This is a genomic window from Bradyrhizobium sp. USDA 4474 (assembly GCF_054057515.1).
On record NZ_JBSRZJ010000002.1, the window covers coordinates 1299491 to 1357161 of the forward strand.

Annotated in this window: 49 protein-coding genes and 6 pseudogenes (2 of these 55 running past the window's edge); 33 read left to right on the top strand and 22 right to left on the bottom strand. The window is 64.1% G+C overall.

Going from position 1 to position 57671, the window contains the following annotated elements; genetic code table 11:
- Positions 1-285 carry the 5' portion of a quinone oxidoreductase family protein gene (locus ACVW16_RS07910; protein WP_456735837.1) on the bottom strand. 690 nt of this gene lie to the left of the window's left edge, so 285 of the gene's 975 nt are visible here — the first part of the coding sequence; it begins with the start codon at positions 283-285; the stop codon falls past the left edge of the window.
- A gap of 227 nt (positions 286-512) precedes the next feature.
- Here ACVW16_RS07910 and ACVW16_RS07915 point away from each other — a divergent pair, with 227 nt between their 5' ends.
- The 4 genes and pseudogenes from ACVW16_RS07915 (at position 513) to ACVW16_RS07930 (ending at position 3784) form a co-directional block, all read left to right on the top strand.
- Positions 513-713 (top strand): hypothetical protein, encoded by a 201-nt coding sequence (locus ACVW16_RS07915; RefSeq protein WP_456704767.1) that lies wholly within the window; start codon positions 513-515, stop codon positions 711-713.
- Between the two features lie 146 nt (positions 714-859).
- Positions 860-1807, top strand: a complete 948-nt coding sequence (locus tag ACVW16_RS07920) for an AAA family ATPase (RefSeq protein ID WP_456738769.1) — start codon at positions 860-862, stop codon at positions 1805-1807.
- 5 nt (positions 1808-1812) lie between these two features.
- Positions 1813-3193, top strand: a pseudogene (locus ACVW16_RS07925) (vWA domain-containing protein).
- Positions 3194-3562: 369 nt separating this feature from the next.
- Positions 3563-3784 carry a hypothetical protein gene (locus ACVW16_RS07930; RefSeq protein WP_456704770.1) on the top strand — a complete coding sequence of 74 codons (222 nt, stop codon included), beginning with the start codon at positions 3563-3565 and terminating at the stop codon, positions 3782-3784.
- 8 nt (positions 3785-3792) lie between these two features.
- Here the strand turns inward: ACVW16_RS07930 and ACVW16_RS07935 are convergent, their stop codons facing one another.
- The 3 genes and pseudogenes from ACVW16_RS07935 to ACVW16_RS07945 all read right to left on the bottom strand — a co-directional run bounded on the left by ACVW16_RS07935 (position 3793) and on the right by ACVW16_RS07945 (position 7737).
- A complete protein-coding gene (locus ACVW16_RS07935) occupies positions 3793-5184 on the bottom strand; it encodes an NCS2 family permease (RefSeq protein ID WP_456735840.1) in 1392 nt (463 codons plus the stop codon).
- Positions 5185-5196: 12 nt separating this feature from the next.
- Positions 5197-7060 (bottom strand): annotated as a pseudogene (locus ACVW16_RS07940) (adenine deaminase).
- Positions 7057-7737 carry a TetR/AcrR family transcriptional regulator gene (locus ACVW16_RS07945; RefSeq protein ID WP_456704773.1) on the bottom strand — a complete coding sequence of 227 codons (681 nt, stop codon included), beginning with the start codon at positions 7735-7737 and terminating at the stop codon, positions 7057-7059. Before ACVW16_RS07945 ends, ACVW16_RS07940 begins: the two are co-directional and overlap by 4 nt.
- Positions 7738-8002: 265 nt before the next feature.
- Between ACVW16_RS07945 and ACVW16_RS07950 the strand changes: the two genes are divergently transcribed.
- Positions 8003-9322 carry a dicarboxylate/amino acid:cation symporter gene (locus tag ACVW16_RS07950; protein WP_456704774.1) on the top strand — a complete coding sequence of 440 codons (1320 nt, stop codon included), beginning with the start codon at positions 8003-8005 and terminating at the stop codon, positions 9320-9322.
- Here the strand turns inward: ACVW16_RS07950 and ACVW16_RS07955 are convergent.
- Positions 9207-10637, bottom strand: a complete 1431-nt coding sequence (locus tag ACVW16_RS07955) for a hypothetical protein (protein ID WP_456738201.1) — start codon at positions 10635-10637, stop codon at positions 9207-9209. The genes ACVW16_RS07950 and ACVW16_RS07955 overlap by 116 nt on opposite strands.
- Before the next feature lie 396 nt (positions 10638-11033).
- On the opposite strand from ACVW16_RS07955, the gene ACVW16_RS07960 reads away from it, so the two are divergent.
- The 10 genes and pseudogenes from ACVW16_RS07960 to ACVW16_RS08005 all read left to right on the top strand — a co-directional run bounded on the left by ACVW16_RS07960 (position 11034) and on the right by ACVW16_RS08005 (position 19862).
- Entirely contained in the window at positions 11034-12146 is a 1113-nt protein-coding gene (locus tag ACVW16_RS07960) for a BMP family ABC transporter substrate-binding protein (protein WP_456735842.1), read from the top strand.
- Positions 12143-13255 (top strand): ABC transporter permease, encoded by a 1113-nt coding sequence (locus ACVW16_RS07965; protein WP_456735843.1) that lies wholly within the window; start codon positions 12143-12145, stop codon positions 13253-13255. The genes ACVW16_RS07960 and ACVW16_RS07965 overlap by 4 nt, the downstream gene beginning before the upstream one ends.
- A gap of 1 nt (position 13256) precedes the next feature.
- Positions 13257-14183 (top strand): ABC transporter permease, encoded by a 927-nt coding sequence (locus ACVW16_RS07970; RefSeq protein WP_456735844.1) that lies wholly within the window; start codon positions 13257-13259, stop codon positions 14181-14183.
- Between the two features lie 10 nt (positions 14184-14193).
- Positions 14194-14877, top strand: a complete 684-nt coding sequence (biuH, locus tag ACVW16_RS07975; RefSeq protein WP_456704778.1) for a biuret amidohydrolase — start codon at positions 14194-14196, stop codon at positions 14875-14877.
- Positions 14874-16406, top strand: a complete 1533-nt coding sequence (locus ACVW16_RS07980; RefSeq protein WP_456735845.1) for an ABC transporter ATP-binding protein — start codon at positions 14874-14876, stop codon at positions 16404-16406. Before biuH ends, ACVW16_RS07980 begins: the two co-directional genes overlap by 4 nt.
- Positions 16407-16419: 13 nt before the next feature.
- The gene (locus ACVW16_RS07985) at positions 16420-16899 is read left to right on the top strand and encodes a nucleoside deaminase (RefSeq protein ID WP_456704780.1); all 480 of its coding nucleotides are present in this window, start codon (positions 16420-16422) and stop codon (positions 16897-16899) included.
- Between the two features lie 284 nt (positions 16900-17183).
- Positions 17184-17512 (top strand): annotated as a pseudogene (locus ACVW16_RS07990) (REP-associated tyrosine transposase); the annotation flags it as partial.
- Between the two features lie 213 nt (positions 17513-17725).
- On the top strand, positions 17726-18235 hold the full coding sequence (locus ACVW16_RS07995; protein ID WP_456735846.1) for an REP-associated tyrosine transposase: 510 nt from the start codon (positions 17726-17728) through the stop codon (positions 18233-18235).
- 564 nt (positions 18236-18799) lie between these two features.
- A pseudogene (locus ACVW16_RS08000) lies at positions 18800-19129 on the top strand (REP-associated tyrosine transposase); the annotation flags it as partial.
- 196 nt (positions 19130-19325) lie between these two features.
- Positions 19326-19862 carry an REP-associated tyrosine transposase gene (locus ACVW16_RS08005; protein WP_456704782.1) on the top strand — a complete coding sequence of 179 codons (537 nt, stop codon included), beginning with the start codon at positions 19326-19328 and terminating at the stop codon, positions 19860-19862.
- Between the two features lie 348 nt (positions 19863-20210).
- On the opposite strand, the gene ACVW16_RS08010 is transcribed toward ACVW16_RS08005, so the two are convergent.
- Positions 20211-21317, bottom strand: a complete 1107-nt coding sequence (locus ACVW16_RS08010) for a hypothetical protein (RefSeq protein ID WP_456704783.1) — start codon at positions 21315-21317, stop codon at positions 20211-20213.
- 569 nt (positions 21318-21886) lie between these two features.
- Here ACVW16_RS08010 and ACVW16_RS08015 point away from each other — a divergent pair.
- From ACVW16_RS08015 to ACVW16_RS08030, 4 genes are all read left to right on the top strand, one after another.
- Positions 21887-23458, top strand: a complete 1572-nt coding sequence (locus tag ACVW16_RS08015) for an ABC transporter ATP-binding protein (protein ID WP_456704784.1) — start codon at positions 21887-21889, stop codon at positions 23456-23458.
- Complete coding sequence (locus tag ACVW16_RS08020; protein ID WP_456735847.1) at positions 23442-24533, top strand: ABC transporter permease; 1092 nt, start codon at positions 23442-23444, stop codon at positions 24531-24533. Before ACVW16_RS08015 ends, ACVW16_RS08020 begins: the two co-directional genes overlap by 17 nt.
- Entirely contained in the window at positions 24520-25437 is a 918-nt protein-coding gene (locus tag ACVW16_RS08025; protein WP_456704786.1) for an ABC transporter permease, read from the top strand. Before ACVW16_RS08020 ends, ACVW16_RS08025 begins: the two co-directional genes overlap by 14 nt.
- Before the next feature lie 76 nt (positions 25438-25513).
- Entirely contained in the window at positions 25514-26590 is a 1077-nt protein-coding gene (locus tag ACVW16_RS08030) for a BMP family ABC transporter substrate-binding protein (RefSeq protein WP_456704787.1), read from the top strand.
- Between the two features lie 108 nt (positions 26591-26698).
- Here ACVW16_RS08030 and ACVW16_RS08035 read toward each other — a convergent pair whose 3' ends face one another.
- The gene (locus ACVW16_RS08035) at positions 26699-28048 is read right to left on the bottom strand and encodes an 8-oxoguanine deaminase (protein ID WP_456738770.1); all 1350 of its coding nucleotides are present in this window, start codon (positions 28046-28048) and stop codon (positions 26699-26701) included.
- 161 nt (positions 28049-28209) lie between these two features.
- Here ACVW16_RS08035 and ACVW16_RS08040 point away from each other — a divergent pair, with 161 nt between their 5' ends.
- The gene (locus ACVW16_RS08040) at positions 28210-29037 is read left to right on the top strand and encodes an FAD binding domain-containing protein (protein ID WP_456735848.1); all 828 of its coding nucleotides are present in this window, start codon (positions 28210-28212) and stop codon (positions 29035-29037) included.
- Positions 29034-31772 (top strand): molybdopterin-dependent oxidoreductase, encoded by a 2739-nt coding sequence (locus tag ACVW16_RS08045; RefSeq protein ID WP_456735849.1) that lies wholly within the window; start codon positions 29034-29036, stop codon positions 31770-31772. The genes ACVW16_RS08040 and ACVW16_RS08045 overlap by 4 nt, the downstream gene beginning before the upstream one ends.
- Here the strand turns inward: ACVW16_RS08045 and uraD are convergent.
- The 7 genes and pseudogenes from uraD to ACVW16_RS08080 form a co-directional block, all read right to left on the bottom strand.
- The gene (gene uraD, locus ACVW16_RS08050; RefSeq protein WP_456704790.1) at positions 31757-32644 is read right to left on the bottom strand and encodes a 2-oxo-4-hydroxy-4-carboxy-5-ureidoimidazoline decarboxylase; all 888 of its coding nucleotides are present in this window, start codon (positions 32642-32644) and stop codon (positions 31757-31759) included. The genes ACVW16_RS08045 and uraD overlap by 16 nt on opposite strands.
- 7 nt (positions 32645-32651) lie before the next feature.
- Positions 32652-33587 carry an allantoinase PuuE gene (gene puuE / locus ACVW16_RS08055; protein ID WP_456704791.1) on the bottom strand — a complete coding sequence of 312 codons (936 nt, stop codon included), beginning with the start codon at positions 33585-33587 and terminating at the stop codon, positions 32652-32654.
- Positions 33588-34001 carry a DUF3830 family protein gene (locus ACVW16_RS08060; RefSeq protein ID WP_092228847.1) on the bottom strand — a complete coding sequence of 138 codons (414 nt, stop codon included), beginning with the start codon at positions 33999-34001 and terminating at the stop codon, positions 33588-33590.
- Between the two features lie 90 nt (positions 34002-34091).
- Entirely contained in the window at positions 34092-34370 is a 279-nt protein-coding gene (locus ACVW16_RS08065) for a hypothetical protein (protein ID WP_456704793.1), read from the bottom strand.
- Between the two features lie 659 nt (positions 34371-35029).
- Positions 35030-36817 (bottom strand): chloride channel protein, encoded by a 1788-nt coding sequence (locus ACVW16_RS08070; RefSeq protein ID WP_456802334.1) that lies wholly within the window; start codon positions 36815-36817, stop codon positions 35030-35032.
- Between the two features lie 12 nt (positions 36818-36829).
- Complete coding sequence (locus ACVW16_RS08075) at positions 36830-37483, bottom strand: class II aldolase/adducin family protein (protein ID WP_456735852.1); 654 nt, start codon at positions 37481-37483, stop codon at positions 36830-36832.
- 171 nt (positions 37484-37654) lie between these two features.
- A pseudogene (locus ACVW16_RS08080) lies at positions 37655-37879 on the bottom strand (MarC family protein); the annotation flags it as partial.
- A 167-nt stretch (positions 37880-38046) separates the two neighbouring features.
- On the opposite strand from ACVW16_RS08080, the gene ACVW16_RS08085 reads away from it, so the two are divergent.
- The 4 genes from ACVW16_RS08085 to ACVW16_RS08100 all read left to right on the top strand — a co-directional run bounded on the left by ACVW16_RS08085 (position 38047) and on the right by ACVW16_RS08100 (position 41751).
- Positions 38047-38616 carry a YciE/YciF ferroxidase family protein gene (locus tag ACVW16_RS08085; RefSeq protein ID WP_456704796.1) on the top strand — a complete coding sequence of 190 codons (570 nt, stop codon included), beginning with the start codon at positions 38047-38049 and terminating at the stop codon, positions 38614-38616.
- Positions 38617-38805: 189 nt separating this feature from the next.
- Positions 38806-39189, top strand: coding sequence for an Hsp20/alpha crystallin family protein (locus ACVW16_RS08090; protein ID WP_092228842.1), 384 nt, complete (start codon positions 38806-38808; stop codon positions 39187-39189).
- An 8-nt stretch (positions 39190-39197) separates the two neighbouring features.
- On the top strand, positions 39198-41591 hold the full coding sequence (gene lon / locus ACVW16_RS08095; protein ID WP_456735853.1) for an endopeptidase La: 2394 nt from the start codon (positions 39198-39200) through the stop codon (positions 41589-41591).
- A gap of 4 nt (positions 41592-41595) precedes the next feature.
- The gene (locus ACVW16_RS08100; protein ID WP_456735854.1) at positions 41596-41751 is read left to right on the top strand and encodes a hypothetical protein; all 156 of its coding nucleotides are present in this window, start codon (positions 41596-41598) and stop codon (positions 41749-41751) included.
- Between the two features lie 75 nt (positions 41752-41826).
- On the opposite strand, the gene ACVW16_RS08105 is transcribed toward ACVW16_RS08100, so the two are convergent.
- The 6 genes from ACVW16_RS08105 to ACVW16_RS08130 form a co-directional block, all read right to left on the bottom strand.
- Positions 41827-42129 (bottom strand): HU family DNA-binding protein, encoded by a 303-nt coding sequence (locus tag ACVW16_RS08105; protein WP_018320691.1) that lies wholly within the window; start codon positions 42127-42129, stop codon positions 41827-41829.
- 333 nt (positions 42130-42462) lie between these two features.
- Positions 42463-43695, bottom strand: a complete 1233-nt coding sequence (locus ACVW16_RS08110; protein ID WP_456704799.1) for an acetyl-CoA C-acetyltransferase — start codon at positions 43693-43695, stop codon at positions 42463-42465.
- Between the two features lie 126 nt (positions 43696-43821).
- A complete protein-coding gene (locus ACVW16_RS08115; RefSeq protein ID WP_456735855.1) occupies positions 43822-45285 on the bottom strand; it encodes a GH1 family beta-glucosidase in 1464 nt (487 codons plus the stop codon).
- A gap of 80 nt (positions 45286-45365) precedes the next feature.
- Positions 45366-45773, bottom strand: coding sequence for a hypothetical protein (locus ACVW16_RS08120; protein ID WP_456735856.1), 408 nt, complete (start codon positions 45771-45773; stop codon positions 45366-45368).
- 138 nt (positions 45774-45911) lie between these two features.
- Entirely contained in the window at positions 45912-48350 is a 2439-nt protein-coding gene (locus ACVW16_RS08125) for a TonB-dependent receptor (RefSeq protein ID WP_456738771.1), read from the bottom strand.
- Positions 48351-48520: 170 nt separating this feature from the next.
- Entirely contained in the window at positions 48521-49879 is a 1359-nt protein-coding gene (locus ACVW16_RS08130; protein WP_456735857.1) for a histidine kinase, read from the bottom strand.
- A 197-nt stretch (positions 49880-50076) separates the two neighbouring features.
- Here ACVW16_RS08130 and ACVW16_RS08135 point away from each other — a divergent pair, with 197 nt between their 5' ends.
- The 8 genes from ACVW16_RS08135 (at position 50077) to ACVW16_RS08170 (ending at position 56687) form a co-directional block, all read left to right on the top strand.
- Positions 50077-50697, top strand: a complete 621-nt coding sequence (locus tag ACVW16_RS08135) for a response regulator (RefSeq protein ID WP_456704804.1) — start codon at positions 50077-50079, stop codon at positions 50695-50697.
- A 72-nt stretch (positions 50698-50769) separates the two neighbouring features.
- Positions 50770-51615 carry an S-formylglutathione hydrolase gene (gene fghA, locus ACVW16_RS08140; RefSeq protein WP_456735858.1) on the top strand — a complete coding sequence of 282 codons (846 nt, stop codon included), beginning with the start codon at positions 50770-50772 and terminating at the stop codon, positions 51613-51615.
- Positions 51616-51850: 235 nt separating this feature from the next.
- Entirely contained in the window at positions 51851-53029 is a 1179-nt protein-coding gene (locus ACVW16_RS08145) for an ABC transporter substrate-binding protein (protein ID WP_456802335.1), read from the top strand.
- Positions 53014-53997, top strand: a complete 984-nt coding sequence (locus ACVW16_RS08150) for a YVTN family beta-propeller repeat protein (protein ID WP_456735860.1) — start codon at positions 53014-53016, stop codon at positions 53995-53997. Before ACVW16_RS08145 ends, ACVW16_RS08150 begins: the two co-directional genes overlap by 16 nt.
- Positions 53994-54800, top strand: coding sequence for an ABC transporter ATP-binding protein (locus ACVW16_RS08155; protein ID WP_456704808.1), 807 nt, complete (start codon positions 53994-53996; stop codon positions 54798-54800). The genes ACVW16_RS08150 and ACVW16_RS08155 overlap by 4 nt, the downstream gene beginning before the upstream one ends.
- Entirely contained in the window at positions 54797-55645 is an 849-nt protein-coding gene (locus tag ACVW16_RS08160) for an ABC transporter permease (protein ID WP_456738772.1), read from the top strand. The genes ACVW16_RS08155 and ACVW16_RS08160 overlap by 4 nt, the downstream gene beginning before the upstream one ends.
- Positions 55642-56253 (top strand): hypothetical protein, encoded by a 612-nt coding sequence (locus tag ACVW16_RS08165; protein WP_456704810.1) that lies wholly within the window; start codon positions 55642-55644, stop codon positions 56251-56253. The genes ACVW16_RS08160 and ACVW16_RS08165 overlap by 4 nt, the downstream gene beginning before the upstream one ends.
- 134 nt (positions 56254-56387) lie before the next feature.
- Positions 56388-56687 (top strand): copper-binding protein, encoded by a 300-nt coding sequence (locus tag ACVW16_RS08170; RefSeq protein WP_456704811.1) that lies wholly within the window; start codon positions 56388-56390, stop codon positions 56685-56687.
- Positions 56688-56848: 161 nt separating this feature from the next.
- On the opposite strand, the pseudogene ACVW16_RS08175 reads toward ACVW16_RS08170, so the two are convergent.
- Both ACVW16_RS08175 and ACVW16_RS08180 read right to left on the bottom strand, forming a co-directional pair.
- Positions 56849-57156, bottom strand: a pseudogene (locus ACVW16_RS08175) (PQQ-dependent catabolism-associated CXXCW motif protein); the annotation flags it as partial.
- Positions 57153-57671: the 3' portion of a substrate-binding domain-containing protein gene (locus tag ACVW16_RS08180; protein WP_456738202.1), read on the bottom strand. 318 nt of this gene lie beyond the right edge of the window; only the last 519 of its 837 coding nucleotides appear in the window; its start codon lies off the right edge, out of view; the stop codon is at positions 57153-57155. The pseudogene ACVW16_RS08175 and the gene ACVW16_RS08180, both read right to left, overlap by 4 nt.

Sequence of the window (57671 nt, forward strand, 5' to 3'; positions counted from 1 at the left end):
GGAATAGGCGCCAAGCGGCGAAGCGCCGTATGCGACACGGTCACCCGGCTTCAGATCAGTGACGCCTGGCCCGACTTCTTCGACAACGCCCGCGGCCTCGCTGCCGAGCCCACTCGGCAATTGGGCCGGATACACGCCCGAGCGGTTGTAGATGTCGACGAAGTTGAGGCCAACAGCGGTATGGCGAATGCGCGCCTCGCCTGGTCCCGGCTTGCCGACATTGACCTCCTCCCAAACCAGAACGTCCGGACCGCCGGTTTTGTGAAAGCGAATGGCATGGGTCATGGGCGTGCTCCCTTATCGTTGTGATGTGATGGTCCGAAAACCGGATCGGCCGGTGAAATAGGCATTTCGTCCGCCCCGTTACAGTATAGAAGACGTAACAAGAATGTCACAGCTACCGACAAACCCGCGCCGTTCCGCCTCTGTTCGGAAGAGTTGATGACGGTCCTGCGGCGACCGGCAGTACCCTTTGCGCGGGGATTGGTGGTCGCCTGCGAAGGAGAGCCGAGATGCCAGCTTATGTACAGCATCGTCAGGATATCGAAATCGCGCCTGTGATTTGTCCGACGTGCATCGGGTTCCTGCCGATGCATGTGCGTGGGGTCGAACCGCACTGGAGCCTGGCCAAGATCGACTTCGTCTATGAATGCGCCGATTGCGGCGCCGAGGTCAGGCAGACCATTCGCAAGCCGGGGCAGCTGCGACACTGATCGCGGCGTCAGCCGCTCATCAAGTATTTGCGCTGAACGGAATAAGTGGCCATCAGCGCGGATCAGGCCCGTCCCAGACGAGGCTTGTTCTTTGCCGGGAACGCAGGCAGAACAAGCTTCAAGCAAGACCTTTGGGAGCGCCCTTCGTGGCTGAACAGAAGGCCTCGACCGCGATCGAGGCAGTGGAGAGCGGCCTCGCCGCGCAGGGCTATATCGCGAGCCGGCAGATCGCGACCGCCGTCTATTTGTCGCAACAGATCGAGAAGCCGATCCTTGTCGAGGGCCCTGCGGGCGTCGGCAAGACCGAGCTTGCCAAGGCGATCGCGGCCTGGCGCGGCAAGAAGATGATCCGCCTGCAATGCTACGAAGGCCTCGACGAGGCCAAGGCGCTCTACGAGTGGAAATACGCCAAACAGCTGCTCTACACCCAGATCCTCAAGGACAAGCTCGGCGAAGTCCTCGGCGGCGCGCAAACGCTGCACGCTGCCCTCGACCAGCTCCATGATTTCGGCGACGTGTTCTTCTCCAAGGAATTCGTCGAGCCGCGGCCGCTGCTGCAGGCGCTGGAGCAGCCGGGCGGCTGCGTGCTGCTGATCGACGAGATCGACAAGTCGGATGCCGAATTCGAGTCGCTGCTGCTGGAAATCCTCTCGGACTTCCAGGTCACGATCCCGGAGCTCGGCACGGTCTCGGCGATGACGCCACCGACCGTGATCCTCACCTCCAACAGCGAGCGCGATCTCGGCGACGCCCTGAAGCGACGCTGCCTGCACCTGCATATCGGCTTCCCCGAGCAGCGGCTCGAAGAGCGCATCGTTGAAAGCCGCGTCCCCGGCATCTCCCGGACGCTGCGCCGGCAGATGGTGGGCTTCATCCACGAGATCCGCTCGCTCGACCTGAAGAAGCTGCCCTCGGTCAGCGAGACGATCGACTGGGCGCGCGTGCTGGTGCTGCTTCAGGCGTCCGAGCTTGATACCGAGATCGTCAAGGACACGCTCAACGTGCTCCTGAAGTACGAGGCCGACATCGAGGCTGCGTCGCCGCAGATTACGACCTTCATTGCCAAGGCGGCACGGTCCAACGTCTTCGGTTGACGCCGATGCGCGAAAATCTTCATCGTTTCTTTCGAGCGGCGCGGGGCGCCGGCGTCCATGTCTCGCCCGCGGAAAGCATCGATGCGATGCGCGCAGTGGCGCAGGTCGGCCTCACCGACCGCACCATTTTGCGCGACGCGCTGCTTCTGACGCTCGCCAAGTCGCAGGACGAGAAGCTCGCGCTCGGCGACTGTTTCGATCTGTTTCTTCAGTCAACCCGAGCCGCCTCAGGATCAAGCCGGAGCCAACGACGATGACGAAGCCTCACAGGACTCCGATCAATCGTCCTCATCGAGTTCGACCGGCGAAGCGGCCGAAGGTCAGCCTCCCGAAGAATTAGGTCCTCTCGCACGGATGCTGCTGTCGCAGGATCGCAATGCGATCTCTGCCGCGATCGCCAGCGCGTCCGGTGCAGCCTCACTCTCCGACATCCGTTACTCCACCCAACGCGGCATCTTCTCCAGCCGCATCCTCGACGCGATGGGCCTTCAGCGCCTGCGCGACGATCTCGACGAGTTGACCGCAAGCAACCCGGCACTCGCCGAGCGCTTGCGCGCGGCACTGGACGCCCTGCGCGAGGCCGTCCGCGACACCGTCTCGCAAGGGCTTGCGCTCTATGCTCGCGAAGAGGCCGAAAACCTCCGCAACGAGATCCTGCGCAATGCGCCTCTGGCCCGCATCGAGCGGCGCCAGGTCGCGGAAATGCGGGCTCTCATCCGCCAGATCGCGCGTCGCCTGCGCGAGCGCTATTCGAAACCGCGCAAGCGCCAACGCCGTGGACATCTCGACGTCCGCCGCACACTTCGCCGCAACGCTGCCTGGGGCGGTGTCCCCTTTCTCACCGCATGGAAGCGCAAGCACCGCGAGCGGCCGAAGATCGTGGCGCTGTGCGACGTCTCCGGCTCGGTTGCGCAGGTCTCGGACTTCTTCCTGCTCCTGATCCACTCGCTGCACGAGGTGGTGGACGACGTCCGTTCCTTCGCATTCTCCTCGCACCTGATCGAGGTCAGCGACATCCTGCAGAAGAAGTCGCCGGAAGAAGCGATGGCCGAGATCATGTCCAAAGTCGGCTTCGGCTCGTCCGATTACGGTTCGTCACTGGTCGATTTCGAGAAGGACTTCATGAGCACGCTGACGCCGCAGACCACGGTGATCGTGCTCGGCGATGCCCGCAGCAACAATCTCGATCCGCGCGCCGACATCTTGCGCCGCGTCTCCGAACGCTCGAAGCGGCTGGTCTGGCTCAATCCCGAAGGACGGCTTGCCTGGGGCTTTGGCGATTCCGAGATGCCGCGTTACGCGACATTTTGCAGCGTGGTGCGGCAATGCGCCACTGCTCAGCAGCTCGAGCGAGCCGTCTCCGACATCGTTGCGATTTACCGGTAGGCCTGTCCGCGGACGTCAGAAGTTCCGCGGGTCCGGCGTTGCAGTCGCGAAGTGATGGGAAATTCATCGAGCGCGCTGTTTCGATTCCTCGGCTTCTGAGCATATCGCGTCGCAGAATGAGGCAGTAACGCTTCCCCTGCACCTGCAGCTGTCGCAACGCAACATCAAATAGAAATCATCAATTCGTGATCAGTGAGCGGGATGATCTTTGCGCCCAAACGATCTTAACCATTGTGACGCAACGACGAGCGGCAATTCGTGAAGAGAGTTTCCAAGCAGCGCATCGAATTCCCGACTCATTGTCGTCGCATGGTCTTCATGCAGCGCCGCTAACAGGGGCGCGCGAACGGTACTGTCGATCGAGGCAACATGAACACCGATTTCGATTTCGACCTTTCACCGGACCAGTGGGAAGCCCTGAAGACGCTTCGCAGCCCGGTGCCGAACGGTCGCCTCTCGAAGGGTCATCTGCTCGAAGGTCTCGTCAGGCTCGGCCTTGTTATGTTCAGCGACGGCGGACCTGCGATAACCGACACCGGCCGGAAGGTTCTGGTGCGCGGATCGTGCAGATTGCTGGATCTGGCAGCGTAGCGCGCGCGTCAGAAAATCTGGGCTGTCACGATCGCGTAAGCGATGAACACGACGCCCAGTCCCCACACCATCGCTGGGATCTTTGACCGCCGGCCGACCGTGACTTCCAGGGCAATGTAGCTGAGAGTGCCCAACGCCATTCCGTTGATGAGGTTGTTGGTCAGCACGGTGACCAGCAGCGTCAGCACGATCGGAATCGCGTTGCCGAGATCGCTCATGTCGATGCGAGCGAGACCCTGCATCATCAGCACGCCAACGAGCACCAGCGCAGGCGCGGTCGCTTGCGCCGGGATAATGACGAAGATCGGCCAGAAGAACAGCGCGAGGAAGAAGAACCCCGCAACGGTCAGCGCCGTCAAGCCGGTGCGGCCGCCGGCCTGCACGCCGGTGATCGACTCGATATAGGCCGTCACCACCGACGTGCCGAACAACGGACCGACGATAGATGCCGTCGCATCGGTCGCAAACGCAGCGCTGGCATTCGGGATCGAGCCGTCGGGCTTGCGCAAATTGGCAGCGCCGGTGACGCCGATCAGCGTGCCCAGCGTCGAAAAGAATTCGGCACACAGGAAATAGAACAGCAGCGGCAGCGCCACGACGAAATGGCTGAAAAGATAGCCGACGTCGAGCGCCATGAAAGTGCTGGCCGGCCAGCGTGGCCAGGACAGCAAGGCCGATGGCATCGACGTCACCATCTTGCCGTTGGCGCCCGGAACGAAGAAGCCGATCACGGTCAGCAACACGATCGACAGGATCAGCGCCGCCGGCACCCGGCGAACCACCAGCACCGGCGTGAGCAGGAGGCCGAACAGCGTCAGCAGCACCGGCGGACTGCGCAGCGATCCCATCGCAATATAGGTCGACGGGTTCTGAACGACGAATCCGGCCCCGCGCAGCGCAATGAAGACGATGAGAGTCCCGACCGCCGCCTGGATGCCGATCTTCAGCGCTTCCGGCACATCCTTCGCGACCTTCTCGCGCAGCTTCGACAGGCTGAGGATCAGGAACAGCACGCCGGTGAAGGCAACCATGGCGAGCGCGCCCTGCCAGGGCATGCCCATCTGCTTGACGATGACATAGGTAAAGATGACGTTCGAACCCATCGCGGGCGCAACCGCGAGCGGCAGATTGGCCCACAGCCCCATCATCACCGAGCCGAAGATCGCAGCCAGCGCCGTGGCGCTGACGAGATCGGCACGATCCATCCCGGCATTGGACATGATCGCGGGATTCACGGCGATGATATAGGCCATCGCCGCGAAAGTCGTTGCTCCGGCCATCACCTCGCGGCCGATGCTCGTGCCGCGCTCGGTGAGACGAAAGGCCCGATCGAGCAGCCCTGCAACGGGGACCGGCGCCGGCTCTGCGGAAGCGGGCTCCGCCTTCGTCATCTCGTTCATCCCAGTCCTCCCCTACCAGACCACCGGGTGCGTTTCGCCGGTCTGCACGTTGACGAAGCCGAGCGGCGCCTGCTCGCATGGCGCCACCAGGACCCAGCTCCAGGGCGCGCAGGTCAGCGTTGCAAACATCAGCCGCTCCGGGAATCCCGGATACCAGCGCGGCCGGTATGTCGGCTCGTACATCCAGTCGACCTTGCGGCCTTCGGCGTAAAGCCCCTGCATCTCGGCATCGAGCGCTTGCGCCGAACGACAGGTCATCAGCCCGCCGACCTCGAAGCGCACGGTGACGAGCTCGCCCTCACGCACCAGCGCCCATCCACCCTGAAGCTCGATCAGGGCGTTCACCGCCTTTGCCATCGCCGCGTCGGACGAACCGACCACCCAGATGTTGTGCTTGTCATGCGCCACCGAGCAGGCGAGCGCCGTTTCCGGCGTGCGCGGTCCGCATCCCCGCCAAAACATCTTTGCGACGCGCCCGTCGCCGGAAAAGCGGTCGACGATGGCAAATTTCGTGATGGCCTCGCTCTCGTCGCGCTGCACGGCTCCGTCGCGCACCGGCAGTTCGAGCGTGTAGAACTCAGGATGCCAATGGAAGGGGCGGATCACCGCGGCCTTCATCGTGGTCCGCCCGGGCTCGGCCCGCAGCTCGAAATCTTCGGGCTGGATCGTGCGCTTGATGTTGACCGTGTTGGTCGCCCAGTCTGGCCATTCGATCTTAGGCACTTCGGCGAGATAACGCCCGCCGTCGGCGACTTGCGCACCGTCGGCCCACACCTCAGCAATCTCGAGTTTGGCAACATCCGACAACAGCACGACGTCCCCGAAGCGCCCCCGGCGCCAGACTGCCGACGAAGGGCGTGAGCCGCATGTGCCGCGCCGGATTGATGGTGAGGCACTGGATCGCGATTTCCGGCGCGAGGCCGGCCTCGATCGCTACCCGCGCATTGTGATCGCTGGCGCCGAGCTCCAGCGTATGGCTGGCACTGCGATCATCCGTGGTGAACGCGATCTGCGACCAGTCTTGCAAACCCTTCGCGAGCAGCCATTTGACGATCTCGTCCATGGCGTAGACGCGCAGCTCGACGAACAAGCCGCGCGTGAGCTTGTCCCAAGTCTCCTCCGGCGTCTGCACTTCATGGTCGGAGGCGAGCCCGGCCGCGGCGAAGGCGTTGATGGAGGGCAGATCCCGCAAGCCTGACGCGTGTCCCTCGACGACGCCGCGCGCCGCGAACGTCGCCTCGATCATGCCCCAGAGCCGCTTGTAGGAGGGATTATCTGGATTCCAAACGGCCGGCCAGTCCATGACTTCGTCGAGTCCGGTGACCATCAGGCTCTCGCGCATGAAGCGCGCCTGCTCGTCGCGGCCATACCAGCCGCCACCCCATTCGTAAGCCGTCGGCGGCACCGCGGAGCCGGGCTGAGGAAATATCTTGAGCGGCGAGCCGCGTCGGCGTGCCTCGAACCAGAATTCGAGATTGCGTGCACCGTTGACGTTGGAGAATTCGTGGCTCGCCTCGCAGGTCCAGGTATTGCCATGCGGCAGCACCAGCGCCGCCTCCCATTCCGGCGTCAGATGCGAACTCTCGATATGCTTGTGCACCTCGCCGAAGCCGGGTACGGCCGCAACATCCGGCCGATGCACTCGCTCGCGGACCTCGCCGGGATAGCTTCCCGCCGGCCCGACCCACGCGATACGCCGGCCCTTGAAGACGATTTCCTGGTTCTTGCTCCAGGTGCGGCTGTGCACGTCGAGTAACTTACCCACCCGCAAGGCGCGATCGGCCGGACGGCGACCGAGCGCCGTCAGCACCAGGTCCTGGCGAATCCGAACCTCGTCGGGCGCGTTGATCAGGAGATCGTCGGGTATCGCATTCATTGTCTGCCTCGTTCTATGCCGGCATTTTCGCGACCCACAGTCCGCTTCCGCGACGGCTTTCCGGTCTTGCCGCCACGCGCGGCAGCGCCATCGCGTTGGCGGACATCCTTCAGGAGAGTCACGAGGGCCCACTCGATGGCATCGGCGATCTCGCTGCTCGTCATGCCGAAATCCTCGCGCATCGCGTTCCAGGCAAGCACGTTGTTGAGATAGGACGCGAGCGCCTCGGCTTGGCGGGCGTCCTTTGCGGGAAGATGTTGCACCAGCGGCGCCATCGCCTTGCGATGCTGGTCAATCAGGTGCCGCCTGAAGCCGGCGCGCACCCGGCGACCCGCCCGCGTCATCGCAATGGCGCGCGCGAGATGCGGATGGCGATCGAACCGCTTGCACAGCTTGCGGAATATATCGGGCAGTTCGTCGGGCGAGGTGAAGGGAATGTAGCTGAAGACGTTGTCCTCGATCCATTCGCCGGCCGCCGCGAACAGCTCCGCGCGGGTCTTGAAGTGCCGGTAAATGGTTCGCTCGGCCACCTTCGCACGCTTGGCCACCGCCGCCATGGAGATGTCGTCGGCCGCTTCGTCCTCCAGAGTTTCGACAAACGCCGCAACGATGCGCTGCCGCGTCATCTCGGCATATTCGTCGCGAAGGCTGGCGATCTGTCGCTTTGCTGTACTCATGTCATAAAGCTGACATCGCGCAGATTAAGGGTCAAGCCGAGACATGAGGCAGGCCGCGCCGTAACAAGGGGCTGCGGCGGTTGGCGATCCTCGCACGGGCCGACTGTGGCCCGCTCCTGAAAATGACGTTGGCCCAATCCCTCAATCGTTCGAACTGGACCTCAGGCGGTGGAAAAAAGCCTCCGGCCCCCTCCAAAACCGCGATAATCTGGCACGGTAGTTGCTAGCTTTGGTCATCAGCACGTCGTCACAACGGGGAGTTATCATGTCGACCATTGCCGCGGCCCCGGCCGCCGAGCCCAAGCCGCTTTACGCCTCGCTGTTCGTCCAGGTGCTGGTGGCGCTGATCCTGGGGATCATCCTTGGTGTGGTCGCCCCGGACTTCGCCATCAGCCTCAAGATCCTCAGCGATGCCTTCCTGAAGCTGATCTCGATGATCGTGGCCCCGATCGTGTTCTGCGTCGTCGTTCACGGCATCGCCGGCGCCGGCGACCTCAAGAAGGTCGGCCGGGTCGGCGTCAAGGCGCTGGTCTATTTCGAGGCGATGACCACAGTCGCGCTCCTGCTCGGACTCATCCTGGCCTACGCTTTCGGTCCCGGCCATGGCATGAACATCGATCCTTCGACGCTCGATGCCAAGGCGCTCAATACCTACGCTGACAATGCCCACAAGCTGCAGGGCGCAGGCATCGGCGCGTTCCTGCTCAACGTCATCCCGTCCACCTCGTTTGATGCGCTGTCGCGCAACGACGTGCTCCAGGTGCTGTTCTTCGCCGTGCTGTTCGGCGTCGGCCTCGCGCTGGTCGGCGGCGAGAAGGGCGCGCTCGTCACCTCGATCATCGATGCGGCGTCCACCGTGCTGTTCCGTGTCATGGGCCTCGTCGTTCGGGTGGCCCCACTCGGCGTGCTCGGCGCGGTGGCCTATACCGTCGGCAAATACGGCGTCGGCTCGCTGAAGCAGCTCGTCTCGCTGGTGATGCTGTTTTACGTCTCGGTCGGTATCTTCGTGCTGGGCGTGCTCGGCGGCGTGATGGCGCTTGCAGGAATCAACATTCTCAAGTTTCTCGCCTATCTGCGCGAAGAGCTGACGATCGTGCTCGCGACCGCCTCTTCCGACGCGGTGCTGCCGCAGATCATGAAGAAGCTGGAGCGGATGGGGGTCAAGGATTCCGTGGTCGGCCTCGTCATTCCGACCGGCTATTCCTTCAACCTCGATGCCTTCTCGATTTATCTCACGCTCGCGGTGGTCTTCATCGCGCAGGCCACTAACACGCCGCTGTCGTTCGGCGATCTCCTGCTGGTGCTGGGGGTCTCCCTGATCACGTCAAAGGGCGCGCACGGCGTGCCGGGCTCGGCGATCGTGATCCTGGCCGCGACGCTGAACGCGGTGCCGAGCATTCCCGCGATCGGACTCGTGCTGGTGCTGTCGGTCGACTGGTTCATCGGCATGGCTCGCGCAGTCGGCAACCTCATCGGCAATTGCGTGGCGACGGTCGTCGTGGCGGCCTGGGAAGGTGACCTCGACCGCGCCAAGGCCGCCAAGGTTCTCGAGGGCGGAGAACTGGTGGACGTGACCGCGGGATAGTGCCCGTGGATCGGTCATTCCACTGGAGGAGCGGCGTTCCGTACGCCCTCTTCCAAACCGACAGGAAGCGCGGAAACCAGGAATGTGCCACGGCGCCCTTATAGGCCCACGTGCGATATTTCAGTCCCTGCTCGGAGATCAGCTCCTGATATCCACCATGGACCTCGGTCGAGGTGCGAATGTCCTTCAAGATTGCTTGCGCGCAGGCGCGGTATGTATTGCTTTCCGAGAACTCCTCGAAGTCCATCATGCGATCCGCGAACTCGACGTTGAATGTCGGCCAGGACGAGCGACCCTGGTAGGCTGGCGCCGCAATCCTGTGGATCATCTTGTTCCGCGGATTGTCGGCCGACATCAGGAAGTGGAACGTGCTGGGGATGCGGAAGCGCGGTTCGGCGATGATCAGATCGGTCGTGGCCGCAAACAGCGCGCGCTCGCGTGCATCGTTCATATCCCAGAAGCCGCGGTGCACGCCGACGAAATCCAGCGCGACCAGGGACGCCGGCGTGCCTATCGGACCATCCAGCGAATGCCTGACATAACCGTCCTTGCCGAATAGACTGAGCAGCCCTTTCTTGTACTCCGCGAGGTCGCGACCGAGCAGCCGCTTCAACTCGTTCTCATCGACGAGGCCAAGCTGCACGCCCCACACGAAGGTCGTGTAAACGCAGGCATTGGTGACGAAACGCCGGCGCTCGGCGCGGGTGTCCGTTGCCGCGGAGCGAGGCCCCCTGGCATCGCAGAGCAAGCATCTGATGCCGTCGGCGTCGAAAGGCTCGAGCTCGCTTGCCAGCTTCAGGACCGCGCGCTTCAAATCGCCGCCGTATTCGGCCAGCAGCAGACGCCCCGCACTCGCGCATTGCGACATTGCCGGATAGGGCGACGCCCGCTCCTCGGCCGAGAGCATCTGCTGGAGACCGGCAAGAATGCCGAGCAGCGTATCCGAAGGAGGCGAGAAATAGTTCACGCCGAGATACCGGTCCTGCCCCGCCGGAACGATGGTGGTCGTGACGACGCCGGCGCGGACCGCCTCCAGCAGCAAGCGCACGCTCTTTTCGAGCAGACGAGCCCGGCGCACCGCGTCCTGTGCATTCATGATGGTCTCGGCGTCGAGGACATCAGGATAGAACCAGGCGAAGTCGCGCGGGTAATAGGCGGAGGCATGCGGTGCGCCCGTAACGAGGAACGCCTCGGTCACCGAAAAGGCGCTGTCCATCGAATGCCGGTAGAGGTCCTCGATCACTGACGATGAGTGATGCGACTGTCTCAGGAACCGATCACCGAGAAAATTAACCGCCTGAAGGGCATTGGCCATGAAGGTCGCGGCTGCGCCCTGGTAAAACCGATTTCCGCGATGTGACCGCAAGGCAATATCGCTGCTCCATGGGCCGGGTAGCTCGTGATCCCGCCGCCGGCCGGCCGCTGATACGCGAACATGATTGATTCATGTCTCACCCCGATGACACGGCGCCGCACCGGACAGGCCTGCCCAACTCGATTGCATACAACGCAGATATTTCGCCTAATTTTCGATCAATGCCATTTGTGACCAAGATTCAAACACTTCATATATGTATTGTATTTCAATAGCTTATACGAAAGTGGCGCCTCTTTCCTCTCTGGCATGAAGCTTGCGACATCCTATCCCGGGCTCCGCCAGACCGGCGCAGCCGCGAGATTGAGGCGGTTCAGCCGCCAAGGGGAGCAAACAATGGATTTTGGCAGGATTTCACGACGTCATGTGTTGCAGGGGGGCGCGGCCCTCACCCTCGGCGCAGCGGCGGGCGCCCGCCCGGCCTTCGCGGCCGAGACCACCATCGGCTTCATCTATGTCGGCTCGCGTGACGACTACGGTTACAACCAGGCACATGCGCAGGGGGCGGCGGCGCTGAAGAAGATTCCCGGCCTCAAGGTCGTCGAGGAAGAGAAGGTGCCGGAGACTGACGCGGTCGAGAAGACGATCGAGTCCATGATCAATCTCGACGGCGCCAGCCTGCTCTTCCCGACCTCGTTCGGTTACTACAATCCACACATCGTCAAGATGGCGGCCAAGTACCCGAAGCTTCACTTCGAGCACTGCGGCGGCCTCTGGACCGACAAGGACCCGAAGAACGCCGGCAGCTATTTCGGTTATATCGACGAAGCCCAGTACATCTCGGGCATCGTTGCCGGCTATACCTCGAAGACCGGCAAGCTCGGATTCGTCGCGGCCAAGCCGATCCCGCAGGTGTTGCGCAACATCAACGCCTTCGCGCTCGGCGCGAAGCTCGCCAATCCCAAAGCTACCACGCAGGTGATTTTCACCGGTGACTGGTCCATGCCAGTCAAGGAAGCCGAAGCCACCAACAGCCTGATCGATCAGGGGGTGGATGTCCTCACCTGCCATGTCGACGGTCCGAAGACCATGGTCGAGAACGCGGCGCGCCGCGGCGCCATGGTGTGCGGCTATCATGTCGATCAGTCGCCACTCGCGCCGAAGGCCTATCTCACGGGTGCCGAGTGGAACTGGGAAGCGCTCTACCCGAAGTTCGTGAAGATGATCGCCGCCGGCGAGAGCATCCCGAACTTCTACCGCGGCGGCCTCAAGGAGGAGATCGTCAAGACCTCGCCCTATGGCGAAGCCGTCTCCGCCGAGGCGCGCAAGCACGCCGACGAGATCAAGGCAAAATTCCTCTCGGCCGAAGGCTACGCGATCTTCAAGGGCGGGCTGGTCGACAACAAGGGCAAAACGGTCATTGCGGCCGGCACCGATCGCGGCCAGAAGGATCCCGAGCTCGAAAAGATGGACTATCTCGTCGAAGGCGTGATCGGAGCGACTTCGTGACGACAGAGGCGGCGGATTCGGCCGATGCGGTCGGGGAAATTGCCCCGACCGCAGACCCCGGCTTTCTCCAGCGTCACGGCGGCACAATCGAGTATGTCCTGATCCCGGGCGCAGCGGTCGCCGCCGCACTTGCGATCTTCGGCATCTTCGTCATGCTGTTCGGCAAGAATCCGCTCGACCTCTATTTCTACATGTACTACGGCGCGTTCGGCACCTGGTTCTCGTGGCAGAACACGCTGACGCGTGCGGCACCCCTCATCCTGACCGCGCTTTGCACCGCGCTGCCGGCGCAGCTCGGCATGGTCATCATCGGTGGCGAAGGCGCGCTGCTGATCGGCGCGTTGTCGGCAACGAGCGCCGCACTGTTGCTTCAGGGCATGCCGCCGCTTGTCGTGCAGATCGCCATGGTCATTGCCGGCGTCATCGGTGGCGGGTTGTGGATCACGCTCGCTGGCGCGCTGCGGCAATATCGCGGCGTCAACGAGACGATCTCGAGCCTGCTGCTCGTCTACATCGCGCTCGCAATCCTGAATCATCTCGTCGAGGGCATGATGCGGGATCCCGCCAGCCTCAACAAACCGTCGACCCGCGAGATCGGCGCCGCCAACATGATCGGCTCCATTCCCGGCACCGACGTGCATTGGGGCCTGGTGTTCGGCCTCGGCGCCGCGGTCGCCGCCTACATCCTGATCTATCACACCGTGTTCGGCTTCGCCGCGCGGGTTGCCGGCGGCAACATCCGCGCTGCCAAGATCGTCGGCCTCGGCGTCAGCAAGCTGATCCTGACCATCTGCTTCCTCGCAGGTGGCGCCGCCGGGCTTGCCGGCATGGTCGAGGTCGCCGCCGTGCAGGGCCGCACCAACGCCAATCTTGCAGCGGGCTACGGCTTCACTGGCATCCTCGTTGCCTTCCTGGCGCGGCAAAATCCGCTCGCCATCATTCCCGTCGCCATCCTGCTTGGCGGTATCAGCGCCAGCGGCGGCCTGCTGCAGCGCCGCCTCGGGCTGCCCGATGCCTCCGGGCTGGTCCTGCAGGGCATCATCTTCGTCTTCGTGCTCGCCAGCGACGCGCTCTACGGCCGCATCGGTTTCCTGAAGGGAAAGTCCTGAGATGGCAGATGGATCGATCGGACTCTGGACTGTCCCCCTCGCCGTGCTCGGCGGCGCCATTCGCGTTTCCACGCCCTTCCTGTTCGTCAGCCTCGGCGAATGCATCACCGAGCGCTCGGGCCGCATCAATCTTGGCCTGGAAGGCACGCTTGTGATGGGCGCGATGAGCGCCTATGGCATTTCCTATCTCACGGGATCGCCTTGGCTCGGCGTGCTCGCCGCCGGCATCACGGGTGCACTGCTGGGCGCGCTACATGCCGGCATCTGCTCGTTGCCGCGCGTCAACGACGTCGCCGTCGGCATCGCGTTGATGCTGTTCGGCACAGGCCTTGCGTTCTATCTCGGCAAGCCGCTGATAGAGCCCACCGCGCCACGCCTGCCCGCCATCGATTTCGGCTGGTGGAGCGACATCCCGCAAGTCCGCGCCGCCCTGCGCGTCAACGTCCTGTTCCTGATCGGTGTCGCGCTCGCACCCACCCTCTATTGGGCCTTCCGCATCACGCGCTGGGGCCTGCTGATCCGGACCGCCGGCGAAAGTTCGGATGCGGCGCGCGCGATGGGCCACTCCGTTCTCCTGATCCGCCTGCGTGCGACGATGGTCGGCGGCTTCCTTGCCGGCATCGGCGGCTCGTTCCTGTCGTTGTTCTATCCCGGCAGCTGGAACGAGGGCCTGTCATCGGGCCAAGGCATCACCGCCGTGGCGCTCGTGATCTTCGCCCGCTGGGATCCGCTGCTCTGCCTGTGGGCTTCGCTCGCCTTCGGTGGCGCCGCTGCACTCGGGCCGGCGCTGCAATCCGTCGGCGTGACTTCAGGCTATCACCTCTTCAACGCGGCTCCTTACGTCCTGACGCTGGCGATCATGATCATCACCTGCTCGCCGAAACGCACGCTGACCGGAGCCCCGGCCGAACTGTCGATCACCCGCTAGAGAGCCCATCATGCCCGAGCGCACCATCAAGTCCGAGCCTTATGCCTGGCCCTACAACGGCGATCTCCGCCCGCAGAACACCGCGCTCGTCATCATCGACATGCAGACGGACTTCTGCGGCATTGGCGGCTATGTCGACAAGATGGGCTATGATCTCTCGTTGACGCGGGCGCCGATCGAGCCGATCAAGAAGCTGCTCGCGGTCATGCGCGCCCAAGGCTTTCACATCATCCATACCCGCGAAGGTCATCGCCCGGATCTCTCTGATCTTCCCGCCAACAAGCGCTGGCGCTCCCGCCAGATCGGCGCCGGCATCGGCGATCCCGGCCCCTGCGGCCGCATCCTGGTGCGCGGCGAGCCCGGCTGGGACATCATCGAGGAGCTCGCGCCTCTGCCGGGCGAGCCCATCATCGACAAGCCCGGCAAGGGCTCGTTCTGCGCGACCGATCTCGAATTGATTCTGCGCGTGCGAGGCATCGAGAACATCGTTCTCACAGGCATCACCACCGACGTCTGCGTCCACACCACCATGCGCGAGGCCAACGATCGCGGCTTCGAATGCGTGCTGCTGCACGATTGTTGCGGCGCGACCGACAAGAGCAACCACGATCATGCACTCAAGATGATCAAGATGCAGGGCGGCGTGTTCGGCGCGGTCTCGACGTCGGACGCTTTCATCGGAGCGATTTCGTGATCATCGGCGAGCAGCCTCCGCCCTCGGGCGCCTTCGGTGTCGACGCCGTCGCCATGACCATGCGCTTCGGTGACTTCCTGGCGCTCGACAATGTCGAGCTGAAGGTACGACCAGGGTCGTTCCACGCGCTGCTCGGCGAGAACGGGGCCGGCAAATCGACGCTGGTTAAATGCATCATGGGCTACTATCACGCGACCAAGGGCGACATTCTCGTCGGCGGCCGCGAGCAGGCCATCACCAATCCGAAGGACGCCCACGCGCTTGGCCTCGGCATGGTCTACCAGCATTTCACGCTGGTGCCGGCCATGACCGTTGCCGAAAACCTCGTGCTGGCGCGCGACCACGTGCCGGCCGTGGTGAACTGGCCAAAGGAGATGAAGGAGCTCGAGGCTTTCCTGGCGCGCATGCCTTTCAAGGTGCCGCTCTCGGCAAAGGTCTCCGACATCTCCGCTGGCGAACGGCAGAAATGCGAGATCCTCAAGCAGCTCTATCTGAAGCGCCGCTTCCTGATCCTGGACGAGCCGACGTCGGTGCTGACTCCGGCCGAGGCCGACGAGGTGCTCGGCATGCTCCGAGACATGGTCGTCAAGGGGGAGCTGACCATCCTGATGATCACGCACAAGTTCCGCGAGGTCATGGCGTTCGCCGATGAGGTGACGATCCTGCGCCGCGGCAAGCTCGCCGGTGCCGGCAAGGTCTCCGAGCTCACGCCCGATGCGATGGCGCGCACCATGATCGGCGCCGAGGAGCTGACGGTCCAGCCGCCGCGGACCGGCGAAACGGGGACGGTCAGGCTGGCGCTGGAGAAGCTCCGCGCACTCGATGATGCCGGCGCGATTGCTGTGCATGACGTTACACTCACCGTGCGCGCCGGTGAGATCGTCGGCATCGCCGGCGTCTCCGGAAACGGCCAGCGCCAGCTCGTCGAGGTCTTGGGCGGCCAGCGCGAGGCGGAAGGCGGCGAAATCCGCGTCGCCGGCGATCCCTATCACGCCAGCCGCGAGGAGATGCGGCGTCACAAGATGTCGCTCTTGCCCGAAGAGCCGCTGAAGAACGCCTGCGTCGGCGGCATGAGCGTTGCCGACAACATCGCCTTCCGCGAGTTCGACCGCGCGCCCTTTGCCAGCGGCGGCTGGTGGCTCAACCGGGGCGCCTTTCGCGACGATGCCAGCAAGAAGATCGGCCAGTACAAGATCAAGACCCGCACGCCGGACACGCCGATCTCGGCACTTTCGGGCGGCAACGTCCAGCGCGCCGTGCTCGCACGCGAACTCGCTGGTGACGTCGAGGTCCTGATCGCGGCCAATCCCTGCTTCGGCCTCGACTTCGCAGCCGTGGCGCAGATCCACGCAGAAGTCATGGCCGCACGCAACCGCGGCGCCGCAGTCTTGCTCGTGAGCGAGGATCTCGACGAATTGCTCGAGCTGTCTGATCGACTGGTGGTGATGTTCCATGGTGAATTCGTGTATGAAGCCCGCACGAGCGAAGCCGATCTCACCGAGGTCGGCCGGCACATGGCGGGACACTGACCGCGGAGGCGCGATGGACGGCCTGAGCGACGAACACTTCCTGCGTCTGTCCTTCGCGGTCGCCCGGCGCTCCTCCAACCACGGCAACCATCCTTTCGGCTGCATCGTCGTCGATGCCGACGGCAAGGTGCTGGTCGAAGCCGAGAACGGCTACATGCCTGACCATGACGGCACCGCACATGCCGAGCGCCTCGCGGCGACCCAGGCCTGCCGCACGCTGAGCCGCGAGGTGCTGGCATCAGCCTCACTCTATTCCTCCGCCGAACCCTGCGCGATGTGTTCGGGCGCGATCTACTGGGCCGGCATCGGCCGCGTGGTCTACGGCCTCAGCGAGCACCGCCTGCGCGCCATCACCGGCGATCATCCGGAGAACCCGACGCTCGACCTGCCCTGCCGCGATGTCTTTGCCAGTGGCCAGCGGCCGACCGAGGTGGTGGGGCCGTTGCTCGAAGACGAGGCCGCAGCGCTGCACGACGGCGTGTGGGCGAAGTAGGTTCTCCAAAAAATCGAAAACAACCCCATGCACAGTAGAAGCGCGACCGCTCGCCGGCACGAGGCCGCTGCGGAATTTTTTCGTATTTTTCGAATATCGCTTGATGCGTCGGGCAAAACAGTGGCATGATGCCATCATTGCACATTTGAAAACGCGGCTAGCCAGTCGCCGAAGGCGATGCCCGTAGGATGGGTTGAGCCCTTGCGAAACCCATCGCACTTGTTTCGTGGTAACGTCGCGCCATGACCGCGTACCGTCGTAACTTCGTTCAGGGTGGATGCTGTGACGCCGATTTTGCCATGCGTTCGCGGTTGATCAAGTCCGCTTTCTCACGCCGCCTGCCGTCAAACGAACGGATATCCCAAAGCCGCTCGGCCAAGGGTGAACGCGGCATCTGGCAACGCAGATATTGGGAGCACACCATTCGCGACGAAAACGATTTCGAGCGGCACGTCGATTACGTTCACATCAACCCGTCAAGCATGGGCTCGTGGACCGGGTGCGCGACTGGGCCGCGTCGTCGTTTCATCGTCACGTGGAGCTGGGCAATTATCCGGCCGATTGGGCGGGCGATTTGTCGGATGATGACTGCGACTACGGAGAGCGGAGATAGAGTAGCGATGGGTTTCGCAAGGGCTCAACCCATCCTACGGGCTACGGGCTACGTCGTCGTTTCATCGTCACGTGGAGCTGGGCAATTATCCGGCCGACTGGGCGCGCGATTTGTCGGATGATGACTGCGACTACGGAGAGCGGAGATAGAGCCCGTAGGATGGGTTGAGCTCTTGCGAAACCCATCGCACCTGTTTCGTGGTAACGTCGCGCCATGACCGCGTACCGTCGTAACTTCGTTCAGGGTGGATGCTTCTTCTTCACCGTCAATCTGGCGGAGCGAAAGCTATCGTTGCTGACGGAACATGTCGAGTTGTTGCGCACGGCGTTTCGGGAGACGCACCGGCGTCATCCATTCACGATCGAGGCAATCGTGGTGTTGCCCGATCACCTTCACACCGTCTGGACGCTGCCCGAAGGTGACGCCGATTTCGCGACGCGCTGGCAGTTGATCAAGTCCGCTTTCTCACGCCGCGTACCGTCAAACGAACGGATATCCCAAAGCCGCTCGGCCAAGGGTGAACGCGGCATCTGGCAACGCAGATATTGGGAGCACACCATTCGCGACGAAAACGATTTCGTGCGGCACGTCGATTACGTTCACATCAACCCCGTCAAGCATGGGCTCGTCGACCGGGTGCGCGACTGGGCCCCGTCGTCGTTTCATCGTCACGTGGAGCTGGGCAATTATCCGGCCGATTGGGCGGGCGATTTTGTCGGATGATGACCGCGACTACGGAGAGCGGAGATAGAGTAGCGATGGGTTTCGCAAGGGCTCAACCCATCCTACGGGCTACGGGCTACGGGCTACTGAAATATCGTGTCTCACTCAAGGGGTGCAGTCCAGTGCAGTCCAGCACTGTCACTGCAATTCTTGTCTCCTGAGACCTCTATCGCGGAACATCATAGCCTTGTGGAAACCAGATCCCGCGAACCTCCGTGTTGCCGAGGTTTGGCTGAACATGGTTTCGCTCCAACGCTGACAATTCGACGTCTTCCACCAGTTGCACGATAGTTGGGGGTCCATTTGGCCCAAACACAAATTCTCTGAGTAGCTTAATAGCGTCATCATAATCGTGCGCCGTGACCCCGCAACCGAGATTTAGAGCCGTCGGCATGGGAAGTCTTTCGAACTTAAACCAGAATCTCCTGAGCTCTTTCATGGGAATACCTGTGGTTCGAAGCCCGTAGGATGGGTTGAGCCCTTGCGAAACCCATCGCACCTGTTTCGTGGTAACGTCGCGCCATCACCGCGTACCGCCGCAACTTCGTTCCGGGTGGATGCTGTGACGCCGATTTTGCCATGCGCTGGCAGTTGATCAAGTCCGCTTTCTCACGCCGCGTGCCGTCAAACGAACGGATATCCCAAAGCCGCTCGGCCAAGGGTGAACGCGGCATCTGGCAACGCAGATATTGGGAGCACACCATTCGCGACGAAAACGATTTCGTGCGGCACGTCGATTACGTTCACATCAACCCCGTCAAGCATGGGCTCGTCGACCGGGTGCGCGACTGGGCCCCGTCGTCGTTTCATCGTCACGTGGAGCTGGGCAATTATCCGGCCGATTGGGCAGGCGATTTGTCGGATGATGACTGCGACTACGGAGAGCGGAGATAGAGTAGCGATGGGTTTCGCACGGGCTCAACCCATCCTACGGGCTCCAACTCGCCCATATCAAATCAGACGTTGACCCTGACTCTCAACGTCCCGACTGGCGCGGTGGTAAAGTCCAATATCAGGGTGCAGTCCAGCCCGTAGGATGGGTTGAGCCCTTGCGAAACCCATCGCACCTGTTTCGTGGTAACGTCGCGCCATGACCGCGTACCGCCGCAACTTCGTTCAGGGTGGATGCTTCTTCTTCACCGTCAATCTGGCGGAGCGAAAGCTATCGTTGCTGACGGACCATGTCGAGTTGCTGCGTGCGGCGTTTCGGGAGACGCGCCGGCGTCATCCATTCACGATCGAGGCCATCGTGATCTTGCCTGATCACCTCCACACCGTCTGGACATTGCCCGAAGGCGACGCCGATTTTGCCATGCGTTGGCGGTTGATCAAGTCCGCTTTCTCACGCCGCCTGCCGTCAAACGAACGGATATCCCAAAGCCGCTCGGCCAAGGGTGAACGCGGCATCTGGCAACGCAGATATTGGGAGCACACCATTCGCGACGAAAACGATTTCGAGCGGCACGTCGATTACGTTCACGTCAACCCCGTCAAGCATGGGCTCGTCGACCGGGTGTGCGACTGGGCTGCGTCGTCGTTTCATCGTCACGTGGAGCTGGGCAATTATCCGGCCGATTGGGCGGGCGATTTGTCGGATGATGACTGCGACTACGGAGAGCGGAGATAGAGTAGCGATGGGTTTCGCAAGGGCTCAACCCATCCTACGGCTACGTTGCCCTCGGGCTATGCTGCCAAGCGCCGTATCGGCTCGATGAAGACAACCCCACACAAGCCGCGCAAGCTTCGCAGCGCGCGGTTGAAGTCGAGGCCGGTCGACACGAGCGCATGGAGTTTAGGTCGTCGCTGAACGACAGAACAGTACGGGGTGGGCAAAGGCGTTCCAGTACCGGCCACACCGTCTCGTGCAATGGGAGTAAAAGTGGTGGGCACGCCCCACCCGGCCGCGGCTCTCCCGAACACGAATGGCGCCACGCATCCCTGCGCGGCGCCACTCGATCCTGAAGTGTCGGCTCTATCAGAACTTCACGGTGACGCCACCGTAGACCGTGGACTCGGTGCAGCTGTTGGTGCTCTGGCCGGTCGCGGCGACGGTGCAGACACCAGCCATGGCGTTGTGGTCGAGGCCGAACTTGTTCTGCCAGTAGCGGTAGGCGACCCAGAGGTCGACGAAGTGCGAGTACTTGTCACCCCAGGCGGCCTTCGACGCGTCGAACGTCAGACGGATCGGCTCGCTGTTCAGCTCGGTCTTGGAGGCGGTTGAGAACCGGCCGATGCCCGAGAGCGCGGGAAGACCGTTCGAATCGCCCTTCGGGCCGTACCAGCCGGCGCGCCCGCTGATCGACCAGAACTGCATGTTCGGCGGCAGGAAGCCGAGGTCCATGTAGTAGTTGATTTCGACCGCCCAGGTCGGACGATAGCTGACATTGCCATCCGAATTACAGGTCACGCCGGCAACACCCGCACCGAACAATCCGCATTGCGTGAACGCGTTGTGATTCAGGAACTCCCAGTACACCAAGGGCGCGACGTCGATGTAGCCCTTGTACGGAAGGTCGAAGGCGAACTGCAGACCGGCCACGACGTCGCGCTTGGCGGGCGCCAGGAAGTTGTTCTCGGTATTGGCGTCCATCCCGACTTCAAACGAGACGTTGTGCAGTGGGCCCGCGGTGAAGGTCTTGGTGTTGAACAACTCATTCCAGCCAAAGGTCGAGCGGAACAGGCCGTAGATCTCGGTCGCGCCAGCGCAGTCGGCGGCGCCGCCGGTGATCGTCACGCCCGGTGCGGTGCAGGGCGAGGCGGGATCATTATGACCCGACTTGAACATCGAGATCGTGAAGAAGTTGGTGCCGTAGGCCCAGGCATCGAAATGGGTGAAGGAATAGACCTGTTTTGCGGTGGTGCCGTTGATGCTGCCATCCGGGCGGGTGCTCCACATGCCGGGGTCGGTGCCCTTCGGCATCCAGGAGAACGACACGCGGTCGTCGATCACCAGGAAGAACGGAAGGTCAGGCGCTTTCTTGGCGGCCTTGACCGGCAAATCCGCCGCGAGAGCCCAGCCACCGTTGGCCAGCGTAGCAAGTGACAGCACCGTTGCTGCCATTGCCTTGAAACGAAACGACATCCTGAATACCCCCAAGTTTGGACACGTAAAATCAACGTCCCTTGGGTGCGACACTTGCGCCGATGTCCCGGAGTGAGAAGCCTCAACTTTTTTCAAGGCATGCCGCATGTTTCGGCAATGAGTGACGATTCAGCGCGGGAATCTCAGGGTTCTTGCGTGTCGATGCCGCGCAGGATCGGCAACGCAATGCCAAACATTCCCGGTTGATTTCGTTTGCGTTTTATCCCGACCGAGCGACGCAAATGCCAATGCTGGCAACGGCTGTCGTGGAGAACCCGCCTTGCATACGCAAGCTGGCGCGATTTTGCTCAACATCACGTCAAGCCTGCCCAGTGGGTTCCGATTTGCTCTAAACCGTCACAAATTTGCAACAGGCCTCGCCTGCAGGCTACGCCGCAACGGTCGCCGGCCCATCACCAGGAAGGAATTTTGGTCCGACGACGACCGCGACTCGCGGCTACCGGCCGTGCCGAAGCGTTAAGCAAGGGATGACGCTTTTTCACACCTTACGCGGCGGTTTAAACTAGCCCACTATTGAGGCAATTCGTCCCATGCCAGCGTATCAGCGAATGTTAGATCCGACGCCTAACGGCCCGCATTCCGGCGAGTCCCCGTTGCTCACGACGGTCGGGCTCACCAAGCGGTATGGAGACTTCCTCGCCAACGATTCGATCGACATCGACGTCTGGCCGAACGAAATCCATGCGCTGCTGGGCGAGAACGGGGCCGGCAAATCGACGTTGGTGAAGGCGATCTATGGGCTGATCCAGCCCTCTGCCGGGGAGATCCGCTGGCGGGGCGAACGAATCGTGCTGTCCGGCCCCTCGGAGGCACGCAGCCGCGGCATCGGCATGGTGTTCCAGCACTTCTCGCTGTTCGACAATCTCACCGTCGCGGAGAATGTTGCGCTCGGCCTCGACGGCAGCGAATCCTTCAGGGACATGTCGGCGCGGCTTGAGCAGGTGTCGAAGACCTACGGCCTGCCGCTCGATCCCAAGCGCCAGGTCTGGCAACTGTCGATCGGCGAGCGCCAGCGTATCGAGATCGTCCGGGCGCTGATGCAGGACCCGAAATTCCTGATCCTGGACGAGCCCACCGCGGTACTGACGCCGCAGGAGGCCGACCAGCTCTTCGTCGTGCTGGAGCGCCTCAAGGCCGAAGGCCGCGCCATCCTCTACATCAGCCACAAGCTCGAAGAGGTGAAGCGGCTCTGCGACACCGCGACGATCCTGCGTGGCGGTAGGAAGATCCAGACCTGCAATCCCAAGCGCGAGACCGCCGCCTCGCTCGCTCGCATGATGGTCGGCGGCGAGATCAGGGAAGTGAAGGCGGCCGCCGGCCGTCAGACCACGATCCCGCGGCTGGTCGTCAACGACCTCTCGCTCCCGCCCGACCAGGCACACGGGGTTCGGCTCGAGCATATCTCGTTCGAGCTGAAGGGCGGCGAGATCCTCGGCATCGCCGGCGTCGCCGGTAACGGCCAGGATGAATTGTTCGCAGCACTGTCCGGTGAGCGGCTGTCGAACGATCCCGGCACGGTGGTGATCGAAGGGATCGCCGCCGGCCACCTCTCGATCACCAAGCGCCGCAAACTCGGTGCCGCCTTCGTGCCCGAAGAGCGGCTCGGCCACGGCACCGCGCCCCGCATGAAGCTGTCCGAGAACGCGCTGCTCACCGGCCACGCCGCCAGCGGCATGGTCCATCACGGCTTCATCGACACGGCAGCGACGCTGCAGACGGTGGACAAGGCGACCGAGACGTTTGACGTTCGCAAGGCCAAGCGCGATCCGGAAGCGGCATCCCTCTCCGGCGGTAATCTGCAAAAATTCATCGTCGGCCGCGAGATCCTGCGCAGTCCGGCCGTGCTGGTGGTCAGCCAGCCCACCTGGGGCGTCGATGCCGGTGCTGCCGCCGTCATCCGCCAGGCCCTGCTTGATCTCGCGACCGCAGGCGCCGCGGTGCTGGTGACCAGCCAGGATCTCGACGAGCTCGCCGAGATCGCCGACCGCATCGCCGTGATGTTCCACGGCCGGCTATCGGCTCCGCTCGCGGCAAGCGAAGCGACGCGCGAGAAGCTCGGCCTGCTCATGGGCGGCAGCAGCCTCGAGCCGAGGGAGGCCGCGCATGCACTTGGTGCTTGAGAAGCGCACTGAGCGCTCCAACACGATCGCGCTGGTCTCGCCGTTGATAGCGATCGGCCTGACGATCGTGACCATGACCATCCTGTTCGCGATCCTCGGCAAGAATCCGCTGCTGGCCTTGCAGGCCTATTTCGTCGCGCCCTTGACCGACGGCTATTCGCTCCAGGAGATCGCGGTGAAGGCGACGCCGCTGGTGATGATCGCGATCGGACTGTCGCTCTGCTATCTCGCGAACGCCTGGAACATCGGCGCGGAAGGCCAATTCCTGATCGGAGCGGTTGCCGGAAGCTGGATTGCGGTGAAGACTCAAGGCACCGACGCCGGCGCCTGGGTTCTACCTGTGATGCTCGTGCTCGCGGCTGCCGCAGGCGCGCTCTATGCGCTGATCCCGGCGGTCTGCAAGGTGAAGTTCGGCGCCAGCGAGATCCTGACCAGCCTGATGCTGGTCTATGTCGCCGACCTTCTGCTGGACTATCTCGTCCGCGGTCCCTGGCGCGACCCGAACGGCTTCAACTTCCCGACCACGGCCGATTTCGATCCGGTCGCAACGGTGCCGGTGCTGATCGAGGGAGGCCGACTGCACCTCGGCGCGATCATCGCGCTGCTGGTGGTCGCCGCGGCCGCGATCCTGCTCGGGCGCACCATCAAGGGCTTCGAGATACGCGTGGTGGGCGCCGCCCCGCGCGCCGCGCGGTTCGGCGGCTTCAATGCCAACCAGCTGGTCATCCTGACCTTCGCGGTATCGGGCGCGCTGGCCGGCCTTGCCGGCATCATCGAGGTCGCGGGCCCGGTCGGACATCTCCAGCCGGGCATCTCGCCGGGCTACGGTTTCACCGCGATCATCGTCGCCTTCCTCGGCCGGTTGAATCCGCTTGGAATATTAATTGCAGGCCTTTTTCTCGCACTGACCTTTATCGGCGGTGAGCAGGCGCAGATCGCAATGAAGATTCCGTTGGACGTCACCAAGGTATTCCAGGGCATTTTGCTGTTCTACGTGCTCGCCTGCGATTCCCTTATCCTCTACCGCTTCAAGCTCGTCTTCCCGAACCATCAGGTGGCCCGTGGAGCTGGTTGAAGCCATCATCCTGTCGGTGCTCGCCGCATCGACGCCGCTCCTGATCGCGGCAACCGGCGAGCTCGTGACCGAGCGCTCAGGCGTGCTCAACCTCGGCGTCGAGGGCATGATGATCGTCGGCGCCGCCTGCGGCTTTGGTGGCGCGTGGCTCACCGGATCAATTTTCATCGGCGCACTGTTCGGCATCGTCGCCGGAATACTGATGTCGCTGATCTTCGCGCTGATGGCGCTCGGGCTTGCCGTCAACCAGGTCGCGACCGGGCTCGCACTCACGATCTTCGGCGTCGGACTGTCCGGACTGATTGGCGCAGGCTTCGTCGGCGAACGCATCTCGCCGGCGGAGCATCTCAACATTCCCGGCCTCACCGAGATTCCGCTGATCGGCCATGTGCTGTTCGGCGAAGACGGCTTCGTCTATTTCTCCATCGCGCTCATCATCGGCGCCTGGTGGTTCCTGTATCGAACACGCGCGGGATTGATCCTTCGCGCCTGCGGCGACAACCACGTCTCCGCACATGCGCTCGGCTATCGCGTGCTGCGCATTCGCACCTTCGCCGTGATGTTCGGTGGCGCCTGCGCCGGGCTGGCTGGCGCTTATCTGCCGCTCGCCTACACACCGTTCTTCATTCCGGGCATGACCGCCGGCCGCGGCTGGATCGCGCTGGCACTGGTCGTGTTCGCGTCCTGGCGGCCGGGCCGCCTCGTGGTCGGCGCCTATCTGTTCGGCGCGGTGACGATCCTGCAACTGCATGCGCAAGGTTTTGGCGTCGGCATTCCCTCGCAATTCATGTCGGCGCTGCCGTACCTCGCGACCGTCATCGTGCTGGTCCTGCTCTCCCGTGCGCGCACCGGCGGCTCGACCGCCCCGGCCGCGCTCGGCACCGTGTTCGTGCCTGACCGCTGATTTCGTTTTCGCAGCGTGCGCGATGGGGCGCGCATGTTGCGGATTTTAGCTTTCCCCTGATGCTTGGAGATTGATGATGAGGAAATCACTTCTTGCGCTCGCTGCCGGCCTTCTGCTTGCCGGAAGCCTCAGCGCAGCGTCCGCCGCCGACAAGCTGAAAGTCGGATTCATTTACCTTGGCCCGATCGGCGACCTCGGCTGGACCTACCAGCATGAGCTGGCCCGCCAGGCGCTGGTGAAGGAGCTGGGCGACAAGATCGAGACCACCTATCTCGAAAACGTCCCCGAAGGTCCCGACGCCGAACGCGCCATCGAGCAGCTCGTCCGTGCCGGCAACAAGCTGATCTTCACAACCTCGTTCGGCTACATGGACCCGACACTGAAGGTCGCCAAGAAATACCCGAACGTGCATTTCGAGCACGCGACCGGCTACAAGCGCGACAAGAACATGTCGACGTATTCGTCGAAATGGTATCAGGGCCGCTACATTCAAGGCCTGATCGCGGCCAAGATGTCGAAATCGGGCGTGCTCGGCTATATCGGCTCATTCCCGATTCCGGAGGTCGTCTCCGGCATCAACGCGACGATGATCGCGGCGCAGACCATCAACCCGAACATCAAGGTCAAGATCATCTGGGCCAACACCTGGTTCGACCCGGGCAAGGAGGCCGACGCCGCCAAGGCGCTCATCGACCAGGGCGCCGACGTGATCATGCAGCACACGGATTCGCCGGCCGCCATGCAGATCGCCAGCGAGCGCGGCAAGCTCGCTTTCGGCCAGGACTCGGAGATGATCAAGTTCGGGCCCAAGACGCAGCTGACGTCGATCCTCGACACCTGGGGTCCCTATTATATCGAACGCGTCAAGGCCGAGCTCGACGGCACGTGGAAGTCCGAGGACACCTGGGGCGGCCTCGACAGCCACATGTTCGCGATGGCGCCCTATACCAACATGCCTGACGACGTGAAAAAGATCGCCGAGGATGCCCAGGCGGCCATCACTGCCGGCACTCTGCATCCGTTCAAGTGCCCGGTTGTTGGGCAAGATGGCAAGGAGATCGAGTGCAAGGGCGGCGCCAATCTCGCCGACGGCCAGATCCTCGGCATGAACTTCTACGTCAAGGGCATCGACGACAAGCTTCCGGGCAAGTAGCACGCTTCTTGCTTTCACCAGATGACCTGCTCCTCCCGGAGGAGGTTCGGAGGGGGTGGTCAGAAGCACCCGGCACTTGTGGTCGCCCCCTCCTACTATTTTCCTAGACTATCCCGCCTGCATCGAGCGCGCCGCGGCGCTATGCCGGCGGATCAGATCCGCGACGTCCAGTCCCGGAAGCGCGCCGTCGATCACGGCCCATTTCCCCGCCACCATCACCCGATCGGCGCGATGCGCCCCGCACAACACCAGTGCGGCCAGGGGATCGCCATGACCGGAGAAGCGCAGCTCGTCGAGCTTGAACAGCGCCAGGTCGGCCGCCTTGCCAATCGCGATCTCGCCGAGTTCCGGACGGCCGACGCAAGCCGCCGAGCCCTTGGTGGCCCAGCGCAGCGCATCCTTGTGGCTGACCTTGCTCACGCCGTAGCGGGCCCGCTGCAGCAGGAAGGCGGCGCGCACCTCCTGAATCAGGTTCGATCCGTCATTGGAGGCCGAGCCGTCGACACCGATGCCAATGCCGACGCCAGCCTCTTCCATCTCGCACACCGGGCAGCAGCCGGAGGCCAGCAGCTGATTGCTGCACGCGCAATGGCTGATGGTGGTCCTGGCTTTGCCGAGCCGCTTCATCTCCCCAGCGTTGAAAAAGATGCCGTGGGCAAGCCAGGTCCGCGCATTGAGCCAGCCGCATTGTTCGAGATAGTCGAGCGGGCGGCAGCCGTACATCTGCTGGCAGAATCTGGTCTCGTGCTCGGTCTCGGCCAGATGGGTGTGCAGCCGGACATCGAGCTTGTCGGCGAGAGCGGCGGTGGCGCGCATCAGCGACGTCGTCACCGAGAACGGCGAGCAAGGGGCGAGCGCAATCTGCACCATCGCATCCGGGCCGCGCTGGTGGTGCTTCGCCACCACGCGAGCACTGTCGAAGAGGATGGTGTCCTCGTCCTGCACGACGCTGTCAGGCGGCAGGCCGCCGTCGCGCTGCGACAGGTTCATCGAGCCGCGCGTCAGCAGCACCCGCATGCCAAGCCGCTTTGCGACGCCGACCTCGATATCGACGGACTCTTCGAGTCCCACCGGGAAGACATAGTGATGATCTGTCGTCGTGGTGCAGCCCGAGAGCAGCAGCTCCGACATCGCGACGGTCACGCCCAGCTCCAGCGATTCGGGCGTCAGCTTGGCCCACACCGGATAGAGCGCCTGAAGCCAGGGAAACAGCTCGCGGTCCATCGCCGCCGGCAGCGCCCGCGTCAGCGTCTGGTAAAAATGATGGTGGGTGTTGATGAGACCCGGCAGCACGACGTGTCCGCCCGCATCGAACACGGTGACGTCTGCGGCTGCAGGCGTGCCGCCTGTGGGCACGAGTTCAACGATACGGCCATCCCTCACGACGATCCCGCGCCCTGCACCATCGGCGAGGATCGCCAGGGGATCCCTGATCCAGATCGGCTTTGGGTCACTCATGCGCCTGCTTCTCCTGACATCCGCTGAGGCGCCTGCAACGCAGGGGCCAGCCCGAGAGCGCGATTACCGCGAGCTGTTGTGCCACTTCTTGTTGCCACTTGGCGCTGGTCTTGCAAGACTTTCCCTTCAGTCAAATCACCGGCGCAGGCATTATCGCGGCCATGGACTTGAATACCATCACAGCGGTCTCCCATCCGCAAACGCGCACCGAACTGCCCATTTGGACGCCGGGTGATGCCTGGCTCGCCGGCGGCACCTGGTTGTTCTCGGAACCGCAGACCCACCTCACGCGGCTCGTCGATCTCACCGATCTGAAATGGCCGGCGCTGGCGATCACGAGCAGCCACCTCAGCATCGCCGCCACCTGCACGATCTCGCAACTCGATGCGCTCGCTTGCCCGGCAGAGTGGCTCGCGGCCCCGCTGATCGGCCAATGCTGCCGCGCCTTTCTCGCCTCCTTCAAGATCTGGAAGACGGCGACGGTCGGCGGCAATCTCTGCATGTCGCTGCCAGCAGGGCCGATGATCTCGCTCACCACGGCGCTCGATGGCGTCTGCACCATCTGGAAGGCCAGCGGCGGCGAGCAGCGGATTCCGGTCGCCGAGTTCGTCACGGGCAATCAGCGCAATCGCCTGTCGGCGGGCGACCTGCTGCGACAAATCGAGGTTCCGATCGCAGCGCTGAAGCGCCGCTCCGCCTTTCGCCAGATCTCGCTGGCGCCGGCCGGCCGCTCCGCGGCCCTTCTGATCGGAAGCCTCGACAGCAAGGGCGCGCTGAAGCTGACCGTAACCGCGTCGACCGTCCGCCCGATCCAGATCTCGTTTCCTGGGTCGACCGATGCCAGCGCGCTTCGCGCCGCGATCTCCGCGGAGATCACCGACGATCTCTATCATACCGACATTCATGGCAAGCCGCTCTGGCGCAAGCACATGACGCTGCGGCTCGCCGAGGAGATCCGTGCCGAGCTCCTGGGATCAACGCCGCCATGAGCTTCGAGATCAACGGCACGACATTCCCGCAAGCGCCGCGCGCCGGCCAATGCCTGCGCACGTTTTTGCGCGAACTCGGCCATTTCGGGGTGAAGAAGGGCTGCGACGCCGGCGATTGCGGGGCCTGCACCGTGCTGATCGACGGCGAGCCCGTGCATAGCTGCCTGATCCCCGCGTTTCGTGCGGAGGGACGCGCCATCACCACGATCGAAGGTCTCGGTGGCGACGACGGTGCGCACCCGATGCAGCGGGCCTTCCTCGAGGCGCAGGGCTTCCAATGCGGCTTCTGCACCGCCGGCATGATCCTCACCTGTGCCGCGCTGAACCAGGCCCAGCGCACCGATCTCGGCGCCGCGCTGAAGGGCAACATCTGTCGCTGCACCGGCTATCGTTCGATCGAGGACGCGATCCAGGGCAAGACCAACATCGCGGAGCGCGTCGAAGCCGGCGACGCGTTCGGCCGCAGCCTGCCCGCGCCCGCGGGCCCCGAAATCGTCCGCGGCACTGCGCGCTATACGTTCGACACTGCGATCGGCGACCTTCTGCATATCAAGCTGCTGCGCTCGCCGCACGCGCACGCCAGGATCGTTTCGATCGACAGATCCGCGGCGATGGCTGTAGCAGGCGTGCACGCCATCCTGACGCATGAAGATGCGCCTGCGGTGCTGTTCTCGACGGCGCGGCACGAGAAGGACTGGATGGACCCCGAGGACACCCGCATCCTCGACGATGTCGTCCGCTTCGTCGGCCAGAAGGTCGCGGCTGTCGTCGCTGACAGCGAAGGCGCCGCCGAGGAGGCCTGCCGCCTGCTGAAGGTCGTCTACGAGATCTTGCCCGCGTTGATCGATCCGGAGCAGGCGATGATGCCGGGCGCGCCGCTCGTCCATCCTGACAGAACCAGCGCGAACCGCGTCGCCGACGCGCGGCGCAATCTCGTCGCGGAGATACATGGCGAGTTTGGCGACGTCGCTTCGGCGCTGTCTGCATCCGCCGTCACCTTCGATGCGACCTTCCACAGCCACCGCGTACAGCATGCGGCGCTGGAGACCCATGGCGGACTTGCCTGGCTCGACGACGCTGGCGTGCTCAACGTCCGCACCTCGACACAAGTCCCGTTCCTGACCCGGCGCGCGCTCTCGAACATCTTTGAGCTTCCCTTGGACAAGGTCCGCGTGTTCTGCGAGCGCGTCGGCGGTGGTTTTGGCGGCAAGCAGGAGATGTTCGTCGAGGATATCCTGGCGCTGGCGGCGCTGAAGACCCGGCGTCCCGTCAAGCTCGAGCTCACGCGCGAGGAGCAGTTCATCGCGACCTCGACGCGACATCCGATGCGGGTCCACATCCAGGCCGGCGCCAATGCCGACGGGAAGCTCACGGCATTGCAGCTCGACGTGCTCTCCAACACGGGCGCCTACGGCAATCACGGCCCCTCCGTGATGTTCCACGCGGTGGCCGAATCCATCGCCGTCTATAATTGCCCGAACAAGCGCGTCGACGGCTTCGCCGTCTACACCAACACGGTGCCCGCAGGCGCGTTTCGCGGCTATGGCCTGCCGCAAGCCCTGATCGCGGTCGAGGCCGCCATCGACGAACTGGCGAAGCAGCTCGGCATCAGCCCCTATGACATGCGCCGCCGCAATATCGTCAGGCCCGGCGATCCCATGCTGTCGCCACCGGCGTCCGACGATCACGATGTGCTCTATGGTTCCTACGGTCTCGACCAGTGCATCGACCTCGTCGAGCGCGCGATGCAGGCGGATACGCAGCAGCCCGAATTGTCGCCGGAATGGCTGACCGGCGATGGCATTGCGCTGAGCATGATCGACACCGTGCCGCCCGCCGGGCACATCGCCGATGCGACGGTCGCGCTCAACGACGACGGCGGCTTCGATCTCACCGTCGGCACCGCCGAGTTCGGCAACGGCACCAGCACCGTGCACCGGCAGATCGCTGCGACCGTGCTGGCGACCACCGTCGACAGGATCCGCCTGCGCCAGTCCGACACTGCCCATGGCGGCCACGACACCGGCGCTTACGGCAGCACCGGCACGTTCGTGGCCGGCAAGGCGACCCAGGCCGCGGCCATGCAGCTTGCGGAAGAGTTGAAGGCGGCGGCCGCCGGCGCGTGGCTCTGCGATGCCGCGAGCTGCACGCTCGAAGCCGAATTCGTCGTCAGCGGCGCGCGGCGAATGTCGTTTGCCGAGCTGGCGAAGATCGCGCGCGAGGCCGGTCGTCCGCTCGCGGCGCAGGGCAATTCCGCGGGATCGCCACGTTCCGTCGGCTTCAACGTGCATGGCTTTCGCGTCGCCGTGAACACCGGCACCGGCGAGCTCAGGATTCTCAAGAGCGTGCAGGCCGCCGATGCCGGCGTTGTTGCCAATCCCATGCAGTGTCGTGGTCAGGTCGAGGGCGGCGTTGCTCAAGCCCTCGGGGCGGCCCTCTATGAGGAGATGGTGGTCGACGCAGAAGGCCGCGTCGCCAATCCCAAATTCCGAGACTACCATCTGCCGTCCTTCGCGGACGTGCCGCGCACGGAAGTGTTGTTCGCCGAGACCTCGGACACGATCGGACCGTTGGGCGCCAAGTCGATGAGCGAGAGCCCGTATAACCCCGTCGCCGCCGCGCTCGGCAACGCGATCACGGATGCCACCGGCATCCGCTTCACCGCGCCGCCGTTCAAGCCGGATCGGCTGTTTCCGGCGCTGCACGACAAGTTCGGCGATCAGCTCCCGCGATAGGTCGAATAGCTCCACGGCGTGACCAGCAGCGGCACGTGGTAGTGTCCCTCGGGTTCGCTGATCGCGAACCGCAGCGGGATCTCGTCGAGGAAGGGCGGATCGGGGAGCTGCACGTTACGCTCGGCGTAGTACTTGGCGAGGCTGAAGCGGAGCTCATAGCGGCCGATCGGCAGCGGACGCCCGCCGATCAGGGGCTGGTCGGTGCGGCCATCCGCGTTGGTGACCGCGCGCGCGATGACGCGGCTCTCGCCGAGCGCGGCGAGCTCGACCAACTCGACGGCAATCCCGAGCGCGGGCTTGCCGGCGTGATTGTCCAGCACATGGGTCGAGAGCCGGCCGTGCACTTTCAAGTGGTCGTCGGCGATGACGAGCTGATCGAGCCGCAGCGCCGAGATGCGGCCGATCTCCTCGATCGCGCGACGCATCTCGGTCTTGGCAATATTGCGCAAGCGCGTCTCGAAATCGCGCAGAATGGAATCCTTGGTGTGACGCCGCACGCAAACGATATAGGGGATGCCGAACTTGTCGCGGTAGGCATTATTGACGCGCTCGAACGCCGAATATTCGGCCTCCGACAGGCGATCGAGGCCCGCGCTGTTCTGCTCGTCGGTCGATTCCGCCGTCAGGCCCGCTGCGCGCTGCGTCTTGTTGGCGAGATCGGGATGCGCCCGGATCAGGTCCAGCTGCACGTCAGGTTCGGCAGCCTGGATCGCCGCCATCAGCGCGGCATGCAGCTGGTTGATACCGGCAAACGGCCGCTGCGCCGCGAGCTGCTCCGCAATCCAAGGCGAATATTCGACGACATTGGCGAGGGCGGCGACGAAATCCGCCCGACTTGCGGCGTTCAGCTCGGCGAGCCGGATCTGCGACATCTCGCTCTCACCCGATCTCGAATGCATCGGTGGCAAGATGCGCGTGCTTGTCGTGCCAATGCTGCGCGATCTCCAACCGCGTCGGCACCCAGACCCGCTCGTGCTTGCCGACGTAGTCGAGGAAGCGGATCAGGCCCGCGGCGCGGCCCGGCCTGCCGGCGAGGCGGCAGTGCAAGCCCACCGACATCATCTTCGGCGCGGTCTCCCCTTCGGCATAGAGCACGTCGAAGGCGTCCTTCAGATAGGTGTAGAACTGCTCGCCTTCGGCAAAGCCCTGCGGATTGATGAACCGCATGTCATTGGCGTCCAACGTATAGGGAATGATGAGCTGCTTGCCCTTCGCACCCTTGACCCAATAGGGCAGATCGTCGGCATAGGAATCGCAGAGATAGAGGAAGCTGCCCTCCTCCATCAACAGCCTGTTGGTATTGATCGAGGAGCGCCCGGTGTACCAGCCGAGCGGGCGCGAGCCGGTGGCCTCGGTATGGACTCGGATCGACTCGGCAATCTCGGCGCGCTCCTGCGCTTCCGTCATGTCCTTGTGCTCGATCCATTTCAGGCCGTGGCTCGCGATGTCCCAACCGGATTCTTTCATCGCTGCGACGATCTCCGGATTGCGCTTCAGCGCGGTGGCGACACCGAACACGGTGGCCGGCCATTTGCGCTCGCCGAACATCCGCCACAGCCGCCAGAAGCCGGCGCGCGAGCCATATTCGAACATGGATTCGACATTGGCGTGACGCTGGCCCGGCCACGGCTGCGCGCCCAGCACGTCCGACAGGAACGCTTCCGAGGCGCTGTCGCCGTGCAAGATGTTGTTCTCGCCGCCTTCCTCGAAATTGACGACGAACTGCACCGCAACGCGCGCGTTACCGGGCCATTGCGGGTGGGGTGGATTACGGCCGTAGCCGCGAAGATCGCGGGGGTAGCTTGTATCGGTCACTCAGACTTCCTCGAAACGAATCGGTAGCGCGCCATTCCACAACACGCTCTTGCCCAACGTCACCAGATTCTCCAGGCCGGAGGTCACCGTGATGAAATGGTTGCCGGCGAGTTGGCCCATCTTGCTTGCGAAGCGGACACCGCCATAGGCGAGCAGGATCTCGGTTTCGCTGATGCCGCCGGGATAGAGGATGATCTGGCCCGGCGCGGGATAGCTGGTGTGGTTCTCATAGCCAACGCCGAAGTCGAGATCGCCGAGCGGCATCCAGACGCCTTCGCCGCTCCAGCGCACATGGATGATGTGGCTCTCGAACGGCAGCGCCTTGCGGAACGCGGCAACGGTCTTGGGCGCCGCCTGCTCTTCGAAGCGGGCGTCGAACGTGAAATCGCCGGCGCGGATAACGAGTTTGCTCATCTCATCTTCTCAGGAACGGGGGCATGCCCCCGCGGGAGCTCGCAAGCAAAGAGCATTCCGGCGGGCTTCGCGCAAGTGGCGCAGAACTCATTACCTGCGGTCGTAAGACCAGCCGAATATACCGCTCCGCTGCGTCTCCGGCTCGGGGGCGGCCGCCGGTGCGGGAGCCTCCTTTAGTTCCGCCTGTGCCGGGGCCGGCGGCGGGGCCGGCAGGTTCTCGCATTTCATGGAATAGACCAGCTTGCCGTCCGCGGTGCGCCCGATCGGAGCGCAGGGGTCGGGACGCACGGCCGAGGTTTTGGCAGCGGGTTTCACCTGCGCCGCAGCCGGCGCGGCGATCAAAAGCAGGATCAGCAGATATTTCGACATCGTTGTCGCGCCTGAAACTCGGTTAGCCCATTCAACCGGATTGGAGCGGGCAAGTCCACCGGCGCGTTCGAGGCGCGGTTGCCGAATATTTGGCCGGCACTGTCGTCGGCATTGCGAGCGGAACGAAGCGAAGGCTCTCCGCCGGCGGATCCCGGATTCCTCGCCCCGCGGATGACGATGTGGTTGATCCGGTTGGACGCTCCACACCTCCGCGACAGGCTTGACCGTAGCGACGACGGCCGGGACCACACGGTTTTGCCGTACGCGCGCTCATCTGATGCCACAGGGTCTCGCGGCAGTGTGCACACGCCGCAAGAATGTCGGCGAGACGAACATCACGGCGCCGTTCGTCCGCACGCGGTTTCGGGCTCACAGGGACTACCGGCCCTGCCCGCACCCCTCGTGCCGACGCTGCCGCGTCCACCGCATCCCCGGCCCGCAATTCGTGACGACGTACGATCGCCCCTCAAGGACGAGCCGGGATGGGCAACACAGAAGCCATTTCCGAATTTCGGTAAAGCGGAATATTTTTCCCGGCAGGCGTTGAAGGCGACACAGGGCACCGCCCTCGCAGCCAGCTACGGCAGCCGTCATTATGGATGGTAGCCCGTCGCATCAAGTCCGCTTAGCGTGTCCGCGTCAACTTGCCCAGGGCCGTCTCAAGACAGCGCCCCCAGCACGCCGCGCGTGGCCTTGTCGATTTCCTCGACATAGCGGCGGCGGGCAAAGGTCTCGGTCAGGAAGCCGACCACCTTGCGGCTGTCGGTGGAATCGACCACCGCCAGCATTTCGGCCTCAGCTTCGTCGAACACGGCCATCGCGCTCTTCACGTTCATTTCCGGGATCAGCACGATGTCCGTCAGACGCGCGAGTTCGATGACCTGGATGTCGTCGGCGATGGTATCGAGGTCGCTGGAGAACAGATCGGGCAGCAGGACGAGACCGACATATTCGTCAGCATTGTTGACGATGACGATGCCGGGCCGTGACCCCAGCGCGAATTCCCGCCGTGTCGCCGCGATCGTGGTGCTCGACGGCACCTTGCCGACGTCCGAGCGCATCAGGCGCTCGACGGTGAGGTTGCGCAGCCAGCCGACGTCGTTGGCGCTGCGGATGGTTTCGCCGCGCAGATGCAGGCGCCAGGTCGAGAAGGAATGGCCGAACATGAAGCGGACGCAGATCGAGGTGACGATGCAGCCGGCGAGCACCACCGCGGTGACGTCGACGTTGCGGGTCATCTCGAGCACGAGGAACGACATCGTCAGCGGACCCCCGACGATGGCGACGCCGAGCGTGGCCATGCCGGTCAGCATCGCCACCAGCGGATCGATCACGAAGTTCGGGTTGATCAGGAGCAGCACCGCGGCGAAGAACTTCCCGATCAGGCTGCCGACGAACAGCGAGGCGAAAAACAGGCCGCCGCGGAAGCCTGAGGCCAGCGAGATCAGGCAGGCCGTCACCTTCAGCGCGATGATGGTCGCGACCAGGCCGATCGTCATGTCGTGAAAGAGATCGAGCACCATGGCGCCGTGGCCAGCCGCGAGCACCTGCGGCGTGACCAGGGCGAAGCTGCCGACCATGAGGCCACCGATGACCGGGCGCAGCCATACCGGCAGCCATTTGAACAGGCGCTCGAACATCGAGGACGAGCGCATCACGGCGATGCCGACGCCGCTGGTGACGAGAGCGAGCCCGATCAGCGCCAGATATTGCTCGACGCCGACGGCGCTGACCTTGGGAATTTCGAGGGAGTACGGCGCGCCGCCGAGCCACTGCGCCGTGAGCGCGCCGGCCAGCGATGCCGCCAGGATCGGCGCGGCGCTGCCGACCGAATAGACGCCGACGATCAGCTCGCAGGCGTAGAACGCGCCGGTGATCGGCGCGCCGAAGGCCGCCGCGATCGCCGCCGCCGCGCCGCAGCCGACGATGAGGCGGAGGTCGTTGCGGCGGAGGTTGAAGAACTTCCCGAACAGCGAGGCGATGCCCGAGCCGATCTGGGTGTAACCGGCCTCGAGACCGACGGAGGCGCCGCAGCCGTTCGAGATCAGGGTCTGGCTCGACACCACCACGCTGTCGCGCATCGACAGATTGCCGCCGCGCAGCGCATTGGCCTCGATCGGGTCGACGGCGCTCGACAGCTTCAGCCGTCGCCGCCACCATTCCATCACGCCGAGCACGAGGCCCCCCAGCGCGGGCGCGATCATCGCCGCCAAGGGACTGACATAGGCGTTGGCCGAGAGGCGCACGTCGATCGGGATGCCGTAGATCACGACATGGGCGATCTGCGCGATCTCGGCCATCAGCGTCACGATCGCGCCGGCCAGCGTACCGATCACGAGCGCCAGCGGGATCAGATAGAACTCGTTGCTGCGCAGGAGGGCGCGCAGCCGAACCATGGTGCGGTTGGTCCCCTTGCGGTCGACGAAATATCTGATCCGCGCAAACACCGTCTGTCCGCCCTACCCTTCCGACAGGCCGTAGCCGGCCATGCGCTGGCGGACCCGCTCGATCTCGGCGCTCGAGAGCAGCGGCGGTTTGCCGATCTGCAGGCAGCCGTGATATTGCCGGGCCAGCGTCTCGACCTCGACGGCAAGCCACATCGCCTTGTCGAGCGTCTTGCCGAGCGCGATCATGCCGTGATGGTCGAGCAGGCAGGCGAGCCGGCCCTCCAGCGCGTGCACCGCATGCCGGGACAGTTCCACTGTCCCGAAAGTGGCATAGGGCGCGCAGCGGATGCTGTCGCCGCCGGCGGCTGCGATCATGTAGTGCACCGGCGGAATCTCCATGCCCATGATCGCCAGGATGGTGCAATAGGTCGGATGAGCGTGGACGACGGCGTCGACGTCGGCGCGCGCCTTCAGGATGTCGAGATGGAAGCGCCACTCGCTGGACGGTTTCTGATCGGGGGCGTGCGAGCCGTCCATCGCCATGAACACGATCTGGTCCGGCGTCATGGCGTCGTAGGGCAGGCTGGTGGGCGTGATCAGGAGCCCCTCGCCGAAACGCACGCTGATGTTGCCTGAGGTGCCCTGGTTGATGCCGAGCGCGTTCATACGGCGGCAGGCGTCGATGATGGCCTGTCTCTTGTCGAGCTCGTCCGCTGTGATCGACATCTCGATTTTACCTCGGCCTTGTTGCGACGGGCGTTTGTTAGACCCGAAGTACGTCAAAGCAATATGGCAGCGCAAGCGAAAGCGGACCGGTTCGGGCGCCGGCTTGCCGGCAGGCCCGCAAACCCGAGAAATTGATTGTAAAATCAATGGATTAAAAGTTCGCGCAGCCTATCACAAGCTGGCCCGAACCGCCGCGATCCCGAGGATCACGAACTGCACCGAATAGGCCGCAAGCAGCATGACCCCGCGACAGCACGGCATTCCCGGTGCGCCCCAGCGTCCGCGCGATCAGGTGAGCCGAGACCAAACAAAGCGTGCCGACGAGGCAGACCGAGAGCACCACCACAACGATGATCGCGACTTGGCCCCATAGCCGGCGCCGCCTGCCAGACGAAGGCGGACAGGGCGAAATCGAGCATCGGGGGACGTCTCGGCGGCCGTGAACGGCCGGCCCCTAGCGGCTCGCGAGGGCCTTCGCGAGGAACATTTGCAAACGTTGGCTCTTGATCGCGTGTGGATTGAGGAAGGGCGTGCCTTCCCGTGTCACCTCATGAGGAGGATTTATGGCTAAGAAAGCAAAGAAACGCGCATCCAAGAAAAAGACCGCATCGCGCCGTCCGCGTCAGGCGCCCAAGATGCTGAGTGATCTGTTTCTGGAAACGTTGAAGGACATCTATTTCGCCGAGAACAAGATCATCAAGACGCTGCCCAAGATGGCCAAGGCCGCGCATTCCAAGGACCTTGCGGCCGCCTTCAACAAGCATCTGCGGGAGACGCAGGGCCAGGTCAAACGGCTCGAACAGATCTTCAGAATGCTGGACAAGCCGGCGCGCGGCAAGCCGTGCGAGGCGATCAACGGCATCACCGACGAGGGCGCCGAGATCATGAAGGACTTCAAGAACGCTCCCGCTCTCGACGCCGGACTGCTCGCCGCGGCGCAGGCCGTCGAGCATTACGAGATTTCTCGCTACGGCACGCTGCGCACCTGGGCCGAGGAGCTCGGCATGCCCGAGGCGGCAAGGCTGCTTCAGGATACGCTGGACGAGGAGGAGGCGACCGACCACACGCTGTCGGAGCTCGCCACTTCGGTGATCAACCTCGAAGCGGAGGCCGAGTACCGCGAGGCCGCCTGATCCCGCGCATCTCGCCCAATCATTGCCATCGACGCCGCGGAATATCTTTCGCGGCGTCGATACGTCTGACCGCAAGGGCCTCCGCTGCTTCGAGGGCCAGGCATGCTCCATCCGCGCGATGCTGGAATTCCGGGGAACCATCCCCATATCCCCGTTTTCCAACCGCAGCGCCTCCCCCGAGTTTTTGCCATGCAACCGAAAAATCCCTTCGACTGGATGCTGTCCGAGGCCCTGGACCAGCTGACCCGCGGCGAGCGCATGCGGCAGCAGTTCGGCCGCCAGGAGGCCTGCTGGGAGCCGCCGATCGACGTGCTCGAGACCGAGCACGAGCTCCTGATCCTAGTCGCGCTTCCCGGCGTCAATCCTGACAATGTCGAGACGGTAATCCAGGACGGCGTGCTCATCATCTCCGGCCAGCGCACGCTGCCGCCGGAGCTTCGCAACGCCCGCATCCACCGGCTCGAGCTGCCGCAGGGGCGTTTTGAGCGCCGCATCGCGTTGCCCCTTGGCCGCTATGCCATCAGCCGCTTCGTCATGGACGGCTGCGTCGCACTGCGCCTCGCCAAATCCTGAGGTCGATCATGGCCAATGAACAGATGAACAACGAACCGACGAATTCCCAAAACGGTCCTGGCGTGAAGATTCCCGAGGACGCACTGATCATCATCCCCGTGCGCGAAATGGTGCTGTTTCCCGGTGCCATCGCGCCGATCGCGATCGGCCGGGCGAAGTCCATCGCCGCCGCACAGCAGGCGTTGCGCGAGCAGCGGCCGGTCGGCATCGTCCTGCAGCGCAGCCCCGCAATCGAGGAGCCCGGCCCGGACGATCTCTATCGGGTCGCGACCATCGCCAACATCGTGCGCTACATCACCGCACCCGACGGCACGCATCACATCGTCTGCCAGGGCGTGCAGCGCGCGCGCATCCTCGACTTCCTGCCGGGCACGCCGTTCCCGGCTGCGCGCATCCAGCAGATCCCCGAGCCGACCACGTCCTCGCCCGAGATCGAGGCGCGGGCGCTGAACCTGCAGCGCCAGGCCATCGAGGCAATCGAGCTGCTGCCGCAGGCGCCGCCCGAGCTGATCGCGATGTTCCAGAACACCAGCGCGCCCGGCGCGCTGGCCGATCTGGCGACCTCGTTCATGGACATCAAGCCGCAGGACAAGCAGGAGGTGCTGGAAACCATCGACCTCGCTCTGCGCGTGGAGAAGGTGTCGAAGCACCTGGCCGAACGGCTGGAGGTGCTGCGCATCAGCAACGAAATCGGCCAGCAGACCCGCGCCAGCTTCGATGAGCGGCAGCGCGAGGCGATCCTGCGCGAGCAGATGGCAACCATTCAACGCCAGCTCGGCGAAGGCGACGGCAAGGCCGCCGAAGTCGCCGAGCTGACGGCAGCGATCGCCAAGGCCAACATGCCGCCGGAAGCGGATGCGCATGCCAGGAAGGAGCTGCGCCGCTACGAGCGGATGCCTGAGGCTGCGGGCGAAGCCGGCATGGTCCGCACCTATCTGGACTGGCTGATCGAGCTGCCCTGGGCGCTCCCCGCGGAGAAGCCGATCGACATCAAGGAAGCGCGCCGCATCCTGGATGCGGATCACTTTGGCCTGGAGAAGATCAAGAGCCGGATCATCGAATATCTGGCGGTGCGCAAGCTCGCTCCGCAGGGCAAGGCCCCGATCCTGTGCTTCGTCGGCCCGCCCGGCGTCGGCAAGACCTCGCTCGGACAATCCATCGCACGCGCGATGGATCGCCCCTTCGTGCGCGTCAGCCTCGGCGGCGTGCATGACGAGGCCGAGATCCGCGGTCACCGGCGCACCTATATCGGCGCGCTGCCGGGCAACATCATCCAGGGCATCAAGAAGGCAGGCAGCCGCAACTGCGTCATGATGCTCGACGAGATCGACAAGATGGGCCGCGGCGTGCAGGGCGATCCCTCTGCCGCCATGCTGGAGGTGCTCGACCCCGAGCAGAACGGGACGTTCCGGGACAATTACCTGGCCGTGCCGTTCGACCTGTCGCGCGTGGTCTTCATCGCGACCGCCAACATGCTGGACCAGATTCCGGGTCCGCTGCTGGACCGCATGGAGCTCATCAGCCTCGCCGGTTACACCGAAGAGGAGAAGCTGGAGATCGCGCGGCGCTACCTGGTGCGGCGGCAGCTGGAGGCCAACGGCCTGACGGCCGAACAGGCCGAGATCGAGCCGGAGGCACTGAAGCTGGTCGTCAAGGGGTACACCCGCGAGGCCGGCGTGCGTAACCTCGAGCGCGAGATCGGCAAGGTGTTCCGCCATGCGGCGGTGCGGGTCGCCGAAGGCACGGCTGCCAAGGTCGTGGTGACGGCAAAGGACATCGCCGATGTGCTGGGCCAGCCGCGCTTCGAAGGCGAGATCGCGCAGCGCACCAGCGTTCCGGGCGTGGCTACCGGCCTCGCCTGGACGCCCGTGGGCGGCGATATCCTGTTCATCGAGGCCTCGCGCGTCCCCGGCCGCGGCAGCATGATCCTGACCGGCCAGCTCGGCGAGGTGATGCGCGAGAGCGTGCAGGCGGCACTGACGCTGGTGAAGAGCAAGGCGACGCAGCTCGGCATCGATCAGTCGGTGTTCGAGAAGAGCGACATCCACGTTCACGTGCCGGCGGGTGCGACCCCGAAGGACGGCCCGAGCGCGGGGGTGGCAATGTTCACGGCGCTGACGTCCCTTCTCACCAATCGCACGGTACGCAGCGACACCGCGATGACCGGCGAGATCTCGCTGCGCGGGCTGGTGCTGCCGGTCGGCGGCATCAAGGAGAAGGTGGTGGCTGCGGCCGCCGCCGGCCTGAAGCGGGTGATGCTGCCGGCGCGCAACAAGCGGGACTATGACGACATCCCGAAGAGCGCGCGGGACAACCTCGAATTCATCTGGCTGGAGCGCGTCGACGACGCCATCGCCGCAGCGCTCGAGCCGATGGAAACCAAGGTGGAAGCGGCGGAGTGATGCAATGAAAAAATTGCTGGAAGAGACGAAGCGATCCCGGACAACGCAGCGGCTGCGCCAGCTGCTTGGTCGTGCCATCGACCGGGTGCGCGATGCGCTCGCAGGACCCGAGCCACGGCTTGCGCCGATCCCGGTCCGGGTGAAGCGCCGCAAGGGCTGAACCCCTCCGCTCCAGCCCTCGCAGCCACTTCGTCAAACCAAAAGGCCCCCTCTCCGCGAGGGGGCCTTTGCGTTATCAGCCCACAGCGTCCTTGGCGGCCTTGACCGGGCGGGCGCGGACGATCTTCCGGGCCGGCTTGGCCTTGAACATCATCTCTTCACCCGTGAACGGATTGGTGCCCTTGCGCGCCTTGGTCGCGGGCTTCTTGATGACCACGAACTTGGCAAAGCCCGGCACCAGGAACAGGCCGTTCTTCTTGAGCTCCTTGTGGCCGACGTCGGTCAGAGTCTCCATGACGTTCTTGACGTCGCGCTTGGAAAGCTCGGTGGCGGTCGCAATCTTTTCGATCAACTGCGATTTCGACATTTGGGTTGGCATCGTGTCTCCTCTGATTCGTTGCCGGTTGCATATTAGACCAACCGGCGAAGGCCTATAGCCCTCTGCACAGTTTTGTCGCGGTTTTACGGGCTTTTTTGGCCCCCTGCGACAAAAACCCCTGCATTTTAGCGGCTTCCAGAGCGGAAGATGCCTCGGGCAGCGGTTTTTGCCTTGTTTCAAAGGCCCGCAAGCAGCCTTGCTAAAGCTGATTCGAGGCTTTCGACAAGCGACCACCGGCCTCTTTGCCGGAGGGGAAGCACGATTCACCCTGAAAAATAAGGCTGGATCGTCGCTCTGCGGCGTTTCTCCCTGTCTTTTACGGGCCGCGGAGAGTTATGTGCGCTCGATGATGATGGCCGGCGCCATGCCGCCTGCGGCGCACATGGTGACGAGACCGCGCTTGAGGTCGCGCCGTTCGAGCTCATCGAGCATGGTGCCGATCAGGATCGAACCGGTCGCGCCGATGGGATGGCCGAGCGCGATCGAGCCGCCGTTGACGTTGACCTTGGCGCGGTCGAGCTTGAGATCCCGGATATATTTTTCCGCGACCACCGCAAAGGCCTCGTTGATCTCGAACAGATCGATGTCGTCGATGGTGAGCCCGGCCTTGGCCAGCACCTTGCGCGTCGCCGGAACCGGGGCGTTCAGCATCAGCGTCGGCGAGTCCCCCATATTGGCCATCGCGACGACGCGCGCCCGAGGCTTCAGGCCATGCGCCCTGGCATAGGACGGCGAGGCCAACAGGATCGCCGCCGCGCCGTCGACGACGCCGGACGAATTGCCGGCGTGGTGCATGAAGTCGATGGTGAGGTCCGGATATTTCTGCAGGATCAGGCCACGATAGGTCGTGCCCTTGTCGTCCAGCGCATAATCGGCGACCGCGGGGAATGCGGGCTTCAGCGCCGCGAGACCTTCCATCGTGGTCTGCGGCCGCGGATATTCTTCGCGGTCGAGCGCCAGGCTGCCATCCTCGCGATGAACAGGCACGAGGCTCTTCTTGAAGTGACCGCCAGCGATCGCCTGTGCGGCGCGCTGCTGGCTTTCGAGGCCGAGCGCATCGACGTCCTGCCGCGTGATGCCTTCCAGCGTCGCGATCGCGTCGGCGCAGACGCCTTGATGCGACTGCGGATGCCGCGCACGCAGGCGCAGATTGCCGGAGTCCATCATCATCGGACCTCCGCCGCGACGTCCTTCCATCGACATCATCTCGCACCCGCCGGCGATGACGAGGTCTTCTGCGCCCGCCATGATCGAGGAGGCCGCCATGTTGACGCTGGTGATGCCGGAGCCGCAGAAGCGATCGAGCGTCACGGCGCTGGCGCGCACGTCATAGCCGGCATCGAGTGCCGACATGCGACCGAGATCGCCGCTTTGCGTCGCAACCTGCGCGCTGCAGCCCCAGACGATGTCGTCGACATCGGCCGTGTTGATACCGGTCCGCTCGGCGAGCGCGCGCAACACAGTGGCACCTAACTGCTGCGGATGAATGCCTGACAGTGCTCCCTTGCCGGCCTTGCCGATACCGCGCGGCGTACGGCAGGCATCGATGATCAGCGCGTCGGTCATGGGCGTTGTCCTCCGGTTATGAGTGTTGAGGGCGGTTTTGAATCAGAGGGAGAATGGAGTCAATGTGACACGCCTCTCTTCACCTCTCCCCGCTCGGGGCCGCGCAGGTGGGGAGAGCCGAACGGGTCACGCCCCCGCCGCATTCTTCGCGATCACGTTGCGATAGAAGCTCGCGCTGAGTTTTGGCGTCCGGACCTGGGTGTCGAAATCGACGTGGTAGAGGCCGAAGCGCTTGTTGAGACCGAACACCCATTCGAAATTGTCCATCAGGCTCCAGAGGAAATAACCGCGCACCGGCACGCCCTCGGTGGTGGCGCGCTGGAGCTGGGCGAGATAGTTGCGCAGGTACATGATGCGATCGGTGTCGTAGATCTTGCCGTCTTGCGTCATCTGGTCGTCGCCGGAGGCGCCGTTCTCACTGATATAGATCGCATCCGTCTTCCATATCTTTGCAGCCAGCTTCGGAACCCAGTAGATCGTCTCGGGGCCGACGCGCAGCCAGTCGGAGTTCATGTGCGGGAATGATTTCGGGATCGGCACCGGCATGAAGCCGGCGCCCTGGTCGGACGCCACGATGTAGTGCTGCGGCGCGTAAATGTTGAGGCCGAGGAAATCGACCGGCGAGGAGATGATCTTCAACTCGGCGTCGGTGTATTTCGGCGCGTCGCCGCCGGCGTATTTCAGGAACGCGTCGGTGTAGCGGCCGGTCATGATGACGTTGAGATAGCCGGCATTCAGCTCGCGCAACGCGATCTCGGCGGCGCGGACGTTCTCGGGCGTCTCGATCGCGGGAATGCAGGCATCGATGTTCTCGGCCGGGCCCACGCGCGTGCCGCGGCGGCCGAGGGCGCGCACGGCCTGCACCGCAAGTCCGTGCGCGAGCGCGGTGTTGTGCCTGATCTGGTTTACTTCTGCCTGCGGCAAGGTCAGGCCCGGCGCATCGATGCCGATGCCGTAGCCGAAATAGACGAAGCGGCCGCTCTCGTTCAGCGTGAATACGCATCTGACGCGATCGGTCAGCTGCCCGGCGACATAGGCCGCGTAGTCGCCGAAGATCTTGCAGGTCTCGGTCGAGCGCCAGCCGCCGAAACGATCCTGCAGCGATTGCGGCAGATCCCAATGATAGAGCGTGAGCCAGGGCTCAATGCCGTTCTTCAGCAGTTCGTCGACCAGGCGATTGTAGAAGTCGAGCCCCCTGGGGTTCGGTTTGCCGTCGCCATCCGGAAACACCCGCGGCCAGGCCACCGAGAAGCGATAGGCCTTGCAGCCGAGTTCCCTGATGAGCGCGATGTCCTCCTTGTAACGGTGATAATGTTCGTTGGCGCGATCGCCCGTGGTGCCGTCCTCGATCTTGCCGGGGATGCGGACGAACTTGTCCCAGATCGAGGCCCCCCGGCCGTCCTCACTGACCGCACCCTCGACCTGATAGGACGACGTCGCCGTGCCCCAGACGAAGCCAGGCGGGAAGCTACTGGTGCCGCGCGGCGCCGCTGCCGGCCTGGCCTCGGCGGATTCAAGCGGACCCGCGATGCCGGCTGCGGACATTCCCGCGATTTTCGCGAACTGGCGACGCGAGACCTTATCCGACATTGATGCCGCTCCGGGACGATGGGTGCGGCGGCACAATGACGGGGCGCGGGCGATTTGAGAAGCGCCGGCAGGGAAAGTTTTCAGCGCGGGCGTTTCGGCAGCTTCGGAAGCGCGTTGGGATCGAACGCAGGGACCTGTCCGGTCCGTTCAGGTAGTGCCGCGGGCTGTTCCGTCAGAATGAGAGTACCCTGCAGAACGACTCCGCGCGCCTGACCTGCCGTTGCCGTGTAGGTCGCGATCTTGTCGGGGCATGTCCCCTCGATCTCCAGCGTGAGCTCATCATAGACGCCGAAGACCGTGACACGCCCATCGGTATGACGCTTCGTTGACACGGTCGCGGTGAAGCGATCGCCATCGACCTTACAGGAGCCGTGAAACGTCATCAGGCTGTCGCGGCCCCAAATCTGGCCGTCCGCGACATGGACGATGCCGGTGCCTTGGTCGAGTGGCGTCTTGTACCACGCCGCGTAGGTACCGTCCTTCAGCATGGGAGTAGTCTCCGCTGATCTACCCGCACCGATGATCCGCACACGAGCGCTAAGGAACCCTTAATCGCGCGGCCCGTGCGAATCCGGGCTCCGCGCGAGGCGCCGGCATTATACCAGGCGGGCGCCCGTCGAGCCGTCTCAGAACGTCACCCGCATACCCGCATAGAACGCGCGGGGTCTTGCCGGGCTCAGCGACCGCGGATCGGTGAAGGGACTGCCGCCGTTGGCGACGTTCGGGACCGCGGTGGTGTCGAAGAACGTACCGTAGGTCGCATAGCGCTTGTCGAAGATGTTGTCGACCTTGCCGTAGAGCTGGACATTCCTGGTGAACTGATAGGAGGTATGGAGGTTGAACACGGCATAGGAGGGCAGCTTCGACGCCTGGTTGGATTCGTCGCCGACCAGATACTGGCTCGAAACCCACAGCGCATCGCCGCCAACCTTCCAGGCGTCGGTGGCGGCATATTCGATACCGGCCTTGATGCGGTGACGCGGCACGGCCGGGACCTGGTTGCCCGCTACGACCTGAATGGTCCCCGTCCCAGGATCGGCAAAGGGGCTGTTGGACGAAAGCTCGAGCGCATCGAGGAAGCGCGCGTCGACCAGCGCATAGCCGGCATGGAACTGAAGCGTATCCGATTTGAGGTTGACCTCGGCCTCGAGACCCTGCCGGCGCGTCGCCCCGACGTTCTGGAAGAAGCCGAAGCCCTGCCGTCCGGCCACCGGCAGGCCCATGATGTCATCGTAATTGGTGGCGCGGAAGCCGCCGATCTTCCAGCCGAGCGTGCCGATGTTCAGCTCCCTCGTACCGCGCAACCCCGCTTCGAGCGTCTTGGATACCACCTGCTTCAGCGGCGGGTCGGAGACCAGGAAGGATGCGATCAGGCACGGATTGTTCGGGTCGGCGCAGCCGAGCTCGAGCGGCGTCGGCACACGGTTGGCCTCGGAGTAACCGGCATAGGCGGTGAGCTCCGGCGTGATCTTGTAGGTGCCGCCGATCACAGGATTGAAGCGGTCATAGGCGTGATCACCGTTGAGCGCGGTGCCGAGTTGGTCCTCCAGCGTGACGCGGGCGTGGTTGAAACGGCCGCCGCCGGTGATGGCGAAGGCATCCGTCACGTTGAAGGTGTCGAGCGCATAGAGGCCGGTATATTGATTGAGCGTGCGCAGCGATACCGGGCCCATCTCGCCGGTCGCGGGGGTGCCGGATTGGCCAAGGAAGATCCCACTGCCGCTGACGACGTAGTCGGTGCCGATGGTCCCGAGCTGCGCCGACGCGTTGAAGCTGTTGACGCTGGCATCGAAGCTGGCGCCGAGCAAAAAACGGTTTTCATGATCGAACAGTTCGTCAGTGTTGGTCGCCTGGCCGGAGACGCCGAAGGTGGTCGATCGGGTGTAGGTCCGATCCAGCTCGCCGAGCAGGCTCCCGGACGCAAAGGGGTTTGCAAGCTGCGCGCCATCCAGGCCGTTCGCCGGCGCCGTGTTGTCGCCAAAGCAGAGCAAACCGGCCGTCGCGCAGTCCTGCACGCTGGTGGGGTTGCCGTCGAGCACACGCTGCTCGAACACGCGCGCATGCGCGGTCGCTTCGAAGGTCCAGGTGGGCGTCGCCTCGACCCTGCCGGTCAGGTTGACGTAGCCGACGCGATTGTTGGTGGTCTGCGGCGAGGTGTAGACCGCGCCCCAATATTGCTGCAACAGCTCGGCGGGAACGGTGGCGGTCGCGCCGAAATTGTTGTCGGCGAGCCCCATATTGACGTGGAATTCGCTGTCCCCGCCCTTGTAGCCGACATCACCGTAGAAGCGCCGCACGTCCGATTGCGAGAGATTGCGGAAGCCGTTGTCGTGCAGGCCGTCGAGCGCGGCGTAGACGGCGTAATTGGCATCGACCTGCTTGCCCCATTGTGCCGAACTCTGGATGCGGCCGAACGAGCCGCCCATCGTGTCGACCTCGGCGCCCTGGTAGGTAAAACCGTCCTTCATCTGCAGATTGACCGCGCCGCCCAGCGCATTGAGGCCGAAGGCGGGATTGTTGGTCACCACCGTGACCGACCGGATCGCGGCGGTCGGGATCAGGTCCCAATTGACGCTGTCGGCGAACGCTTCGTTGATGCGCACGCCGTTCTGGTAGACGGCAAGCCCTTGCGGCGTCCCGACGATGGGTGAGGCGACGAAGCCGCGAAACTCGACATTCGGCTGGAACGGGTTGCCGCTCACCTCGGTGATGTTGACCGCAGCGACGTTGTCGCGCAGCGCGTCGCTCACGTTCATCGAGCCGGTACGCTTGATCTGGTTGGCATCGATCGCGCTGATGCTGGAGGCAACCTTGTCGACGTCGACGCCCTTCGCATTGCCGGGCGCCGCCGGGTAGACGTAGATGCGGTTGTTGGGTTTGCCGGAACTCACGACGCGCGCCGGCGTTCGGGGCGCAGGACGCCGCGTCGTCCGCTGCGGCGCGACCACCTCGACCGCGGGCAGGTTCTGGACATTGGTCTCCTCGTCCTGCGCGGCCAGGCCAGCATCGGTCCAAAGCACCAGCCCCGTCGAGATCGAGACGATCAAAAGCTTTCGCGCGCCCATCCCCTGCCGTCCCATTCCCAGGCATCGGCCGTTCTGAACGCCGCCGATTGCACAGAGAAGTGTAGCCGGTCCTTGGGGTGGCACTAGCCACAAAAGGTCCGGCATTCTCCGCACCCGTTTTCCCGACGAAATCGGGAATTCTTCCCGACCGGGAGATTTCCCTGATGCGATCAGGCCGAAGCGGTCGGAACCAGCGCTTCGACGGTGACGCCGCCCTCGCCTGACGCGACGTTGAGCGTGCCACCGAGCGCCAGAATCCGCTCGCGCATGCCGACCAGGCCGAAGCCGAGTTTCTGGCCCGGCTCCATGCCGCGGCCATTGTCGCTGACGCGCACCCGGGCGTAGCCACGGCCGTCGCGCCCCGGCCGCTCCGCCGGCTCGATCACCACATCGATCGCGGTCGCACCGGCATGGCGGAAGGCATTGGTGAGCGCCTCCTGCACCACGCGGTAGATGGTGAGATCGGCGGTCTCCCCTGTGATCCCGAGCGCCGGCGAGATCGTGGTTTCGATCGTCACCTCGGGATGCGATTCACGCCATAGCCGCCACAGCGATTCCAGCGCCTTGCCGAGGCCAAGCTCGGCGAGGCCGACAGGCCGCAAGCGCTCCAGCACGCGACGGGTGAACTGCTGTAGCGCATTGATCTGCTCGAGAAGCGCGCCGCCGTGCTTTCGCACGGCCTCTGCACTGGGCCCGCGCCCGTCGGCGAGCTTCGTCAACGCGCTGGCATGGGCGCGCAGCGAGAACAGATAGGGCCCGAACTCGTCATGCAGCTCACGCGCGATCTCCTTGCGCTCGATGTCCTGGAGCGACACCGCGCGCTCGGCAAGTCGCCGCTTGTCCTCGACCGCTTCGCCGAGCGTTGCCGCCAGATGATTGAGCCTGGTGCAGATCGCGGCAAGCTCGGGCGCGCCGCCCGGCATCACGCGCGCGTCGTAGCGGCCGCCTTCGAGCTCGCTCATCGTCTGCCCCAGGGACTCGAGCGGTGCGAGCGCCCGGCCCACCACCGTCATCATCACGAGAAACAGCAGCAGCGCGATGACCGATCCGACCTCGAGCTGCGTGACGATGGCGTCCCAGATCTCGGCGATCTCGTCATTGGGATGCGAGATGATGACGAGCGAACCGGGCTTGCCATGCACCGAAACAGGCACGCTGACGGCAGTCTGGTCGGGATGAACCAGGCTGACGAACCAGGCCGGTGGGCCGGGCGTGTCGTCATCGCTATGGGCACGCGGCGACGTCAGCGGGTTGCCGCCGGCGTCCCGAAGCGCGATGCTGACATGGCGGAGGCGATTGAGGTCGCGCGCGATCTGGTCCAACCTGGCATCCGGATCCGGCGCCTCGTTGAGATCGGCGACGATCATCTCGATGAACTCGCGCGCCAGCCGGATCACGCTCTGGTCCTCGGCCTGCACGCGGGGACCGGCCTCCGCGAGCTCGCGGGCGATGTTGACGGCAAGCCCGAGCGCCAGCAGCAGCGCCAGCAGAAGGTTGATGCGCCCGCGCAAGGAAAGATTTTGCCACATTGCTTTCGCCTGTCCCACGAAGGATCGTTCACACCTGTCCGATAGCGTTGACAGAGGCGAAGCGCCCGATATCTAATCGGAACGTACAGCAATCCCGGCCGGGTTGCATGACCCGACGCGCTGTCTCGTTCGGCATCATGCGGCGCGATAATGAAGGTAAATCCTGTCACGGGAACGCGCTGCCGCGGGGAACGCCTATGCGCATTCTGATCGTCGACGATCATCCCATTGTCGCCTCCGGCTGCCGTGCCGTGCTGGCCGACGAAGGCGAGATCGAGATTCTGGAGGCTGCGGACGCCGAGGATGGCGAGAGCATTTTCATCGTCGAGCGCCCGGACCTCTGCGTGATCGACATCAACCTGCCGACCGTCTCCGGTTTCGAGCTCGCTCGCCGCATCCTCGAGCGCGCGCCGGAGGCCTGCATCATCATGTTCAGCATGAACGACGACCCGGCCTTCGCCGCACGCGCCATCGAATGCGGCGCCAAGGGCTATGTTTCCAAGACCGGCGACCCCGATGACCTCGTCGAGGCGATCCGCACCGTTGGCGGCGGCGGCACCTATCTTCCCAGCGCGATCGCGCGCAGCATCGCTTTCGCAGGGCCGACGCTGGCGCAGAGCCCGTTGTCGAAGCTGAACGCGCGCGAGATGGAGATCTTGCGGCTGCTGAGCGCTGGAAAAAGCCTGTCCGAGATCGCGTGGCTGGTGCAATCATCCTACAAGACGGTCGCCAACACCTCCTCGATCATGCGCCAGAAACTCGGGGTGAGGACCTCCATCGAGCTGGTGCGGCTGGCGATCGACAGCGGCGTGGCCTAAAAGCGCGCGACAAATCTCGGTCACACGAGCATTGCATTCTCGATGTGGTGAGATGCCACGGAGCCATCAGGCATGACGATCCAGACTGTCTCGACCAATACATCCTATGGTGGCGTGCAGGGCGTGTATCGCCATGGGAGCGCGGCGACGGGAACCGACATGGTGTTCTCGGTCTATGTTCCGCCCCATGCCGAGGGCGCGAAGCTGCCCGTGGTCTGGTATCTCTCCGGTCTGACCTGCACCCATGCCAACGTCACCGAGAAGGGCGAATTCCGCAAAGCCTGCGCCGAGCTCGGCCTGATCTTCGTCGCCCCCGATACCTCACCGCGCGGGCCCGACGTGCCCGGTGATGCCAACAACGCCTATGATTTCGGCCTCGGCGCCGGCTTCTATGTCGACGCCACGCAAGAGCCGTTCGCGCGCAACTATCGCATGTGGAGCTATGTCACCGACGAGCTGCCCAAACTCGTGGCGGGACATTTTCCCGTGGATGCCAAGCGGCAGACGATCATGGGCCATTCCATGGGCGGCCACGGCGCGCTGACGGTGGCGCTTCGCAATCCGCACCGCTATCGCGCGGCGAGCGCCTTCGCTCCGATCGTGGCGCCGTCGCAGGCGCCGTGGGGCATCAAGGCGCTGACCGGCTATCTCGGGCCGAACAAGGATGCCTGGCGCAGCCATGACACGGTGGCGCTGATCGAGGACGGCGCAAGATGTTCCGGCTTCCTGGTCGATGTCGGCGAGGCCGATAATTTCCTGAAAGAACAGCTCAAGCCTGAATTGCTGCAAGCGGCCTGCGCCAAAGCCAACATCCCGCTGACGCTGCGGCGCCAGCCGGGCTATGACCACAGCTATTATTTCATCTCGACCTTCATGGGCGATCATCTGCACTGGCACGCGGAGAGACTGAAGGGATGAGCCTTCCCAGCTACTCCGGCTTGCCGTCATTCGGCGTCAGCAGGCGGATCGGCGAGCGCGGCTGATTCCGTCAACAGGAATGCTGCGAAACACAGCAACGCTCGCACGATCGTGATTCCAGCGCTCGCGCGCGCGCGGACGAAATGCGGGGTTGCAAGCCTTGCCAAATCGGTCATGCTTCCAGCAGAAACAATTCTCCACCGGCGGTCAAGCCGGGGGGATGTTTGGAGGAAGCATGATCCGATGGTTGGTCGGCCTGATTGGCCTCGCTGTTGCGACGACGCAGGCGCTGGCGGACCCCGTCGAAATCCACGTCGGCTATCTCCGCGTTGCCGGTGCCAAATCGACACTGTCGCTGGTCGAGCAGCCCGCCGAGAATGACGGGGTCGCCGGCGCCAAGCTCGCGATCGAAGACAACAACACTACCGGAAAATTCACGGGCCAGCGCTTCACGCTGGAGGAGCACCGGATCAAGGAAGGCGACGACCCGGTCCTGGCTGCGACCGCGCTCGCCGAGAGGAACGGCTTCATCGTGGCTGACCTGCCGGCCGATACGCTTCTGAAAGTGGCCGACGCCTTGCGCGATCGCGGCACGCTGCTGTTCAACGCCGGCGCCATCGACGAGCGGCTGCGCGAGGCCGATTGCCGCGCCAACGTGATCCACACCGCGCCGACGCGCTCGATGCTGGCGGATGCGCTCGGCCAATACCTGGTGTGGAAGAAGTGGTCGCGCTGGCTGCTGGTGGTCGGCTCGCATCACGAGGACAAGCTCTACGCCGATGCGCTGCGGCGCGCCGCCACGCGGTTCGGCGCCAAGATCGTGCAGGAGCGGACCTTCGAGGACAAGGGTGGCGCGCGCCGCACGGACTCCGGCGTGACGCTGATCCAACGCCAGATGCCGGTGGTCACGCAACAGGCACCGGCCTACGACGTACTGGTGGCCGCCGACGAAAGCGAAGTGTTCGCAGCCTATTTACCCTATCGCACCTGGGACCCGCGGCCGGTCGCCGGCTCAGCCGGCCTCGTGCCGCGCAGCTGGGATGCGGCGCAGGACCAGTGGGGCGCGACGCAGATGCAGAACCGCTTCATCAAGCTGAACGCGCGACGGATGACCGCGCTCGACATGCAGGCCTGGACCGCCGTGCGCATGATCGGTGAGGCCACCTCGCGGACCAAATCCGGCGACGTCACGAAGGTCTCGGATTTCATCAAGGAACCGGATTTCGAGATCGCCGCCTTCAAGGGCACGCGGCTGACCGTGCGCGACTGGAATCTCCAGCTGCGCCAGCCGATCCTGCTGGTCGATGGCCGCATGGTAGTGTCGGTGTCGCCGCAGGAAGGTTTCCTGCACCAGGTCTCCGAGCTCGACACGCTCGGCTACGATCGCCCGGAGAGCAAATGCAAGCTGAAATGAGGCGTCGAATGTCGCGTGCGGGATTGCTGGCCGGACTGATGCTGGCAGCAACGCCCGCGCATGCCGTCATCGCCTATGTCTCGAACGAGAAAAGCAACACGGTCTCTGTCATCGACACCGACAGCTGGACCGTGACGGAGACCATCAAGGTCGGCCAGCGCCCGCGCGGCATCGAGTTCACCCGTGACGGCAAATTCGTCATGGTTGCGGTCGGCGACGACGACACCATCCAGGTGATCGACGCCAAGACCCAAGCCGTGGTGGACACGCTGCCCTCCGGACCCGACCCTGAATTGTTCACCCAGGATGCCGCCGGCAAGACGCTCTATGTCGCCAACGAGAACGACAACACCGTCACCGTGATCGATCTGGAGAAGCGCGCGCGCCTCGGCGACATCCAGGTCGGCGTCGAGCCCGAGGGCATGACCATCAGCCCCGACGGCAAGACCCTGATCAACACCTCCGAGACGACCAACATGGCGCATTTCATCGACACCTCGTCGCGCCAGATCGTCGCCAACGTGCTGGTCGATCCGCGCCCGCGCTTTGCCCAGTTCAAGCACGACGCGTCCGAATTGTGGGTGTCGTCCGAGATCGGCGGCACGGTATCGGTCATCGATCCCGGAAAGCATGAGGTGACCGGCAAAATCACCTTCGAGATTCCGGGCCTGCGGAAAGAGGCGATCCAGCCTGTCGGCATCGGCATGACCAAGGACGACAAGACCGCCTTCGTCGCGCTCGGTCCCGCCAACCGCATCGCCGTGGTCGACACCGCCTCGCGCAAAGTCACAAAATATCTGCTGGTCGGCCAGCGCGTCTGGCATATGGCGTTCACGCCGGATGAAAAATATCTGCTCACCACCAACGGCGTCTCCAACGACGTCTCCGTGATCGACGTCGCCGCCCACAAGGTGATCAAGACCATTCAAGTGGGCGAGCTGCCCTGGGGCATCACGATCGTGCCATGACCAGCCCCGCCCCTATCGCAGAACAACGCGAGACATTGAAGCGTGATCCGGCCGCGATGCCGGCGTTGTCGATCGACGGCGTCAGCCATTCCTACGGCCCGCGACGGGCGCTGATCGACGTCTCCCTCGAAGTGCAGCCGGCGAGCTTCACCGCGCTGCTCGGCCTCAATGGCGCCGGCAAGAGTACACTGTTCTCGCTGATCACCCGCCTGTTCGGCATCCAGACCGGTCGCGTCGCCATTTTCGGCCATGACATCACCCGCACGCCCGGCGAGGCGCTGCGGTTGCTCGGCGTGGTGTTCCAGCCGCGCACGCTCGACCTCGATCTGTCGCTGACGCAGAACCTGCTTTATCACGCCGCTCTTCACGGCATCAGCCGGCGCGAGGCGGCCACGCGCAGCGCCGAGTTGCTTGCGCGCATTGGCCTCACTGAGCGCGCCGGCAGCAAGGTGCGCGATCTTTCCGGCGGGCAGATGCGGCGGCTGGAGATTGCCCGCGCGCTGCTGCACCGGCCGCGGCTGTTGCTGCTGGACGAGCCGACCGTCGGGCTCGACGTCAAGGCGCGTGCCGACATCATCGGCCATGTCCGCCAGCTGGTCACCGAGCAGGGCATCGGCGTGCTCTGGGCGACGCATCTGTTCGACGAGACCATGGCCGGCGACGATCTCGTGGTGCTGCACCAGGGCAAGGTGCTGGCGCAGGGCCCGCTGGACCGCGTCCTCGCAGAGGCCGGCGCACAGGACGTCAACACCGCCTTCATGCGCCTGACGGGCGCGCAAGTGATGCCGGGAGGCGGCACATGAACAGCATCGCCACGCGCAACGCACCGCGCGGCTTCTCCACCTCGGAGTACATGACCTGCCTTACCGGCATCGTCTGGCGCGAGGGTCTGCGCTTCCTGCATCAGCGCGAACGCTTCGTCTCGGCGCTGGTGCGGCCGCTGGTATGGCTGTTCATCTTCGCCGCCGGCTTCCGCCAGGTGCTCGGCATCTCCATCATCCCGCCCTACGAGACCTACATTCTCTATGAGGTCTTCATCGCGCCCGGGCTGATGGCGATGATCCAGCTCTTCAACGGCATGCAGTCCTCGCTCTCGATGGTGTACGACCGAGAGATGGGCAATATGCGTACGCTGCTGGTCAGCCCGTTGCCGCGCGGCTTCCTGCTGTTCTGCAAGCTGCTCGCGGGCACTGCGGTGTCGCTGCTCCAGGTCTATGCATTCCTGATCATCGCCTGGTTCTGGGACATCACGCCGCCCCCGATCGGCTACCTCACCGTGCTGCCGGCGCTGATACTGTCGGGGCTGATGCTGGGCTCGCTCGGCATGCTGATCTCCTCGGGCATCAAGCAGCTGGAGAACTTTGCGGGTGTCATGAACTTCGTCATCTTCCCGATGTTCTTTGCGTCGTCCGCGCTCTACCCGCTGTGGCGGGTGCAGGAGGGTAGCCCTTATCTCTACTATGTCTGTCAGGCCAATCCGTTCACTCATGCGGTCGAGCTGATCCGGTTCGCGCTGTATGGGCAGATCAGCTGGATCTCGCTCGCCGTGGTTGGAGCTTGCACAATCGTGTTCATGACCGGCGCGATTTTCGCCTATGATCCCTCACGCGGGCTGGCGCGGCGCGGGCCGGCGGGAGGCGAAGGATGAGGGTCCGGACATATGCCATGGCAACCCTTGCGTTCGCGGTCTCGATGGCAGCCGCACGCGCCGCAGATCCGCGCTATCCCGACTGGCCTTGTACGCAAGCCAAGGTGCCGGAGATCTCCGTCGCCGCCGTCTGGGCAGGCCCCGCGCTCGACGACGCCGAGAGCAAATGGAAGGACGACAGCCGGGTCAGCGCGCTGGTCTCGAAGCTCGCGGCGCGCAAGACGCCGCTGGACGAGGCCGAGAAGTCGGTGAAGGACTTTCTGACCGGCTCCACCGACAAGACCACCAATGCAAAATTGCTGTTCGCCGGCCTGTTCGACACGCTGAACGCCCAGCGCTCCCAGGTCCTGAGCGGACTCGAACGCGTCAGCCGCAAGCAGCGCGAGGCTGCCGACAAGATCCGCGAGGAGACCATCCAGCTCCAGGCGCTGCAGGACGCGACGCCGCGCGACGAGGCGAAGGTCGACGCCATGAGCAACCAGCTGATCTGGGAGACCCGTATCTTCGAGGACCGCCGCAAGGTGGTGCGCTTCGTCTGCGAGGTTCCGACCACGATCGACCAGCGCCTGTTTGCGCTCGGCCGCGTCATCCAGCAGGAAATCGAATAGCGTCAGCCTTCCTGACGGCTTCATGAAAGTTCCCGGATATCAACACCATCGTTAATGTTTGGCGCGCTATCTGCGGGAACCAAATCGATCTAGGATGGCTTGTCGATGTGAATCTCTGGAAACGGGAGGCCTCGATGGGAACAGCAAGATTCATCTTCGCGGGCGCTGCAGCCGTCACCATGCTCGCATCCAGCGCTTTTGCTGACGATATGACCGGAATGGTCACTCGAATCGATCGTCTCAACAACACGATCTCGATCCAGCAGATGCAGACGGGCACGGTCGGCGGCAGTGCCGGTGGCGTCGGCGCGCTCCAGCAGTACAAGGCCAAGGACGCTGCGATGCTGGATGCCGTTCACGCCGGTGACAGGGTGACCTACACCGCAACGAACACCGACGGGTCGGGCACGCTGACGAAGCTGCAGAAGCAGTAGGCGGATCACCCGTCGAGGGCTGCGATACTGCACCCACACCATCATCGCGAGCGCAGCAAAGCAATCCTGAGTTCCTCCACCGAACGATTCTGGATTGCTTCGCTACGCTCGCGATGACGTGGAGAAAGCCGGGCTCACTGTCCGGCCGCGGCTCGGGCTGCGCCCTCCTCCGGCAGCCACATGCTGCCGAGAATGTCTTTGCGCGGTGCATCTCGCCACACGGTACCTGCCCGAAGGTTCTTGAGCTTCGGCGGTCGCGGCAACACGTCGATGAAGGCACCGTTCTTCGCGCGCCAGATCGCCTCGGCCTGCGCCGTCGTCAACACGCGCGCACCTTGCAGCGTCGCCGCACGGGCGCGCGGTCATTGTCGGTCCGGTAGCCGTCGGGCTCGGACGGCTTCTGCTGCTGCGCCGATGCCGGCGCCAGGAGCGCGACGGCGACGAGCGCAGCGGCAAGAGGCCATCTCATGGCGCTTTCCTGGCCGCCTCCGCGCCGAGCGGCCGGTCGTTCTCATCGAGCAGCGGCACGCCGAAATCGATCAGGATCTTGTTGATCTCGCCCTGGTTCTCCTGGATCAGCTTGTTGAGCAGCCGCTTCCAGTTCTGGTCGGCGGGGCGCACGCCCATGCCGATGCGATAGACCAGCTTCGGCCCTGCGGTTTCCTTCACCAAGGGCGTGATGTGCAGCGAGCCGGCCTTCTTGGCGTAGTACCCTGCCATCGGTCCCCACAGCACGCCGGCGTCGATCTTGCCGGCGGTGAGATCGTCGATCATCGCCTGTGCGGAATTGTCGTAGCGCGTGTCGATCATCAGCGGATAGGGCTTGGCGTCGCTCATCAGCCCGGCGATCGCCATGTTGGTCGCCGGCGGTGTGCCGGCGATGATACCGACGTGCTTGCCTTTGAGCCTGGGATCCTCGAGCGTATCGACATCCTCGAGTCCGCCACCGGCCTTCGCGACCAGCGCATAGGTCGTGCGGTAATA

Coding starts and splice junctions, on each gene's coding strand:
- ACVW16_RS07915 (WP_456704767.1), top strand. CDS start 513: ATGCCAGCTTATGTACAGCATCGTCAGGATATCGAAATCGCGCCTGTG.
- ACVW16_RS07930 (WP_456704770.1), top strand. CDS start 3,563: ATGAACACCGATTTCGATTTCGACCTTTCACCGGACCAGTGGGAAGCC.
- ACVW16_RS07935 (WP_456735840.1), bottom strand. CDS start 5,184: ATGAACGAGATGACGAAGGCGGAGCCCGCTTCCGCAGAGCCGGCGCCG.
- ACVW16_RS07945 (WP_456704773.1), bottom strand. CDS start 7,737: ATGAGTACAGCAAAGCGACAGATCGCCAGCCTTCGCGACGAATATGCC.
- ACVW16_RS07950 (WP_456704774.1), top strand. CDS start 8,003: ATGTCGACCATTGCCGCGGCCCCGGCCGCCGAGCCCAAGCCGCTTTAC.
- ACVW16_RS07955 (WP_456738201.1), bottom strand. CDS start 10,637: ATGGCCAATGCCCTTCAGGCGGTTAATTTTCTCGGTGATCGGTTCCTG.
- ACVW16_RS07960 (WP_456735842.1), top strand. CDS start 11,034: ATGGATTTTGGCAGGATTTCACGACGTCATGTGTTGCAGGGGGGCGCG.
- ACVW16_RS07970 (WP_456735844.1), top strand. CDS start 13,257: ATGGCAGATGGATCGATCGGACTCTGGACTGTCCCCCTCGCCGTGCTC.
- biuH (WP_456704778.1), top strand. CDS start 14,194: ATGCCCGAGCGCACCATCAAGTCCGAGCCTTATGCCTGGCCCTACAAC.
- ACVW16_RS07985 (WP_456704780.1), top strand. CDS start 16,420: ATGGACGGCCTGAGCGACGAACACTTCCTGCGTCTGTCCTTCGCGGTC.
- ACVW16_RS07995 (WP_456735846.1), top strand. CDS start 17,726: ATGACCGCGTACCGTCGTAACTTCGTTCAGGGTGGATGCTTCTTCTTC.
- ACVW16_RS08005 (WP_456704782.1), top strand. CDS start 19,326: ATGACCGCGTACCGCCGCAACTTCGTTCAGGGTGGATGCTTCTTCTTC.
- ACVW16_RS08010 (WP_456704783.1), bottom strand. CDS start 21,317: ATGTCGTTTCGTTTCAAGGCAATGGCAGCAACGGTGCTGTCACTTGCT.
- ACVW16_RS08015 (WP_456704784.1), top strand. CDS start 21,887: ATGTTAGATCCGACGCCTAACGGCCCGCATTCCGGCGAGTCCCCGTTG.
- ACVW16_RS08020 (WP_456735847.1), top strand. CDS start 23,442: ATGCACTTGGTGCTTGAGAAGCGCACTGAGCGCTCCAACACGATCGCG.
- ACVW16_RS08030 (WP_456704787.1), top strand. CDS start 25,514: ATGAGGAAATCACTTCTTGCGCTCGCTGCCGGCCTTCTGCTTGCCGGA.
- ACVW16_RS08035 (WP_456738770.1), bottom strand. CDS start 28,048: ATGAGTGACCCAAAGCCGATCTGGATCAGGGATCCCCTGGCGATCCTC.
- ACVW16_RS08040 (WP_456735848.1), top strand. CDS start 28,210: ATGGACTTGAATACCATCACAGCGGTCTCCCATCCGCAAACGCGCACC.
- ACVW16_RS08045 (WP_456735849.1), top strand. CDS start 29,034: ATGAGCTTCGAGATCAACGGCACGACATTCCCGCAAGCGCCGCGCGCC.
- uraD (WP_456704790.1), bottom strand. CDS start 32,644: ATGTCGCAGATCCGGCTCGCCGAGCTGAACGCCGCAAGTCGGGCGGAT.
- ACVW16_RS08060 (WP_092228847.1), bottom strand. CDS start 34,001: ATGAGCAAACTCGTTATCCGCGCCGGCGATTTCACGTTCGACGCCCGC.
- ACVW16_RS08065 (WP_456704793.1), bottom strand. CDS start 34,370: ATGTCGAAATATCTGCTGATCCTGCTTTTGATCGCCGCGCCGGCTGCG.
- ACVW16_RS08075 (WP_456735852.1), bottom strand. CDS start 37,483: ATGTCGATCACAGCGGACGAGCTCGACAAGAGACAGGCCATCATCGAC.
- ACVW16_RS08085 (WP_456704796.1), top strand. CDS start 38,047: ATGGCTAAGAAAGCAAAGAAACGCGCATCCAAGAAAAAGACCGCATCG.
- ACVW16_RS08090 (WP_092228842.1), top strand. CDS start 38,806: ATGCAACCGAAAAATCCCTTCGACTGGATGCTGTCCGAGGCCCTGGAC.
- lon (WP_456735853.1), top strand. CDS start 39,198: ATGGCCAATGAACAGATGAACAACGAACCGACGAATTCCCAAAACGGT.
- ACVW16_RS08100 (WP_456735854.1), top strand. CDS start 41,596: ATGAAAAAATTGCTGGAAGAGACGAAGCGATCCCGGACAACGCAGCGG.
- ACVW16_RS08105 (WP_018320691.1), bottom strand. CDS start 42,129: ATGCCAACCCAAATGTCGAAATCGCAGTTGATCGAAAAGATTGCGACC.
- ACVW16_RS08110 (WP_456704799.1), bottom strand. CDS start 43,695: ATGACCGACGCGCTGATCATCGATGCCTGCCGTACGCCGCGCGGTATC.
- ACVW16_RS08115 (WP_456735855.1), bottom strand. CDS start 45,285: ATGTCGGATAAGGTCTCGCGTCGCCAGTTCGCGAAAATCGCGGGAATG.
- ACVW16_RS08120 (WP_456735856.1), bottom strand. CDS start 45,773: ATGCTGAAGGACGGTACCTACGCGGCGTGGTACAAGACGCCACTCGAC.
- ACVW16_RS08125 (WP_456738771.1), bottom strand. CDS start 48,350: ATGGGCGCGCGAAAGCTTTTGATCGTCTCGATCTCGACGGGGCTGGTG.
- ACVW16_RS08130 (WP_456735857.1), bottom strand. CDS start 49,879: ATGTGGCAAAATCTTTCCTTGCGCGGGCGCATCAACCTTCTGCTGGCG.
- ACVW16_RS08135 (WP_456704804.1), top strand. CDS start 50,077: ATGCGCATTCTGATCGTCGACGATCATCCCATTGTCGCCTCCGGCTGC.
- fghA (WP_456735858.1), top strand. CDS start 50,770: ATGACGATCCAGACTGTCTCGACCAATACATCCTATGGTGGCGTGCAG.
- ACVW16_RS08145 (WP_456802335.1), top strand. CDS start 51,851: ATGATCCGATGGTTGGTCGGCCTGATTGGCCTCGCTGTTGCGACGACG.
- ACVW16_RS08150 (WP_456735860.1), top strand. CDS start 53,014: ATGCAAGCTGAAATGAGGCGTCGAATGTCGCGTGCGGGATTGCTGGCC.
- ACVW16_RS08155 (WP_456704808.1), top strand. CDS start 53,994: ATGACCAGCCCCGCCCCTATCGCAGAACAACGCGAGACATTGAAGCGT.
- ACVW16_RS08160 (WP_456738772.1), top strand. CDS start 54,797: ATGAACAGCATCGCCACGCGCAACGCACCGCGCGGCTTCTCCACCTCG.
- ACVW16_RS08165 (WP_456704810.1), top strand. CDS start 55,642: ATGAGGGTCCGGACATATGCCATGGCAACCCTTGCGTTCGCGGTCTCG.
- ACVW16_RS08170 (WP_456704811.1), top strand. CDS start 56,388: ATGGGAACAGCAAGATTCATCTTCGCGGGCGCTGCAGCCGTCACCATG.